Genomic DNA, 56598 nt, shown 5'->3' on the forward strand with positions numbered 1-56598 from the left:
GCGACCACCAGCGCCCGGGACGAGCCGCGTACGACGGCCGCCGTCAGGGGCAGGAGGTCGTCGACCGTGACGGGCAGCGTGGAGTCGTACCCGTAGACGACCATGGCCGCAGAGTCGCCCACCAGCAGGACGGGGATGCCCGCGCCGTCGAAGACCCTGGCCGTCATCGCGTCGTAGGCGGTGACCATGGGCCACCGCTCTCCGCGCTCCTTGGCGGCGGTGAGGTCGCGAACGGTGACCCGGCGGCCGGAAACGCCCCCGTACAGCGTGGTTGAAGAGGACATGTGTGAACCCTCCAGAAACGTCTCGAGGCGCCCCAGTGGCGTCCCCGGACTCCCTCCGATGATGGCACGCGCTGTCACGTGCCGAAAAACCTGTGGCGAAACTGTCGGTGCCTCTTGCCAGAATCAGCGCGGAGGTTGAAACGACATGGCTCTCGCCCCTTACCGACGACTGCTGAAGATCCCTGGTGTTCCCGCGTTGCTGCTGATGGGGCTGCTGGCGCGGGTTCCGTCCACGGCCATGGGCATGACGCTCACCCTGCACGTCGCCGTGGCGCTCGATCTGGGATACGGCAAGGCGGGGCTGGTCACCATGGCCAACACCATCGGCATGGCGATCGGCTCGCCGTTGTCGGGGAGGTTCGTCGACAGGCACGGCTTACGTCCGGTGGTCATCGTCACGACCGTGGCGCAGGCGGTGTTCTGGGCGTGCGCGTGGGCGCTGCCGTTCCCGGCGCTGATCGGCACGGCGGCGGTGGCGGGGCTGCTGGCGTTGCCGGTGTTCAGCGTGACCAGGCAGTGCCTGGCCGCCATGGTGCCGGTCTCCCAGCGGCGCAGCGCGTTCGCGCTCGACTCGATGCTGGTCGAGCTGGCGTACATGGCCGGTCCCGCTCTCGCGGTGGCCGGGCTGACGATGCTGGGCAGTGAGGTGACGATGACGGTCATCGGCGTCGCCACGGCTGCGGCGGGCCTGGGCATGATCGTGCTCAACCCGCCCACCCGATCGCCCGACGAGCTCGAGGAGCAATCGATCAAGGTGCCCAGGCGGCAGTGGCTGACGCCCGGGTTCGCGGCGCTGCTCGGGACGACGGCGGCGGCCACGTTCGTGCTCGCGGCCACGGAGCTGTCCCTGATCGCGACCATGAACAACGCCGGCCAGACCCAGTGGGTCGGCCTCGCCGTCGCCGTCTGGTGCGTCTACTCCCTGATCGGCGGCTTCGTGTACGGCGGGCTGTCGCGTGGCTTCTCGCCCTTGGTGCTCATCGCTCTCATGGGCCTGCTCACGATCCCGGTCAGCCTGGTGAGCAGCTGGCAATGGCTGGTCGTGATGCTCCTCCCGGCAGGCATCCTCTGCGCGCCGGCGCTGTCGTCCACGGTCGACGTGCTCTCCCGGTGGGTGCCCTCGGCGGCGCGGGGCGAGGCGATGGGCTTCCACGGCACGGCCCTGCTGATCGGCGGCGCCAGCTCGGCCCCCATCGCGGGAGCCGTGATCGACGCCAGTGGGCCGACGTGGGCGTTCGTGCTCGCGGGCCTGGTGGGAGTGGCCATGGTGCTCGCCGCCGCCCCCTTCTGGCCCCGCCGCCCCGCCGAGCCCCTCCCAACCTCTCCCCAGACCCCGTCGGCCTCGACGACCCCTTCGCCACCCGCCGAGCCCGCTCCAACCCCGGCCGAGGCCCCATGAACCGGTGACCAGCAGGCCCGCCTCCCCTCGTTGATCGGCGGCCTCTCAAGCCGACGACCGGTGCTCCAAGGCCGGTGGACCTCAGAGCGGTGCTCGCGGGGTGTGTGGCGGTGCGGCGGGCGGCTGATCGTCGGCGGCTCGCGTGGCGCCCTGGGCGAACGACGGTCAGTTGCTCACGCGCCTGGCCCTGACGGTGAGAGGGCGCTGCCGTCTCGGCGGGAAGCGGGCACCTTCGGGCGAGATGGCTGGCTGTCGCGCACGAGTGGGGTGCCAGCGCAGGGGATGCGCTTCGGCGCCGCCCAGGCCACGGACTGGCTCAGCACCAGCGGGCTCGCCCTGGACGACGGGCTGGGGTGCGACTCCCGCCGCCGCGCCGCGGAGGGGGTACGCCTGGGCTTGGAGACCGATGGCTCGGGCGGCGTGCTGCTTGGGCGGGAGCGTCGTCTGGGGTGGTGGGCGAGGTCACGCGGCCGTTGTGATCCTGCGGGCACGTGGCAGGGGCGTCGCAGGGGTGGTGGGTGAGTTGCGCGGCCGTCTGGTTCTGCGGGGCGCTTGGGTGGAGGCGTCGCCTGGGGTTGTGGGTGAGGTCGCGTTGCCATCGTGATCTCTCGGGCGCTTGGCCGGGCGGTCGATGTCTCGGGGGCCCCTCCCAGCGGCGGGAAGTAAGGGGGGCGGAGGTGGCTGGGTGAAGGGCGTTCGGGGAGAGTTAACCCAGGGTTTACGAAACGGGACCGTTGCGTATCGGAATAACTTGCGATACGGTGACGTTGCGAAACTCGCACGTATCGAAATTGGGGGCTCTTCGTGAAAGACGTAGTAGTGGACCCGAACGCGGGCCATCCACGCCGATGGGGGATCCTCGGCGTTCTGGTGTTCAGCCTGCTGGCCGTCGTGCTGGACAACACCATCCTCAACGTGGCGATGAAGACCATCGCCGACAAGACGGTCGGTTTGGGGGCGACGCAGAGCGAGCTGGAGTGGGCGATCAACTCCTACACGCTGGTGTTCGCCGGATTGCTGTTCACGTTCGGGGTGATCGGGGACCGAACAGGGCGCAAGCGGATGTTGTTCATCGGCATGGCGCTGTTCGGACTGGCCTCGCTCGCCAGCGCATACTCCCAGGATCCGATGCAGTTGATCCTGGCGAGGGCGGCGATGGGCATCGGCGGGGCGGCGATCATGCCGGCGACGCTGGCGATCATCTCCAACGTTTTCCCGCCCGGTGAGCGGGGCAAGGCGATCGGCGTGTGGGCCGGCGGCGTGGGGCTCGCGGTGGCGATCGGGCCGATCACGGGTGGCCTGCTGATCCAGCACTTCTGGTGGGGCTCGGTCTTCCTGATCAACGTGCCGATCGTGATCATCGCCATGATCCTCATCGCGAACCTCGTACCGGAGTCGCGTGACCCGAAGCCGTCCAAGCTGGATCCGGTGGGTGTGCTGCTGTCGATCATCGGGTTGGTGGCCGTGGTGTACGGCATCATCCGCGGCGGCGGCCTCGGCACGGTCCTCAGCGCGGAGGTTCTGGTGCCGACGCTGTTCGGGGTAGTGGTGCTGGCCGCGTTCGTGTGGTGGGAGCGGCGCATCGACCACCCCATCTTCGATGTCCGCAACTTCGGCAACGTCCGCTTCAGCTCGGCCATCGGCATGATGGGCATCGTCTTCTTCGCGATGATGGGCGGGATGTTCTTCCTGACCTTCTACCTGCAGACCGTGCTGGCCTTCTCGCCGGTGCAGGCGGGGGCGCTGATGATCCCGTTCGCCGCCGCGCAGCTCATCTTCGCGCCGCTCAGCCAGCGGGTGAACGAGCGGTTCGGCGCCAAGCTGTCGGCCACCGTGAGCATGATCGTGGTGACGGCTGCCCTGGCCAGCTACGCGCTCATGGACCAGGACACGCCGATCGTGCTGATCGAGATCATCTTCTTCGTCCAGGGCGCCGCGATGGCGAACATCATGCCGCCCGCGACCACCGCCATCATGGAGTCGCTGCCCAGGGAGAAGGCCGGCGTCGGCTCGGCCATGAGCAACACCGTCCGCCAGGTCGCCGGCGCGCTCGGCGTGGCCGTGCTCGGCTCGGTGCTGTCGTCCAACTACCGCAGCGAGATCACGCCCTCGCTGGCCGGACTGCCCGCCGACGTCCAGCACACCGCGGGCGAGTCGATCGTACAGACGATGGGCGTCGCCCAGGCGCTCGGCGAGCGGGGCCAGGCGCTGATCAAGCCCGCGTTCGCCGCGTTCGTCGACGGCATGCACGTCACGGCGCTGGTGTCGGCGGTGATCGCGCTGGTCGGCGTCGCGGTGGTGGCAAAGTGGATGCCGGGCAAGGCGCGCCCGGTCACGCAGGCGGAACAGAAGGCACCGGCTGTAGTGTGAGGCAGCGATGACGATCCAGGAATCAGGGACTGCCCGTCCGGCGGGGCGTCCGCGTAGCGAGAAGGCCGAGAAGGCGATCATCGAGGCCACCCTCGATCTGATCGGCGAGGGCATGGGCGTCTCCGATCTGTCCATCGAGGCCATCGCGTCGAGGGCGGGCGTCGGCAAGACGACGATCTATCGGCGCTGGTCCAACAAGGAGGACCTGGTCGTCGACGCCCTCGCCACGCTCAAGGCCCCGGTGCCGTCGCTCTCCGGCACATCGGTGCGCGACGACCTGATCTCCCTGCTCGAGGCGATGCGCAGCGAGTCGGGCGTGGCCCGCAACCGCTGCGTGATGAAGATCGCGATGAGCGAGGCCGATCGGTATCCGCAGTTGATGGACCGGTTCGTCAAGCGGGCCATCGAGCCTCGCAGGCAGGCGATGCGCGCGGTGATCGAGCGCGGCATCGCCAACGGCGAGCTCCGCCCAGACCTGGACGTCTCCATGGGCATGGCCGTCCTCACCGGCACCATGCTCTGGTACACCAAGTGGGGTCCGGCCGGTGACCTGGCCCCGGATCTCGCCGAGCGCGTCGTTGATGCGGCTTTGGCGGGAATGGCCCCCTGACGGCCACTTGCGCGCTCTTGCGCACTGTGTTGTCCATTGTCCGCTGAGGCTGGTGTCCTGGGCTTGCGCTGTGTCGTTCGAGCGACGGTGTGAGCGGGCGGCGCTGCTGCTTTCCGGGGTACGGGGCCTCGGAAGTGATGACTCCCGGCGGGGGCGTGTTAGCGCCGCCCTCGCCGGGGCTTGCCTCAGGCGGGGTTCGTGACGACGGGGTCCGTGATCGTTTTGGCCTAGGCAGAACGTGAGCATTGTTCTAATCTCGCGGCCATGCCCCCCATGCGAAAAATCGCGACAATCGTCGTGCTCACGTCAGGTCTGCTGTTATCCGGCGGCACCGCTTTCGCCCATGAGGAGCGTCCGGTGACGCTTCCTGACGGTACGGGGACGGTGCCGGTGCTGCGGTCCGGGGAGCCGGATCTGCTGGTGTGCAAGACGGATAAAGCCGACTTTGAGCGTCGAATCGCGAAATTTCCGGGGGAGCTCAAAGCCCGCAACCTCGACCTTTTCACGAAATGTCAGCAAAAAGGGGTTAGGCACCTCCAAGAAGCCGTCGACCAGGTCGACCGCCCCGGAATGACGATCGCCATTCTCCCCGGACTCTACCGCGAGGAACCCAGCCGGCCCGCCCCCACCGGCGCCTGCGCCCAGCTCCCCGCCCGCTGGTCCACGTGGGGCTACCAGATCCTCTCCTTCGAACAGCAACAGCAGTGCCCCCACAACCAGAACCTCGTCGCCATCCTCGGCAAGAAGGACCTGCAGATCGAGGGCACCGGCACCGACCCGCTCGACGTCGTGATCGACGCGGAGTACCGCAAGCTCAACGCCGTCCGCGCCGACCGTACCGACGGCATCTACTTCCGGAACTTCACCGCCCAGCGCACCACGTTCAACTCCCTGTACGTGCTCGAAACCGACGGTTTCGTCATCGACCGCGTCCTCACCCGCTGGAACGACGAGTACGGCTTCCTCACCTTCGCCAGTGACCACGGCCTCTACACCGACTGCGAGGCGTACGGGAACGGCGACGGCGGCCTCTACCCGGGCAGCGCCTCCAACCTCAACGACGGCCGCGGCCACGACGTCCCCCGGTACGCCATCGAGATCCGCCGCTGCAAGAGCCACGACAACGCGCTCGGCTACTCGGGCACCGCGGGCGACTCGATGTGGGTGCACGACAACGAGTTCTACGACAACATGGTCGGCGCCACGATGGACAGCCTCTGGCCCTCACACCCCGGACTGCCGCAGAACCACGCCAAGTTCGAGAACAACAAGATCTACGACAACAACCGCGACTACTACCGCTACACCCGCGACGGCACCTGCGCCAAACCCCCGGCCGAGCGCGGCTACGAGCGGGGCGTGGTGTGCTCGCAGGTGGGCGTGCCCCCGGGGACGGGCATCCTGGTCGCGGGTGGCAACTACAACATCTTCAGGAACAACCTCATGTGGGGCCATCGGCGGGCGGCCTTCCACCTGTTCGGGGTGCCCGCGTTCATCAGGGGCGAGAACGACCTGGCCAAGCAGGCCGACACCTCCGACTACAACCGCTACGAGGGCAACGTGTTCGGCGTGAGCCCGGCGGGTGAGCGGCGGCCGAACGGGATCGACGTGTGGTGGGACGGGCAGGGCACCGGCAACTGCTGGCAGGCTGACACGGGTGCGTCGTCGCCCGCCGTCCTGCCGGTCTGCGCCGCCACGGCGCCCGCGCTGTCGGGCGGCGCGAACCGTCTGCTGGCCGAGCCCGTGAAGCTGATCAAGCTGTATCTGTGCGCGGACTTCAGCGCCTCGCAGGCCCGCCTGCCGGCCGGGTGCGACTGGTTCGGCGCCTCGGGGCTCGGCAAGGTGGAGGCGCAGCTCGCCCTCGGCGGCTCGGCGGTGCTCGGGCTGCTGCTGGGGCTGTTCTGGTGGCGTTCGCGGCGGGGCGCGCGCCGCCACGACGGCGGCGACGGCCCGTCGGGGAACGGCGTGGCGCCCGTGGTGACGGCGATCGTCCTGCGCCGGCACCGGCTGATCGTGGCGGGCAGCATCGCGGGGGCCGCCGGGCTCGTGCTGGACGTGGTGGCGGCGGCCGTGGACAGCACGTCGCAGGCCGGGGTCGCGCTGCTGCTCATGGGGGCGTGGTGGCTCTGCCTGGGTGCGGCGTCGCGGGGCAGGCGGCCGGCGTTCGGCCTGTTCACGATCGTGGTGGGGCTGCTGGCCTGCGCCGACGCCTTCGACCGGCTGGTGTACCTGATCCCCGCCGTCCCGCTGGGGCCGGGGTGGATCCGGGGGCTGCTGACCGGGCTCTGGGTGCTCTGCGCGGTCGTGGTGCTGGCGCCGCGGCGCAGGGGCACCGCGCGGAAGACGCCCGCCGAGGCCGAGGTGGGTGCGTGAGCAGGTCCGTCCGGGTGGCCGGGGGCGTGCTGGCGTGCTGGCTCGTCACGGCGTGCGGGCCGCTGTCGCAGACCCACCACAATCCGGGCAACAGCCACGAGGTGGCCACGGCAGCGCCGAGCGGGCAGGCGGACGCCGTGATCACCATCGCCCGCGGCCAGGTGAGCCCGCCGCCGGGCTGGCTGGAGGTGGCCAAGGGGCGGCAGGTCAGCATCACGGTGACCAGCGACGTGGCCGACGAGCTGCACGTGCACGGCTACGACATCGAGGCCGAGCTGCGGCCGGGGGTGCCCGCGACCGTGCGCTTCACGGCCGGCCTGACCGGGGTGTTCGAGGTGGAGACCCACAGGAGCAAGCTGGTCCTCACGCAACTGGCGGTCCGGTGACGGCGGGGGTCCTCGCCCACGGGATCGGTACGCGCGGCGACCTGCCGATCCCGCTCTTCTACGCCTACGCGGGCGCTGTCGCGGCGCTCGTCGTCTCGTTCCTGGCGCTCGGGCTGCTGTGGGCCGACTCCCGCTTCCGCGGCGACCGGGCGGGCCTGGTGATCCCATTGCGCCTGCCCGGCCGCCCGGCGCGCGTGCTGACCCTCGTCCTCGCCGTCTACACGATCGGCTGGCTCGCGGCCGGTCCCGTGGACGGGAACGCGGGGCCGTACCTGGTGTATGTGCTCTTCTGGGTGGGTCTGGTCCCGGCGTCGCTGCTGTTCGGGCCGGTGTGGCGGGCGCTGAGCCCGTTCCGGCTGCTGCCCGACCGGCCCCGGCGGCCGCTCCCGCGCGGGCTCGGCCACTGGCCCGCCGCCGCGGGCCTGCTCGCGTTCACCTGGACGGAGCTGGTCGCCCCCGAGCCCGCGGCCCCGCTCACCCTGCTGACCTTCTGCGCCCTGTACGCGGCCACCCAGCTCGCGGGCACCCTCGTGTACGGCCACGCCTGGCTGGAACGCGGCGACCCGTTCGAGGTGTACTCGACCCTGATCGGCCACCTGTCACCCCTAGGCAGAAGGGCGAACGGCGACCGCGTCCTGCGCAGCCCCTTCGACGGCCTCGATGCCATCCAGCCCGCCCCCGGCCTGGTCGCCACCGTCTGCGTCCTGCTCGGCGGCACCGCGTACGACGGCTTCTCCGGCACCCCCGCCTGGGTGAACGCCCTCCAGTCAGCCCCGCTCGGCCGCACCGGGCTGGGCACGCTCGGCCTGCTGACGGCCGTCGCCGGAGTGGCCCTCCTGTACGCCGCCTGCCTCGGCGCGGCCGGGCTGATCGGCGGCACCAGTGGGCTGACCGCCCGCTTCGCCCACTCGCTGGTGCCGATCGCCACCGGCTATCTCATCGCCCACTACTTCTCCCTGCTGGTCATCGAGGGCCGGCACGGCCTTCTCCTGGCGCTTGGCGTGGCCGCCCGGCCCGACCCGAACGCCGTCGAACCCGCCACGATCGCCACCGTCCAGGTGCTGGCCATCGTGATCGGCCACGTGGTGGGGGTGGTGGCCGCCCACGACCGCTCGGTCCGCCTCCTGCCGCCCGGCCGCGCGGTCGCGGGCCAGATCCCGCTGTTCGTCCTCATGGTCTGCTACACGCTCGGCGGCCTGACGCTCCTGCTGTGAGCGGAACGGGCTCGACTTCCGGCGGAGATCCGGGGCGGCGAGGTTCAGCCTCTGGTCGGTCGTCCGCCGAAGGGCCCTCTTCTAGCGTCGAAGGCATGATCGAGGTACGGGAGCTCACCAAGCGGTACGGCGGCGTCACCGCCGTACGCGATCTGTCCTTCACGGTACGGCCCGGCCAGGTGACCGGGTTCCTCGGCCCCAACGGCGCGGGCAAGTCCACCACCATGCGCGTCATCCTGGGGCTGCACCGGCCCAGCGCCGGGGCCGCGACCGTCAACGGCCGGCCCTACGCCGCACACCCCGACCCGCTCCGGCAGGTCGGGGCGCTGATGGAGGTCACGCCGGCGCACGGGGGCCGCACGGCGTACCAGCACCTGCTGGCGCTGGCCCGCACGCACGGGATCCCGCCCGCCCGGGTGGTCGAGGTGCTGGAGCAGGCGGGGCTGTCCTCGGCGGCGGGGCGGCGGGTGGGCGGGTTCTCGCTGGGCATGCGGCGGCGGCTCGGGGTCGCGGCGGCGCTGCTCGGCGACCCGTCGGTGGTGATCATGGACGAGCCGGTCAACGGGCTCGACCCCGACGGCGTGCTGTGGGTGCGCACACTGCTGCGGTCGCTGGCCGACGAGGGGCGCACCGTGCTCGTGTCCAGCCACCTGATGAGCGAGATGGCGCTGACGGCGCGGCAGCTCGTGATCATCGGCCGGGGGCGGCTGCTGGCGGAGGCCTCGGTGGCCGAGCTGATCGCGCGGGCCGGGACGGACGCGGTGCTGGTCCGCTGCCCGCGCGCCGCGCAGCTGCGGGATCTGCTGGTACGGCACGGAGCCTCGGTGACCAGCGCCGAGACGGGCGTGCTCGAGGTGGGCGGGCTGGCCGGGGAGGCGATCAGCGCGCTGGCCGCCCGCGAAGGGCTGGCGCTGCACGAGCTGACGCCCCGGCAGGTGTCGCTGGAGGAGGCGTACATGGAGCTCACGCGGAGCGAGAGGGGGATCCGATGAGCGGGTTGACGTTCGGGAGGGTCGTGCGCGCGGAGTGGACCAAGCTGTTCGCGCTGCGCTCCACATGGGTGGTGGTCGGGGTCGTGCCGCAGGTGCTGGTCGGGGTGGCGGCGCTGATCGGCTGGAACGCCTCGGGGGCCGCCGAGGCTGCGGGCGGGGTGACGGAGGCGGTCGGGGGCGGGTTCCTGGTGTTCGCGGTCGTGTTCGGCGTGTTCGGGGCGCTGGTCATGACGGGTGAGTACGGGTCCGGGCTGATCGGGGCCACGCTGGCGGCCGTGCCGCGGCGGCTGCCGGTGCTGTGGGCCAAGGCCGTGGTCCTGGTCGTGACGACCGGGCCGCTCATGGTCGTGACCTACCTGCTGGCGTTCCTGGCCAACCAGGCGTTCGCCGCCCATCCGATCACGCTGGGGGATCCCGGGGTCGTGCGGGCGATCCTGGGGGTGTCCGCCGCGACGGTAGCGGTGGCGCTGCTGGGCCTCGGGATCGGCACGATGTTGCGGCACACCGCGGCCGCGCTGCCCGTGTACATCGGGGTGCTGGTGCTGCTGCCGCCGGTGCTCCTCGGGGCGCTGCCCGAGGCGGTGCGGGAGACCGTGCTGCCGTACCTGCCGACGCTGGCGCTGCAGGCCATGTACCACGTGGGGGACGACGGCACGCCCGTGCTCGGTCCGGCGGCCGGGGCGGCGGTGTCGCTGGCCTGGGTCTTGGTGGCCCTGGCGGGTGCGGCCGTGCTGCTGCGCCGTCGCGATGCCTGAGGCGGGGGCGGGTCGTTGGGCGATGCATGGCGCGCCCGGCGGCCCTAGCCTGGGGGACGTGCGCCGACTCCGCGCCCTCGCTCAGCGCTACCCGCGGGTGGCGGACGGCTGCCTGGCCGGGCTCGTCGCGGCGGTGAGCGTGCCGGTGACGATGGGTGGCGGCGGCGCCCCCGGCGTGCTGGAGCCGGGCACCGGCGTCACGGGTGCCGGTTGGGTGTGGTTCGCCGCCGTGCACGTGCCGCTGGTGTGGCGGCGCAGGGCCCCCGTCGTGGTGTTCTGGGCGGTCATGGCGCTCGTGGCGGGCTGCGCGCTGGTCGGCCGCTTCACCGGCGTCTTCCTGGTCTTCGTGCCGCTCGCCGCGGTGTACGCGGTGGCCCGGCACCGCCCGGCCCGCCACCTGTGGCCCGCGGTCGGGGCGGTTGTGCTGGCCATGGGGCTCGGCCGGCTGCGTGACGATCCGGGCTGGCCGGTCATGATCGGGATGGCCGCGCTCACGGTGGCCACGGCGCTGGCCGGGGTCGTCCTGCGGATGCGGCGGGCGTACGTGGCGGATCGGGCCCGGCACCTGGAGCGGGAGCGTGACCAGCAGGCCCGGCTGGCGGTGGCCGCCGAGCGGGCCAGGATCGCCCGCGAGGTGCACGACATCGTGGCCCACAACCTGGCCGTCATGGTCGCGCTGGCCGACGGCGCCGCGTACGCGGGTCCCGAACGCGCCGCGGACGCGATGGGAAAGGTCGCCGCGACGGGACGGGAGGCGCTGTCGGAGATGCGGCGGCTGGTCGGGCTGCTGCGCGAGGAGCGGGCGCCGCAGCCGGGCTTCGACGACCTCGACCGCCTGCTGGAACAGGTGCGCGCGGCCGGCCTGCGGCTGGCGGTCACCCACGAGGGCGTGCCCGGCGCGTGGGGCCCGGGGGCGGGCCTGGCCGTCTACCGGATCGTCCAGGAGGCCCTGACCAACACGCTCAAGCACGCGGGCCCGGGCGCCCGCGTACGGGTCCGGCTCTCCTACACCCCGGAGGCCGCCGACCTGGAGATCGTCGACGACGGCGCGGGCCGCGCCGTCGTCCCCTACGACCGGACGGAAGCGGAAATGGCATCCCACGGGGGACACGGGCTGACGGGGATGGCCGAACGCGCCGCCCCGTACGGCGGGCAGGTGGAGGCCGGGCCGGTGCCCGGCGCGGGATGGCGGGTGCGCGCCCGGCTCCGCTTCGACGACGGGGCGGTGGTGTCGTGACGGCGGGTGTCCTGCTGGTGGACGACCAGCCGCTGCAGCGCCTCGGCTACCGCATGGTGATCGACGCCCAGCCCGACCTGGAGGTGGTGGGGGAGGCGGGCGACGGCGCGCAGGCGGTCTCGATGACGCGGGCGCTGGGGCCGGACGTGGTGCTGATGGACGTGCGCATGCCGGTGCTCGACGGCATCGAGGCGACCAAGCGCATCGTCGGCTCGGGGTCCGCGTCGCGGGTGCTGGTCCTGACCACGTTCGACCTCGACGAGTACGTCTACGCCGCCCTGCGCGCGGGGGCCAGCGGCTTCCTCCTCAAGGACGTGCCCCCGGCGGACCTGCTCACGGGCGTGCGCGCGGTCGCCGCCGGGGACGCCATGGTGTCGCCCGCCGTCACCCGCCGCCTCATCGACGCCTTCGCCGCCCACCTGCCGGACCCGGGCACCGGCCGCACGGCGGCCGCCGAGCTGCTGCACCGGCTCACCGAGCGCGAGCGGGACGTGCTGATGGAGGTGGCTCGGGGCCGCTCCAACGTGGAGATCGCCCAGGCTTTGACGGTCTCGGAGGCGACGGTCAAGAGCCATGTCGGGCGCATTCTCGCGAAACTCAACCTGCGAGATCGCGTGCAGATCGTGGTGCTGGCGTATGAGACGGGAATCGTCCGGCGGGGCGACGGCGGATTCGCCTGATCTACGCGGCGCTGATCCGCGACCGCAGGAGGACCGCGGTGATGTTGTCGTGCCCTCCCGCGTCCAACGCGTGCCCGATCAGCGCCCGCGCGTCCGCCAGCAGATCGCCCCGAGGACGCAGGGAGTCCAGGCCGGGCAGGTGCCGCCACAGGCCGTCGGTGCACAGCAGCAGCGGCCCGGCACCCGGGGGCGGTAGCTGCGGATGCGCGTCGTTCCTGGAGGCCGAGTTCGCCGGTTTCGGCCTTCCCGAGGAAGTGCGATGAGTTCCGGGATCCGCCCGGGTTGTACGTCCGGAACGAAGGCATCGACCCGGAAGGAACCCACCCATGTCCACGAACGAAGACCAGATCCGCGACCTCGTCCTGCGCTGGGCCGAGGCGGTGCACCGCGGCGACCTGGAGACGGTCCTCGCGGACCACGCGGCGGACATCGTGATGTTCGACGTGCCGGAGGACGTTCGCGGCATCGAGGCGTACGAGAAGGCCTGGCCGCCGTTCTTCGAGTGGCAGGCGCAGGGGGCGGCGTTCGAGATCGAGTCGCTGGACGTCGTCGCCGGTGACGGCGTCGCCTTCGCGTACGCGCTGCTGCGGTGCGGCATGCCCGCCGACGACCGGCGGCTGCGGCTGACGCTCGGCCTGCGCGAGGAGGGCGGCCGGTGGGTCGTCGCGCACGAGCACCACTCGTTCCCGATCGCCGACGACGGGGCGGCCGTGCGGGAGGTGCGCGGGGTGCACGAGCAGTGGTTCGCGGGCACCGCGGCCAAGGACCTGGACGGCATGATGGCCGCCATCGCCGACGACGTCGTGTCGTACGAGCACGACGCGCCGCTCGAGTACGTGGCGTCGAGGCGGTGCGGGAGGTCTGCGCGCGCGGGCTCGACGAGGGGCCCGACGTCCGCTTCGACATGCCGGATCTGAAGGTCATGGCCAGGGAGGACCTCGCGGTCGCGTGGGGGCTGAACCGGGTCCGCGTGGGCGGGGACGCCGAGACGTGGTCGCGGGGGACACGGGTGTTCGAGCGGCGGAACGGCTCGTGGGTGATGATCCACCAGCACGTCTCCTACCCGTACGACCCGGCCACGGGCGAGGCGCGGACCGACCTGCGCCCCGGCCCTGCCCGGCGCTAGGCGGGCGGCCGGACGGTGGCGAGCATGGTGTCGAGGGCGCGCTGGGACGTCTGCAGCTGCTCGATCGTCTCCGCGATGCGCTCGCGCTCCCTTCGCAGATTGCTCACCATGCCCGGGCACGCCGACGGCACCATCCGGTCGCCGTCGTCGTGGACGCAGGGCAGCAGGAGGGCGATGACGGTCGTGGGGAGTCCGGCGGCGAGCATCGTACGGATGTGGCGCACCGACGCCACGTCCGGCTCGCCGTACTCGCGGTAGCCGTTGGGCAGCCGCACCGGCCGCAGCAGCCCCTGCTCCTCGTAGTAGCGCAGCAGCCGCCTGCTCACCCCGGTGCGGTGGGCCAGCTCTCCGATCTTCATGGGCTCCCTTGACCTTCACATCGATGTGACGCCTTAGCTTCCGATCACAACAACGGAAAGGAGCCGATGATGCCTGGAGTTGTGATCATCGGAGCGGGGCCGGGGATCGGCCGGTCCGTCGCCCGCCGGTTCGCGCGGGAGGGGCTGCCGGTCGCGCTCGTCTCGCGTACCGGCACGACGCTGGATCTGGACGGGGTGCTCGCGTACAAGGCCGACACCACCGACGAGGACCAGCTCAGGGCGGCCCTCGACGCGGCCGCGGCCGAGCTGGGCACGCCGGACGCCGTGGTCTACAACGCCGCGATCATCCGGCCGGACGCGCCGGGCGAGGCGAGCGTGCGGGCCCAGCTCGACGCCTGGGCCGTGAACGTGGTGGGGGCGCTCATCGCGGCCGCGCACGTGGCGCCCGCGATGGCCCGGCGCGGCAGCGGGTCGTTCCTCATCACCGGGGGGATGCCCGAGCCCAAGGCCCAGTACGTCAGCCTCTCGCTCGGCAAGGCGGGCGTGCGGACGCTGGCGGCGCTGCTCGACCAGGAGTACGGGCCCTCGGGGGTGCACGTGGCCAGCGTCACCGTGGCCGGACCGGTCGCGCCCGGCACGGCCTTCGACCCCGACGACATCGCCGAGCACTACTGGCGCCTGCACACCCAGCCTCGGGAACGGTGGGAACAGGAGGTCCTCCACGACGGCACGGCATCACGTTCGTGAGGCTGTCGAGCCGTCGGGCGTGAGCTTCCAGAGCCAGCCGATCGCGCCGAGCCCGAGCCGCCCGGCCACCCGCTGGGAGGAGAGGTTGTCGGCACCGGTGCTGTAGAACAGGCGGATGCCCGGCAGCAGGCCGGCCCACGCGGCGGTGGTCGCCGCCGCGTACCCGCGGCCGCGGAAGGCGGGCGACGTCCAGGTGCCCGCCTCGGCCCCCTCGGAGGTCAGCCGGGCGCTGTGGCAGATCGCGGCCACCTGGCCGTCCTCGACGATCATCGCCCAGGGCGCGCCCGCGCGGCCGGTGAGGAGCTCGTCCCACTCCCCGGGCTTCCAGCTCGCGGGGCGCAGCGGGCGCAGGCGTGCGGCGTGCGAGGGGTCGTCCGACGTGATGACCTCGGCGGGGGTCCTGAACCGGAGCGGCGGGCGCACCAGATAGCACGGTCCTCCGGACACCGCCCGCCCGCCGCCCAGCAGGGCGTCGCACCGCGCCAGGACGTCAGGCGGGTGGCCTGGGGACGACGGGACGCCTTGGGAGACGAGGTCGAGGAGCCGCGTGGCGACCGGGTCGGGCACGTCGGCGCGGACCGCGGCGGTCATGCCGTCGGCCGCCACGCCGATCACCAGCTCCTCCGGCCCCGGCAGGCGGCCCCGGCCGTCGAGGCGCCAGATGACGCCCAGCTCGACGCGGAGCAGGTCGACGGTCATGACTCCACCAGCGTGGACTCGGCGCTCGCCGGGTCCGCGAGCGGGGATGCGGGGCTGGCGGTGTCCGTGAGCGTGGATGCGGGGTTGGCGGCGTCCGTGAGCGTGGATGCGGCGCTCCCCGCGTCCGCGAGCGGGGATGCGGCGCTCCCCGCGTCCACCAGCGTGAACGCGGCGCTTGCCGCCACCCTGCCGTTGACGATCACGTCGAGCTCCCTGGCGCCCGGCGGCTCGTCGCGGGTGGTGACCGGGCGGAAGGAATGGCTCTTGCGCACGGTGAACGTCGTGCCCGGACCCGCCGCCTCCCGCTGGCCCAGGTGGAACACCCGGCGCGAGCCCGCCCGCCGGATCGCGTACTTGAGCAGCACCGGCCCCGGCGCGCCCGCCGTGACCGTGACGGCGAAGGCCAGCCGCCTGCCGACGGCCACCGTGTCGGACTCGAGGGCCAGCAGATCGACGGCGCCGCTGCCCGGAGTGGCGCCCACCAGCGCCAGCGCCTCGGGGTGGCCGGAGCGCAGCAGCCCGCGCACCGCGTGGCGCAGCACCTTCTCCACATGCGAGCCGCCGTCGGAACGCCATCGGGCCAGCAGCTCCAGCGCCACCTCCGGATGGTCCTTGGCCAGGTCGTTGACGTGGTTGGCGACCGAACGGCGGACGTATTCGCTCGGGTCGTCGCGCAGCCGGTCGAGCAGGGGCAGGGTCGGCCCCGGCGCCATCAGCCAGCGCACCCGGGCGCCCCACGGCAGCCGCGGGCGCGACCCCTCCGAGGCCAGGCGGCGCAGATGCTCGTCGGGGGACTCGGCCCAGCCGTACATGATCTTGAGTGCGTCGTCGCGGTAGCGCTCAAGGTAGGGCCGTACGGCGAACTCGCCCGTCGCGTACGGCGTGAGCACCGCCAGCGTGCCCATCCCCGCCTCCAGGTGGTCGAGCCCCTGGACGGCCGTGTGATCGGTGGCCGGCCAGCCGCTCCACATGTCCAGCCCGACCCGTGAGACGCACTCGCGCACGACCTCGGCGGCCTGCGGGTAGGGCAGCGGCAGCGCGTCGTGCAGGGCCGCGGCGACGTGCCGGACGCGGTCCTTGAGCTCGAGCCCGTCGAGCCCGGCCAGGGCGCGCTCGATGAAGCCGGTCCGCGGGAACGGCGCCCAGGCGGCGGCCAGCCCGTCGGCCAGCACGGAGATGGACGTGGCGTTGATCATGTCCTTGAGCGGTTGAGGCACGCGCCCACTGTGCCAGCCGCCACCGACAATCCCTCAGCCCTGCCACCGACAATCCCTCAGCCCTGCCACCGACGATCCCTCAGCCTTGCCGGTGAGGAGCCCTCAGCCCTGCTGGGGCAGCTCGAGGAAGTACGGCCGCATCGAGGGATAGTAGTCGTCGAAGTCCGGTGTGGGGGAGCCGTCGCGGGCGGCCACGAGCATGTCGAGGTAGTACTCCCAGCCGGGGCCGACCTCGCCGATCGCGTCCTCGGTGTCGAGATGGTGGACGAACCGCAGCTCCGTCGTGCCATCACGCTCCTCCAGCAGCAGTTCGACCCGCCAGGCCCCGAACTCGTCCAGCGCGGACACGGCCAGCCGCCTCGGCGGTTCGCAGGCCTCGATGCGCATCTCGAACCAGGGGGCCTGCTCCTCGTACACCATCCGCACCTTGATCGTCTGCCCGGGCGCGCCATGGCCCTCCCAGGGGCCGAACCAGCGGGCGGTACGGTCGGGTTCGGTGATGCTGGCCCACACGTCCTCGGCGGGCGCGCGGAACGTACGGGACAGAACGAGGTCGCTCCCTTCGCTCGTCCTGAACAACCGGCCGGTGGGGATGCGGTTCATGCTGTCTTTTCCTCTCTGCTGCTGCCGGTCCCGGTGGTCGGGCGGCGCTCGCGGCGGGTCCGGTAGACCTCGGTCTCCAGCGCGTCAAGGCGGTGCTCCCATCCGGAGGGCCGTCCGAACTGGGCGAGCCAGGCGACGAGCTCCTCGAACGGCTCGGGTTCGAGCGCGTAGAAGCGCTGCCTGCCGATCAGCTCCGCGCGAACCAGCCCGCTCTGCCTGAGCACCCGCAGGTGCCGGCTGACGGCGGGCCGGCTGATGGCGAACCGCTCGGCGACCTCCCCGGCGGACAGCCGCCCTTCCCTGAGCATCTCCAGGATCCGCCGCCGCACCGGGTCCGCGATCGCCCCTGCCACCTCGTCCACGGCAAAAGCGTAACCCATTGGTTACGCGTTCGCCAGCCGCGTCTTCCTGGACGCCGCCCGCTCGCGAGCGTGGAACGCGACCCAGCACACCGCCAGCGCCACCCCGAACACCGGCACCCAGCCCAGCCGGGCCAGCACCCACTCGGGTCCGTCGGGCACCGTGTGCAGGCCGGGGAGGGCCTCGCCCGCGAGCAGCCCGATCGCGGTGACCAGGATCATCGCGCTCTGGTGCCACAGGAAGATCGTCATCGCGGACAGGTTCACCAGCGCCACCGCCGCCCACACGGCCGGCCGCCGCAGCGCCCGGCGCAACGGGCCGAGCAGCAGCAGGGCCGCCCCGCACTGGGCCAGCCCGAAGGAGACGGCCGCGAGCGTGGGCGGGTCGAGGTTGGAGACGGCGGCGCCGGGCACCCCGACCATGGCCGCCGGATACCCCGCCCCGAGCACCAGCCCCACCGTCCCCACCGCCCCGCCGACCGACAACCCCCATCCGGCGCCACGATTCCGCAGCGCCCCTCGCGCCCAGGCCGCACCCAGGCAGTACGGCACCAGCCACCCGGCAAGGACGTTTATGGAGCCGAGCCAGGAGAGATCGCTCAGTCCTTGGGACGCCGGCCATCCGGCAAGCCCGTTGACGGAGCCAAGCCACGAGAACCCGCCCACGCCGTACCGGACCAGATCGATCACCGCGACGGTCACCAGCGGCCACATCGGATGCAACCGGGCCACCAGCGGAGTCGCCGCCGTCAACACCGCGAACACCACCAGGAACCACATCGGCGACAGCACCAGCTTGACCAGCCTGGTCACGGTAACGGTGTCGGCTCCGGCGGCCAGCATCCCGACCGCCGTCACACTCCAGACCGCCATCACGACACCGACCGGCCTGAACAGCCGCGCCAGCCGCGCGCCCAGCCACTGCCGGTACGTCCCGGCCGCCGCGCCCCGGCTCTTGGCCGCCGCGTACCCGCCCACGAGGAAGAACACCGCCAGCGTCTGGAACAGCCAGGTGGCGGGGGCCAACTGCGGGAGGTACCGCACGGGGCTGGCCACCCGTATCGCGCCGCTGTCGAGCACCAGCGCCGTCACGAGCCAGTGCCCGAGCACGACCCCGCCGATGGCCAGCGCACGCAGAGCGTCGATGGCACGGTCACGACCGGGCGGAGTGGCACGCTCGACCCGCCGCACGAGGCCACGCAACGGTGCGAGAACGCGGCGTCGCCGGGTCGCGGTGGCGTGGCCGACCCGCCATGCGAGGTTGCGCGCCGGTTCGAGAGCGCGGCGCCGCTCGGGCCGGACGACACCCGCGTCCATGTAAGTGGGCTCACGCATTACGGCCCACTTCGCCGACGGCCTGACCGGCGACGATCCTGGCGATGTTCTCCAACGCCGGCGAACCGGACCTGAGATAGTCGCTGTGCCCACCGCCGCCCGCTGCGAAGACATGGGCGCCGAACTGCAGGGACACCGGGTCGGTGCCGAACCCGGCAGTGAGGAAGGGCAGACGGAGCCGCACGCTCGGGATGCGTGCGACCCAGTCTTTGGCGCCCCGACCGGCCCAGACGGTGGCCCTCGTCCGCAGGGCGGCCACGTTGGGAGCGATCACGCCGGGGCTCCCGTACAGGACGATGTTGCCGACATCCAACCCTGACGCGGCCCGCGCGCACACCACGGAGCCGTACGAGTGGCACAGCAGCGAGATCCCGGCGGCAGGCTTGGCAGCGACGAGCTCCCGTACGAACCCCCGCAGCCCGGAGACGGCCCCATCGGCCCAACCGGCCGACATCGCGGCCAGACTGACAGTGCTCGGAGTCCGGTATCCGAGCCAGGCGATGACGGCGGCCCGATCCCCGAGCGCCTCCCGCAGCCGCATGGAGCCGCCGCGAAGGAGCCCGTACTTGTCGAGATTGGTGTCGGAGCCGGGGACCAGGACGGCGATCGTGTCGGCCGTCGCCAGATCGCCGAACACCTCGACGGCCCGGCCACCGTCACGCCCGTCGAAGGCCAGGAACCGGCGGGAGGCATCCGCCATGTCGCGCAACATCGCAGCCCGCCACAGATGCCCGTACCGGACCGCCATCCGCTCAGCCGCCCGAATGTCCTCCCGACTCGCGGCATACCGCTGCGCAAGGGCATCGGGAGCAGCACTCCGGAGCGGCGCGAGATGATCGGGTACGGGCGCCGGCACAGCCCCAGGCCACGCCGCCCCCGAAACCGGCACGCCCATGGCGACGGCGACAAACGCGCCAACCAGAAAGCGCCAGCGGCTCCGCCTTCGAAGCGCTCCCTCCTCCTTAGCCCGCCACCACCTTCCACACCGTCGCACCAACCGCGGCGCCATGCTTGCCAACCGCGGCGCCATGCTTGCCAACCGCGCCGGCATGCTCGCCAACCACGGCGTCGGTCTCACGCACCTCTGCAGTCGGTTCCCACGCCATCGCCCACGACTCCGGCGTCGCCGTTGACGGCTTCCACTCCCGCGCCGCACTGCTACGCGTCCCGCTCGGGGCACCGATATCGCTTCGCCCACTGATCCCGCTCGGAGCACCGCTCCCGCTGTGGACAGTTGCGCCGCTCCGGGTACTTGCCCTGTCCGGAGGGCCCGCCCTGTCCCGAGGGCCCGCTCTATCCGGAGGGCCCGCTCTATCCGGAGGGCCCGCTCTATCCGGAGGGCCCGCTCTATCCGGAGGGCCCGCTCTATCCCGAGGGCCTGCCCCGTTTGGGAGGCCCGCCCCGTTTGGAGCGCCTGCCCTATCCGGAGGGCCTGCCCTGTTCGGAAGGCCCGCACGATTCGGGGGGTTTGCCTTGCTCGGGTGGCCTGTCTGGCTCGGGTAGCACGCCTTGCTCGGGTCGTCCGGTCGGCTAGTGCCGCCATCCCGCTACGTGGGACTTCTGCATGGACTTCGATCACCCAGGCGACGCTGCCGCACCCGACATGCCCACCACATCGAACCCACGACCGCATTCCAGCGACCCAGGGTGGACCCAGGATGTACGACCGTGGTCCGATGCCCCGCCCAACATCACGCAGCTACCATCGGCCCATGCAGGTCACCCCACCCCTCCCACTGCTGAGGCGGGTGCCGTCCGGCGTCTGGACGGCGCTGGCCTGGTGCGCGGGCCTGGCGCTCACGTTCCTGATGCGCGTCAGGCTGCCAGGTGAGGCGGAGCCCGCCTACAGCCCCGGCGCGTTGCTATACCACTGGGACGGCCTGTCGTTCCTGATGGTGGCCACCGCGCTGGTCGTGGCAGGCAGCATCCTGCTGGACCGCCGCCCACTCCGGGGTCTGACCCTGCTGCTGGCAGCCTCCGCCGTGGCATGCATGCCGCTGGGCGTAGGAGAGATCCCTTCGGCCCAGTTCCTGGCGGTCGACGCCGCCCTTTACTTCATCGCGGCCACCGCCCCACGCCGTACGAGCATCGCCGCCATCACCATGTCGCTCATCACGCTGGCGGGCTATCTGGGGACTCGGCTGCTCTTCGGCTGGGTCGTCGGGACCTCGGCGGAGCTCGCCGTGGCCATGACGGCCGTCATCGCCTGGCTGGTCGGCCGCTCGGTGCATCAGGCCCATGAGCACGCCGAGAGCCTCCGCGTCCAGGCCACCGCCCAAGCGATCACCAGCGAACGCCTCCGGATCGCCCGCGAGCTCCACGACATGGTCGCGCACAGCATCGGCATAATCGCCCTGCAGGCCGGTGCCGCCCGGCGCGTGATCGACACTCAGCCCGTACGAGCCCGCGAAGCGCTGGGCGAGATCGAGACGGTCGGCCGCGAGACACTGTCCGGCCTACGCCGCATGTTGGGCGCCCTCCGCCACCCCGAGCCGACCCACCCACGAGAGACGAAACCCACTAATCGCCCGAAACTGGCCCAGCCACCGCATAGCGAGTCGCCCGACCGCTCCACACCGGCCGACCAGAGACCGGGCGTGCTGCCCGGTCAGCCCGCACCGACCGAGCAGCGACCGGACGCGGTGCCCGATCAGCCCGCACGGACCGAGCAGCGACCAGACGCGGTGCCCGATCAGCCCGCACGGACCGAGCAGAGACCGGACGCGTTGTCCAGCCGGTCCATGCCCGTCGAAAAAGGACCCGCCCAGCGCACGCAGGCTGAGCTGGGGTCGCGTGCCCCATTCGGTGGGTCTGCGGTGGTTGAGGAGAGTTTCGGTCAGTGCGCGCCAGCCGAACTGAGGTCGGGTGAGTCCCTCGCTGGCTCCGCCGTGGCTGGGGTGATTGAGGAGGACGCCGGTCGGTGTGCGCCGATTGAATTGGAGTCGGACGGACCGTTCGGCGGGTTCGCGTCGGTCGAGGAGCGCCCGGACGCTGCGGCGCTCAGCCGACCTGCGTCGGTCGAGCAGGGGCAGGATGCATCGGACGAGTTGGGACAGCATGCGTCGCTCAGCCAGTACGCGCCGGTCGAGCCGCCACAGCGGACACGGTCCGATTGCCCAGAATCGGGCCAGACGCCACCGACTGTGCCTCTAGGCCAACCCGAATCTGGCCCCACACCTTCGACCGCGCCGCTCGATCCGGACCTTGCGCCGCTCGACCTTGCCCCGCTCGTTCCGGACCTTGCCCCGCTCGGCCCGACCCTTGCCCCGCTCGTTCCGGGCCTCGCGCCAGCCGGCCTGGCCGAGCTGGAGCGGCTTGCCGCGACGACGACGGCCGCCGGTGTTCAGGTCCAGGTGCGCTGGCGGGGTGTACGACGTCCACTGCCTCCGGAGATCGACATGTCCGCCTACCGCATCGTCCAGGAGGCCGTCACCAACGTCACCCGCCACGCCGAGCATCCCTCATGCCAGGTGACCATCGACTTCGGTGACGACGAATTGGCCATTGAGGTCATTGACCCCGCACCGAGCCCTCACCCCGGACTCTCCCTGGACCCCGGTGCGCGCCTTGCCTCGGGCGGCAGTTCGGGCCTTACCCTGGACCCCGGTTCGCGCCCGGCCTCGGACGGCAGTGTGGGCCTTACTCCGGACCCCGGCTCGCGCCTTGCCTCGGACGGCAGTGTGGGCCTTACTCCGGACCCCGGTCCGCGCTTTCCCTCGGGTCGCAGCCCGGCTCTTTCCTCGGGCCGCAGCCCGGGTCTTTCCTCGGGCAGTGGTTTGGCTCTTTCCTCTGACTCCAGTCCGGGTTCTTTCCCGGACCCCAGCCGGGGCGATACCGCGGCCCCTGCCCTCGATCTCGGCGCCGCCGCGGACTGCAGTTCCCGCTTCGGTCCCCGTCTCGACGTCAGCCTCAGCTCGGGCTCTGGTTCTGGTCTCGGCGCTGTTCCTGCCCACAGCTCCGGCTCTGGTGCTGGGCGTGGTTTTGGGTTCGGTGGTGGCCGGGGGCGCGGTCGGGGGCGTAAGGCGGGGGGTGGATATGGTCTGGTCGGGATGCGTGAACGAGTGGCTCTGTTGCATGGTGTCTTCTCTGCTGGGCCACGTCAGGAAGGCGGTTTTCGGGTGGTGGCGCGCCTGCCCGTACCGGCGCGGGTGCGATGAACGTCCGTGTTCTGCTGGCCGATGACCAGCCGCTGATTCGGACCGCTCTGCAGATGGTCATCACCGACGCGTCGGATCTCGAGCTCGTCGGCGAGGCGGGAACGGGTACGGAGGCGGTTCGCCTGACCGGGGAACTGCGGCCCGATGTCGTGGTGATGGACATCCGCATGCCTGGCATGGACGGCATCCAGGCCACCCGCTTGATCACGGCCGGCCCCACCGATGCCCGCGTCATCGTCCTGACGACGTTCGATGAGGACGATTACGTGTATGGGGCCTTGCGGTCCGGGGCGTCCGGGTTTCTCGTCAAGGACATGGCGCTTGATGACATACTTGCGGCGATTCGCGTGGTCGCCGCTGGAGATGCCCTGATCGCGCCTAGCGTCACCCGTCGGCTGATCGAGGAGTTCGCTGCTCGCCCTCAGCCCGCCCCGCGCCATCGGCCCCTCGACGGCATCACCGATCGCGAACGTGAGGTGCTGACCCTCATCGCTCGTGGGCTGTCCAACACGGAGATCGCCACTGGCCTGGTTCTGAGCGTTGCCACGATCAAGGCGTACATGACGAGGCTGTTGACCAAGCTGCACGCCCGTGACCGCGTTCAGCTCGTCATCATCGCCTATGAAGCGGGCCTGGTGTCAGCGTCCCGCGACGGGTAGGCGCCTTTTGCAATGAGTGGCTCCTCGCCCGTTGACGCTACGGGGTGCGGGGTCGGGGGTTCGGAGCTGTTCGTGTTTGAGCTTTCGTGAGGGTGCATGGCATGGCTCTGGTCACGTCATCGCCGAAGTGCGTAGTGCCCGGTCCGTCCCGTGTCGCCGTCCGGGACCGGTTCAAGCACCTCCCCCCGCAGACGAGCAGGTGTTGCGGCTGGTCGGTGCGCATCTGGGCGTGCTTGCCTCGGCCGATCCAAGACCTGGACTTCGCCGTGGAGAAGACCCGGGAGAAGCACGGCCGCCGCGAACGCTTCCGCCGGCTCCTCTCCGGCATGCCCACGAGCAGGCTGCGGGCCCGGCCGACGTCGAGGATCCTTGTGGTTCGAGGATCTGGGAGTGAGGGATCTCGCCACCGGATCCTCGGAACACGGACGCGATCTGTGCCGCCCGACGCGGCGCGTACGCGGGTGACCAGAATGCTCGACACCGTTCGGAGCGTTCGCGCTGAGCACGTGCAACTCATGCTCAGTCCTTAGGAGACGGTAGGCCTAGTGCGCCTTCCAGCTGGGCGTTGCGGAAGGTTGTGCCGGTGAGTTGGGCGCCGGTGAAGTCGGCCTCGCGGAGGTCGGCGCCGGTGAAGTCCGCTGTGCGGAGGTCTGCGTTGGTGAAGTGGGCTTGCGACAGGGCGGCGTTCTTGAAGTCGGCCGTGCGGAGGTTCGCGTTGGTGAAGTGGGCCTGGGGCAGGGTGGCGTCCGTGAAGTTGATGCCGCGCAGGTCCATGCCGGACAGGTCGGTGGAGCGGAGGGCGACGCCGTCGGCGGCCACGGGGCCGGTGGAGAGGGGGCCGCGGTCGGACTTGCGGTCGCGGCGGCCGAGCACGGTCAGGGCGGCCTCGACGGTCAGGTGGGGGCGGGGGGTCGCCTGACCGCGGGCCCGGTCCTGCAGGTACGCGGCGATGCTCACGGTCACCTTCCAGGCGAAGGACGACGGGGCGTCGTGGGCGACGTCCTCCAGCTCGTACAGGCCCTGGACGCGGGCGCTGGAGTCGCTGGACCTGAGGTCCTTCAGCGCCTGGTCGTAGCGGGCCTGAAGCTGCTTCTCGGTCTCGAGCGAGACGGTCTGGGAGCTGAAGTAGAACGTGCCGATCAGGCCGGCCAGGGAGAGCGGGGCGGCGACGAGCGAGCCGACCTGCATGAGCATCGTCCGGGTGGCGTTCACCGCCTCGGCCCGCTGGTCCGGCGGGAGCGCTTTGACATCCGAGGTCATGTGGCGGGTGACGGGGCCGAGCAGCGCCCCGATGGCCACGACAGAGCCCGCGACCACTACCCCCAGCACGATCATCAGAAATGTCATGTTGCGCCTCTTCCGCTAATATGGCCCGGCGTCCAAAGGATTGGCCGGGCCATATTAGCGGCGAGGTAATGACTATTTCGTTGGTTGATCGTCGTGTTGGGATATGACCGTTTAGTCGGTGGTTTCGCGCCACCTGTTGGTGATGGGGAGGCGGCGGTCGCGGCCGAAGTTCTTCGGGGTGATCTTGGGGCCGGGCGGATACTGGCGGCGCTTGTACTCGGCCAGGTCGACCAGCCTGATGATCCTCGTGACCAGCTCCGGATCGTGGCCGGCCGCGATGAGCTCCTTCGAGCCCATGTCCTTCTCCACGTAATCGTCCAGCAGGCGGTCGAGGATTTCGTACGGCGGAAGGGAATCCGTGTCGCGCTGGTCGGGGCGGAGTTCGGCGCTGGGTTCCTTGCTGATGGAATTTTCCGGAATGGGAGTTTTCGCGTCGAGCAGGAATTGCGGCAGCGAATTGGCGTTGCGCCACCTCGACAGTTCCCACACCATCGTCTTCGGGACGTCCTTGATGGGGGCGAAGCCGCCGGCCGAGTCGCCGTAAAGGGTCGAGTAGCCCGTCGCCAGCTCGCTCTTGTTGCCGGTCGTCAGGACCAGGTGGCCGTGCTGGTTGGACAGGCCCATGAGGATCATGCCGCGCACCCTCGCCTGGAGGTTCTCGGCCGCCAGGCCCGAGAGCTCGATCTCCTTCTCGAAGGAGTTGACGATGTCGGCGATCGGGGCGATCCGGGAGTTGATGCCCTGCCTGCGGACCAGCTCCTCGGCGTCGGCCAGGGAGTGGTCCGACGAGTAGCGCGAGGGCATGAGCACCACGTTGACGCGCGACGGGCCGATGGCGTCGGAGGCGATGGTGGCGGTCAGGGCCGAGTCGATGCCGCCGGACAGGCCCAGGATGACCGACTGGAAGCCGTTCTTGGCCACGTAGTCCCGCACCGCCAGGACCAGGGCCGCGTACACCTCCCCGTGCAGGTCCAGGTGCTCCGCGAGCGTCGCGGGCGCCGGTTCGTACGGCTCCACGGGGTCCGAGGAGAGCACCATGCGCTCGACGGTGATGGTGGAGCCGTCGCCCGCGTCGTACGGGAAGAAGCCCGGCTCGGCGTCCGAGACCGGCAGCTCCAGGTCGACGGTCAGCAGCTCCTCCCGGAACTGGGCCGCCCGCGCCACCAGCTCACCCGAGGCGTCCACCACGATCGAGTCGCCGTCGAAGACCAGCTCGTCCTGGCCGCCGACCTGGTTGACGTAGACGAGGGCGCAGCCCGCCTCGCGTGCCCGGCGCGCGCACAGCTCGAGGCGTACGTCGTCCTTCTCCTTCTCGTACGGCGAGGCGTTCGGCGAGATCAGCAGCCCGGCGCCCGCCTGGCCCACGACGGCCACGGGGCCGCCCTCCTGCCAGAGGTCCTCGCACACCGCGATCGCCACGTCCACGCCGTGCAGCCGGAAGATCGGCAGCCGGTCGCCACGCACGAAGTAGCGGTATTCGTCGAACACCCCGTAATTGGGCAGGTGGTGCTTGGCCGTACGGGTCACCACCTCGCCCTTGTGGAGCAGCGCGGCCGCGTCCAGCGGGGCACCCTTCGGCTGGCCGACCCGGGGCGCCAGTCCGGCGCGGTCGACGTAGCCGACCACCACCGGCAGGTCGCCCAGGCCTTCCCGCTCCAGCCTGCGCGCCACCTCCTCCAGGGTCCGGATGCTGGCGTCCACGAAGGACGTACGCAGCACCAGGTCCTCCACGGGATAGCCGGTGAGGGACATCTCGGTGAAGACGACGAGATGGGCTCCACGGTCGGCGGCGTCGCGGGTCCACGCGATCAGCCGCTCGGCGTTGCCGTCAAGGTCGCCGACGGTCGGGTTCGTCTGGGCCAGGGCGATACGCAGTTGTGCCACGTCGCCAAGCCTAGTACGGCGTGATTTTTATCGTCAAAGCGACGAAAAGGATGTCTTTTCTCCGGGTGTAACAAAACCTGACTCATACGCGGCCATAACCAGCTGTGCGCGGTCGAACAGCCCGAGATGCTCCAAGAGTGACTTGACCATGATGCCCACCTCCTCCTCGGGCAACGAGAGCGTCTGGCCGATCTGGCGGTTCGTCAGGCCGCGGGCGACGAGTTTCAGCACGTCGAGCTGGGAGTCGGCGAGCCCGGCCAGTGCCGGGGGAGAGTCGGGGTCGACGCGTCCCGCGAACCCCGCGATCAGCCGGGTGGTGATCGTCGGGTCGATGAGCGCGTCCCCGGCGGAGGCGGCCCTGATCGCGGCCAGGAACTGCTCGGGAGCCGACGTTTTCAGGATGAATCCGCTCACTCCCGCCCGCAACGCCGCATAAAGGTTCTCGTCGCTGCCGAACGTGGTCATCATGATCACCTTCGGCGGCCGGTTTTCGGACAGGATCCGGCGGGCGGCGGCCAGGCCGTCCAGATGGGGCATCTGGATGTCGAGCAGCACCACGTCGGGGCCGGTCTCGGCCACGAGCGCGATCGCCTCCTCGCCGTTGGTCGCCTCGCCGACCATCGTCACCCCGGGCTCGGCGTCCAGCATCGCCCGTACACCCGCCCGTACGAGCGCCTGGTCGTCGGCCACCACCACCCGCAACGGCGCGGTGTCGGACACCTCCGCCGGAACCTGCAGAACCTCCTCGGCGGCCGGGGACTCCAGGCGCTGGGCCAGCATGTCGGCCTCCAGACGCTGCAGCCCCGCCGACAGGTCGAGGCCCAGCTCGTCCCGCCACACCGAGCGTGCCCTGCGCAGCGCCGCCAGCGCGTCGCCCTGGCGGCCGAGCCCGTAGAGGGCCGTGGCGAGCAGCCGCCACGCCTCCTCCCGCAGCGGGTACGCCGACGCGTGCGCCTCCAGGTCGGCCACCAGCGACGTCGCCCGGCCCAGCGCGAGACCGGCCCCGGCCCGGCGCTCGACGGCGATCAGGCGCAGCTCCTCCAGCCTGCCCGCCTCCGTGGCGGCCCAGCTCAGCTCGCCGAACTCGGCCAGCGCGGGCCCCCGCCACAGCCCCAGCGCCGTGTCCATGGCCGCCCACACCCGGCCCGGGTCGCCTTCCGACTTCACCAGGGCCTCGAACCGCCACGCGTCCACCTGCTCGGTCCCGGCCCGCAGGGCGTATCCGGGCGGAGCGGAGACCAGCACCCGGGCCTCCTCGCGGGGGGCGCGATCGGGTTCGAGGGCGCGGCGCAGGCGGGAGACGTACCCCTGGATGGTGGACAGGGCCTGCGCGGGCGGCGCGCCCGGCCAGAGCTCGTCGATGAGGGTGTTCACGGGCACGGCGCGGCCGCCGGCGACGAGCAGGCGCGCGAGCACCGCCCGCTGCCGCTGGCCGCCGAGATCGAGAGGGACGCCGTCGGCCCAAGCCTGGAACGGTCCCAGCGCGGTGAATGTCAGCATGTCAGGCGTAACTGTAGAGGGAGACGGTTCTTGGGTATATGGCGAATTCTCCCAAGGTACGTGTCTCCCGCCACGCGAGACGCCACCCGCGACGCCCGGGCGACGCCGTCAGCGGCGTCTGATCGCGGGTCCGAGCAGCAGCATGCCCGCCGCCGACAGCACCCCAACCCCGCCGATCGTGAACCACAGGGCCTGCGAGCCGATCTCCAGCAGCGACCCGCCGATCAGCGGCGCCAGCACCGCCGCCAGCGACCACGAGAACCCGAACAGCCCCGAATACCGCCCCCGCAGCTCGGCCGGCGCCAGCGTGGCCACGACCGCGCCCGGGATGCCCGCCGTGATGACCTCGCCCGCCGTCCACACCACGATCGTCACCACCAGCCCCAAGGTGGTCTCGACGAACGCCGTCATCGCGAACCCGAGCGCCATCACCGACAGTCCAAGGGCGAACATTCGGGCGGGGTCCCGTCGTCCCAGCCACCCCGACACCAGGGGCTGCACGATGACGATCAGGATCCCGTTCAGGGCCATGGCCACCCCGAACTCCCCGGCCGACAGCCCCACGACCTTCGTCATCGCCACCGGCAGCATGGTGAACGTCTGCGAGTAGACCAGCGCGTTCCCCAGCGCCACCAGCGTGAACCCGAGCATCACCCGGTCCCGCAGCACCACGCCGAACCCGCCCGCGGACTCCCGGGCCGCCGGCCTGGTCTCGGGGACGGCCCGCCACACCAGCACGGCGAAGACCACGCTGGACAGCGCGTCGATCCAGAACAACCAGAGGAACCCGAGGCTCGCCAGCCAGCCCCCGGCCGTCACGCCGACCGCGTACCCGAGGTTGATCCCCCAGAACAGCAGCCCGTAGGCCCGGGGCCGCTCCTCGGGCGAGACCAGGTCCGCGACGAGGGCGGCCGAGGCGGGCCGGTAGACGTCCATCACCAGGCCGAGCACGAGCATCGAGGCCACGATCGCCGGCAGCGAGGAGCTGTAGCCGAGCGCCAGCATGGTCGCGGCCGTGGCCAGCATCCCGCCCGACAGCGTGGCCCGGCGCCCGATCCGGTCGGTGAGCACCCCCGCGACCAGCTGCGACAGCAGCGAGCCCACCCCGAACACGCCCATCAACAGGCCCGCCGCCGCCACCGACAGGCCGCGGCTCTGCGTCAGGTAGACGCCGGTGAAGGGTATGACCATGGTGCCCAGGCGGTTCACCACCGTGCCGCCCCAAAGGGCCCAGAACGGGCGGGGCAGCCCGCCGATCTGGGACCGGAAAAACGACCTTCGCTCAAGAGTTGTGCTCGACACGCGACAAAGCCTGATATGCCGGGTTTGTAGGGGCCAACGATTTAGTGCAGGCTAAAAGCATGCCTATCGACTGGATGCTGAAGCCGGAGGACGTCGCCCGGATCCGGTTCGCGTTCTCGCCGATGTGGGAGCTGGTCGCCAGCCTGCGCACCCTTCAGGGGCCGTCCAGGCAGTCGATCCACCTGCCCTGGCTCAAGGCCGTGCGCCCCCGCCTGGCGCGGCTCGACCTGGCCGAGCTGTTCGCGCTCGTGCCCCCGACCGGCTACATGGCCGACTTCATCACGCCGCCGCCCGACACGCCGATGCCGGAGTTCGCCGCCGAGTTGGAGCGGGTCAGGAGCGCGGATCCCGGGCAGGCCCGCGCGGAGGCGGCGAAGATCGTGGGGACCGACCGGGCCGTGCTGGAGCGGTTCATGGCCGACCCCGAGGCGGGCGTGGCCAGGGTCGCCGCCACGCTGGAGGTGTACTGGGAGGCGTGCTTCGCGGAGTTCTGGCCCCGCGTGTACGGGCTGCTGGAACGCGACGTGCTGCGCCGGTCACGGCAGCTCGCCCAGGGCGGGGCGCGCGAGCTGTTCGCCGCGCTCGATCCGGCCGTGGTGTGGACGGGGGAGCGGCTGCTCATCGACCGGCCGTGGTGCGAGGCGGGCGGCCTGCACGGCGACGGGCTGGTGCTGGTGCCCAGCGCGTTCTGGGGGCCGGCGGCCGTGGCGGTGATGACGGCGCCGTACCAGTCGATGCTGGTCTACCCCGTGCTCGGCGTCGGCACGCTGTGGGAGCAGGGCCCGCCGCCCGCGCCCGGCGCGCTCGCCGCGCTCATCGGCAGGAGCCGGGCGCAGATCCTGCTCGCCCTCGCCGAGCCCGCCACGACCTCGGCGCTGGCCACGCGCATGGCGCTCACGCCCGGCGCGGTCAGCCAGCACCTCGGGGTGCTCAGCGGCGGCGGGCTCACGGTGGGGATGCGGGTCGGCAAGCAGGTCGTCTACCGCCGCACCCCCACGGGCGACACGCTGGCGGGTCACGCGTAGCGCTTGGACTCCAGCAGCCAGTCGAGGTGGGCGCGCGGCGCCGCCAGGTACGCGCAGGCGACCTTGCTGACGTCCCTCGCCTCCTTCGGCTCCAGATCCTCCAGCGGTAGCCGCCTGGCGGCCTTGTGCATGTCCTGGCAGCGCGCGGCGATCCGGTCGAGCACCCAGGCCGTCGCCTCGCGCTCGCCCAGCCCCAGCTGGCGCATCGCGAGCACCACGAAGTTGTGCACGTCGCCGCGCTCCTTCGGCCGGGAGGCCACGTCGTTGCACCACGCCGTGACGTCGCTGCACGCGCTCACCAGCTGCTGCCACGGCTCGCACTCGTGCACCCACACGGGCACCTCGACCCGCAGGCACGGCTCGACCAGGTCATAGAGGTACGGCCCCACGGTGCCCCTGCGCAGCGCCGGGTATTCCTCCAGCGTCGGCATCCGGCCCGCCGCCCGGTTGTCGGCCTCGGTACGGCACGCGTCGTGCTGGCGCCGCAACCCGACCGCGAACCTGGCCCGCCACCGGTCGCTCATCCGCGCGCTCGTCACCCGCCACAGGTCCGCGAACGCCGCCTCCAGCGGATGCCGGGCCGCGCCCCTCAGCATGCCCTCGAAGATGTCCAGCGGGCACGAGCCCTCGTCGAGCTCGTCGTCCAGGTGGAACAGCCACGTCAGCCACTGCGCGAACAGCGCCGCCGCGGCCGCGTCGAACTCGGCGAACGCCCGGCCCGCCATCCGGTGGTAGCCCACGCCCGGGGCGGCCCGCAGGCCGGTCCTCCTGGCCCAGTCGATGACCGCGGCCTCGATCGCGTACACGGCCGGGTGCATCCGGCACGGGGCCGCCATCGCGGGCACCCGCTCGGTGAGCGGCAGCAGCGCCATCGCCGCCGAGCCGCCCCTGCGCGGCAGCGGCAGCACCGAGGTCAGGGCCGAACGCAGCGCGGTACGCACCGTCGCGAACACGGTGGTGCTCCCGGTGGCGTTCACGGTGTTCTTCTCAGTGCTCTTGGCAGCGGTCTTCACGCCGGTCCTCACGCCGACCTTCACAGCGGGCCGAAGAGCCAGTTGCCCGCGGCGTTGGGGTCGGTGCCGCGGTAGTAGTCGGAGGCGGCCAGGACCAGCTCGTCCACGGTGAGCACGCCCCTGCCCGAGCGGTCGAGGCGGTCGAAGGCCGCGTCGACGTCGTCGTACGCCACCCCGAACGCGCTCAGCATCGTGCGGAACTCGCCCGGGCCGATCTCGCCGTCTCCGTCGCCGTCGCACAGTTCGGCGACCGCCACGGTCGCCGGCCTGAACACCGTGTCGTACTGGTCGCCCGTGACGAACGCCGCCACCATCCCGGCGCGGAAGTCCGGGCGCGCGATCCTGAAGTCGATGTCGCGCTCGAGCGCCTTCGACAGGGCCGACCAGATCTCGTCGAAGCCGTCGACGAGGCTGGCCCCGGTGACCGAGGTGGGGGACTCCCCGAAGCCCACCAGGATGCGGGCGCCCAGACCCAGCAGGTCCTCCCGCTCGACGACGCCGTTGCCGCCCGCGTCGATGTGGTCGAATGCCCGATCTAGCTTGTGATTGAGCAGGTCGATAGCCACCAATGCCTCCCCCGAGACTGACTGCGTGATCACAGTAAGCTCGGGGCGGGGCCTTTGTCAGCGAGGCTCGCACCGGCACCCCCCGTAACGTGTGCGAAACACGGGCGCGGCATGCTGGTAGCTGGACCTGTACTGACAGATAGAGGGGACGCCGTGGACCGCCAGCAGGAGTTCGTGCTCCGCACGCTCGAGGAACGCGACATCCGGTTCATCCGGCTGTGGTTCACTGACGTGCTCGGTTTCCTCAAGTCAGTGGCCATCGCGCCGGCCGAGCTCGAGGGCGCGTTCGCCGAGGGCATAGGTTTCGACGGCTCGGCCATCGAGGGTTTCGCGCGTGTCTACGAGTCCGACATGCTCGCCAAGCCCGACCCGGCCACCTTCCAGATTCTGCCCTGGCGCAGCGAGACGCCGGGCGCGGGCCGCATCTTCTGCGACATCCTGATGCCGGACGGCTCGCCGTCGCACGCCGACCCGCGCTGGGTGCTCAAGCGCACGCTCGCCAAGTGCGCCGACATGGGCTTCACCTTCTACACCCACCCGGAGATCGAGTTCTTCCTGCTGAAGAACCGCCCGGAGGCCGGCGAGCGGCCCGAGCCGATCGACTCCGGCGGCTACTTCGACCACACGCCGCACAGCGCGGGCCACGACTTCAGGCGCCAGGCGGTGCTGATGCTGGAGTCGATGGGCATCTCGGTCGAGTTCAGCCACCACGAGGGCGCCCCCGGCCAGCAGGAGATCGACCTGCGCTACGCCGACGCGCTGACCACGGCCGACAACATCATGACCTTCCGCCTGGTCATGAAGGAGGTCGCCCTGGAGCAGGGCATCTGGGCCTCCTTCATGCCCAAGCCGTTCACCGAGTACCCCGGCTCCGGCATGCACACCCACATGTCGCTGTTCGAGGGCGACAGGAACGCCTTCTACGAGGCCGGGTCCGAATACCGGCTGTCCAAGATCGGCCGTTCGTTCATCGCCGGGCTGCTCAAGCACGCCGCCGAGATCACCGCCATCACCAACCAGTGGGTCAACTCCTACAAGCGGCTCTGGGGCGGCGCCGAGGCCATCGCGGGGCAGGGCGGCGAGGCGCCCTCCTACGTGTGCTGGGGCCACAACAACCGCTCCGCCCTGGTCCGGGTGCCGATGTACAAGCCGCACAAGGGCGGCTCGACGCGGATCGAGTTCAGGTCGCTCGACTCGGCGTGCAACCCGTACCTCGCCTTCGCGCTGATCCTGGCCGCGGGCCTGAAGGGCATCGAGGAGAGCTACGAGCTGCCCGCCGCCGCCGAGGACAACGTGTGGACGCTGACCAGCGCCGAGCGGCGGGCCCTCGGCATCCAGCCGCTGCCCGGCTCCCTCAACGACGCGATCGCCGTGATGGAGCAGAGCGAGCTGGTGGCCGAGACGCTCGGGGAGCACGTCTTCGACTTCTTCCTGCGCAACAAGCGCGCGGAGTGGCGCGAATACCGGCGGCACGTCACCGAGTTCGAGCTCGGCCGCTACCTGCCGGTGCTCTAGACGCTTCCCTGAAACTCGCGGACCTCGATGGGCAGCAGGGCCACCGCCCCGGCCAGCTTGCGGGCCCATTCCAGGGCCGCGTCCAGGTCGGGCGCCTTGATGATCGTGAAACCGCCGACGTGCTCCTTGCCCTCCACGTAGGGGCCGTCGGTGGTGAGCGGTTCGCCGTCGCGCATCCGCACCACGCGGGCGTGGTCGGGTGACTGGAGCGCGCCCGAGAAGACCCAGGCGCCCGCGTCCCGCATCTCCTGTTCGACGGCGCCGATGTCGCGCATGATCGGGTCCAGGATCTCGGGCGGGGGCGGGGGGCCGTCGGGCTGCTGCATGCTGAGCACGTACTGCTTCATGTGACTTTCCTTTCTGTCACCTCTCACACGAACGCGGCGCGGCCATATCGACACCCGGCGCGCGGAATTTTCATCGTGTGGGCGTCGGCGTCCGGTCGAACACGATCTCCTGGAGCAGCCCGGCCTCGGCCCGGTCGACGATGAACGCGCCCGCGGCGGGCGCGGGATCGCCGGACCTCACCCTGGCCGACAGGCTCTCCCACCTGCGCTGATGGCGCGCGAACGTCCTGGGCGCGACCACCCGGCCCCTGGCCACCTGCCCCGCCAGCGCCTCCTCCGGCGGCGCGTCGAGCAGGAGCAGGTGGAAGCTCGCCCGGTGGCTGCGGGCCAGCCAGGCGAAACCCCGCAGCACGTACGGCGCACAGCCCCGGTTGTGCGCGACGACCGAGTGGCCCAGGGCCAGGGCGCGGCGGACGCGGCTCAGGTGGGTGACGAAGACCACGGCGCGGCGTAGCGGACCGGGGGCCCATCCGAGCCGCTCGTGCCAGTGCCGCTTGGACTGGTAGGAGTCGATCACCACGACCGTGCCGACGGTGACGGGCAGGCTCTCCGCGCCGTCCAGGCCGTACAGGCGCCGCAGCAGCGTGGTCTTCCCCGCGCCCGGCAGCCCCGTCAAGATGACCAGCGACCCCGGCGGAAACCGCAACCTCGCCTGCTGCACAGACCCACCCCCGCTTCTCTCGTGTTGCTTACAGCTTCTCCGAGGTTGGCCCCGGGCGCGCGCTCCGGATCGGCGGTTTGGTCACGGGGCAAGGGAAACCCGGGATAAGGTAAAGGGAACGCCTTGATCGGCCTCACTTCAGGGGAAGCCCGGAGTGGGGCCGATTTTCGTTGCTTCTGACCTCCGAGTCACGTGCCGGCGATGTGCCGCGCATAGCCTCTCGGCGGGCGGGAAGTTTCGGGCCCCTTCGAGGCGTTATGTGATGGTGCCGATCAGCCTCAGGACCCCCGAGATCTGGCGAAACCGGGCGTCCAGTAAAATCGGCCTGCTTCTATTGACATTTCTGGACTTGTCGCCGTATGTGGCGATATTGGAGGGTGTGGCATGACGACGTCTGCCCTGCAGGCAGTGCTGACGGTTCCCGAGCGCTTCCGGGGCCCGGCGGGGGTCGCCAACGGCGGCTGGATCGCGGGCACCATGGCGGAGGCGCTGAACGGGGGTCGATCAGCGGTCGAGGTCACGTTGCATGCGCCGACCCCCTTGCGAACCGAGTTGCGCCTGGAGCACGTCGCCAACTCCGTTTCCCTCTATGACGGCGACAAGCTGCTGGTCGAGGCCATCCCCGTGGCCGAGGACCTGGAGGGCCCGGGGTTCGTGCCGTTCAACGACGCCGCCCGCGCCGAGGCGGGGTTCGTGGGCCTGAAGGCGCACCCGTTCGCCGAGTGCTTCGCCTGCGGGCTGCGCGAGCCCGGTGACGGCCTGCGCATCTTCCCCGGCCCGGTGGAGGGCACGGACCTGGTGGCCGCCGGCTGGCGGGTGCCGTTCACGGTGACGGGCGAGGACGGCGTGCCCGCCTCGATCGTGGGCGCCGTGCTCGACTGCATCACCGGCTGGGCCCACTTCGGCCCGGGCGAGAGCGCGCTGCTCGGCCGCCTGGCCGTGCAGATCCACCGCCCGGTCCACCCCGGCGGCCGCTACTCCGTCGTGGCCCGCCCGACCGGCCGCGACGGCCGCAAGATGTTCGGCCAGAGCGCCATCTACGAGGCGGACGGCACCCTGGTCGCCGCCGCTCGCGCCACCTGGATCGCTCCACGCTGACCAGCGGTCCCGGCGATCTCGGAGAACGGCCCCTGAGCACGGCTCGGGGGCCGTTCCGCGTCCACGGCCGACGCCTTGTCAGGACGGGGTGGTGAGGTGGGCGACGACGGACGAGACGCAAGGGTCGTCGAACAGGATCGTGTAGTGGTTGCAGTCCGGGATCACCTCGTCCCGCAGCCCCGGGAGGCGGGCGGCCCAGGGGAGGGCCAGGTCGTCGGGCAGCATGCCGACGTCCTGGTTGAGCAGGCCGCGTGGCGCCCTGAGGAGGGAGAGCGGGGACGTGATGGCGGTCAGGGCGGCGGCGATGGCGTCCGACTCCAGGCGCAGCCAGCGCCCGTCCTGCAGCACCGCCTCCGGCGCCACACGCGACCTGAGCGCTCCGTCCGGCCCCGTCAGGTCATAGCGGACATACGCCTCGACATCGGCGTTCCAGTGGCCGACGAAGGCCGGATGCGCCTTGAAGAATTCGACGTAGGCGTCCGCGGTGGGGAACGTCTGGCGCAGCCGGGCGAGCGCCGGTCCGAGCGTGGCCTCCATCGCCTCGTCGGCGTCCACCCCCTCGGGCAGCGGGGGAAAGGGCAGGCCGCCGTCCACCAGCACGACCCGCGCGAAGTCCCGCTCCGCGGCGGCCAGGGCGGCCACGTACGCGCCCATCGAGTGTCCCGTCAGCACCGCGTCAGGGCCCGCTCCCACGTGGTCGGCGACGCGCAGCACGTCCTCGGCGTGCCTCGGCAGCCCGTACGGCCCGGGCAGCGAGGCGCTGTGCCCCCGGCCGCGCAGGTCCATGGCGACCATCGACCACTCCTCGGGCAGCCGCCGCGCCACCGCGCCCCAGGCCATCAGGGAGGCCGTGATCCCATGGACCGCGATGATCGTGCGCGGTCCCGTGCCGAACCTGGCGATCCGCAGACCGCCGACATCGTCCAACTCGAAGCTCATGGTCGGAGCTTAGGCATCCGGGCGATCCGCGCGCAGGGGGGCGGTGTGGGTGATTGTTGTGATATTCCGGATAATCCCCTGATATGCGTATCACCGTTGTTCAGCACGAGGACGAGGCAGGGCTCGGATACCTCGGTGACTGGCTGGGGCTCCCCTGTGACGTCGTCCGGCCGTACCTCGGCGAGGAGATCCCCGCGCGCCCGGCGGACGGGCTGATCGTGCTCGGCGGTGCGGCGGCCGCCTGGGAGGACGAGCGGAGCCCCTGGCAGCCCGCCACCCGCGACCTGCTGCGCCGGGCCGTGGAGGAGGGCACGCCCACGCTGGCCATCTGCCTGGGGGCGCAGCTGCTGACCATGGCCTGCGGCGGCACCGTGGAGCGGGGGACGAACGGGCTCGAAGTGGGCGCCTGTGAGGTCGTCGCGCTGCCCGCGGCCGCCGATGACCGGCTGCTGGCGGGGGTCGGGACGGCCGTGGCCGTCCAGTACCACCAGGACGCGATAACGCGGCTGCCCGACGGCGCGGTGCCGCTGATGACCGGGGCGCAGTATCCGAACCAGGCCTACCGGCTCGGCGAGGTCGCGTGGGCGATCCAGTTCCACCCCGAGGCCACGCCGGAGATCTTCACGTCCTGGACCGACGGGTCGGGGCTGGAGGCGGCCGAGGAGCTCAACGCCGGGATCAAGACCGCCGAGAGCGCGCTCGTGGCCACCTGGCGGCCGGTGGCGGAGGCGTTCACGGAGGTGGTCAGGACCGGAGGCCGCGCCTGATCCTCTGGAACGCCGCGGTGACGCGGGGCCGGGTCAGGGCATGGGCCGCGGCGTGGACGCCGGCCAGCACGACCGGGAGCGCGGCCAGGCCCGCCCAGCCCGACGCCCCCGCCCGTACCGGCACCCCTTCGGCCCGCAGCCGCCGCCAGGCCCACACCGAGAACGGGATGACCACCACAGGGGCGGTCACCGCCCCGGGCGTGTACCCCCGCGTCACCGCCGCCTGGGCCAGGTGCATCACCCCGTGCGCCCCGAACCCCAGCAGCGCCGCTTGGAACACCGGGCTCCGCCCGCCCGTACGCGCCCCCAGCGCCGAAGCCCCCGCCATCACCCCGCCCATGAGCCCGATGGCCACGTTCACGTGCCGCTGGGAGACCTCGAGCCGCTCCCACGGCACCCACGGCAGCCGCTCCTCCAGCCGGGGCCGGGCCGAACGCGCCCAGCCCGCCATGGTCGCCAGCTCCTCCACGTCGTGCACCGCCCATGCGGCCAGCAGGCCCCACGTGACGGTAGAGGGAACCATCGCCGATCGCCTCCCAAGAATGCAACGCAACGTTGCGTTTCTATGCTGCCGCGAAAGTCCTGTCAAGATGGAGGGGTGCCCAGGATCGAATCCACCGCCGCGCGGCTCGCCAAGCTCGGCTTCGCCGACGGCGCCAGGGCCGCCCAGCTCGTCCGGCAGGCCGGAGCCGAAGTGGACGAGCTCCTGGAGTTCCTGGTGGACGTGGCCGACCCCGACCAGGCGCTGGTCTCGCTGACCCGCCTGGCCGAGCGCGAGCCCGCCGTGCTCGACGTCCTGCGCCGCGACGAGGGGCTGCGCACGAGGCTCCTGGCCGTCCTGGGCGTCAGCGCCGCACTCGGCGACCACCTGGTGCGCCACCCCGGCCAGGTCGCGCTCCTGGCCGCGCCGCTGCCGGGCGACGCGCGGGCCGAGCTGCTGAAGGCGGTCGGCGCGCAGCCGGGGGAGGCCGCCACCGCGGAGCGCCCGCTGGAGGCGCTGCGCGTGGCCTACCGGGGCCGGCTGCTGCACCTGGCCGCCCGCGACCTCACGGGAGAGGCCACGCTGGCCGAGGTCATGGCGGAGCTGTCCGACCTCGCGGGCGCCGCGCTGGAGGCCGGGCTGGCCATCGCCCGGGCCGAGGTCGACGACGGAGAGGTACGCCTGGCGGTCATCGGCATGGGCAAATGCGGCGCCAGGGAGCTCAACTACATCAGCGACGTCGACGTGATCTTCGTGGCCGAGCCGCGCGAGGGCGCCGACGAGACCAAGGCGCTGCGCACCGCGACCCGGCTGGCCCAGGCCATGATGCGGGCCTGCTCCGTCACCACGTCCGAGGGCTCGCTGTGGGAGGTGGACGCGGGCCTGCGGCCGGAGGGCAGATCGGGCCCGCTGGTGCGCACGCTCGGCAGCCACCTGGCCTACTACCGGCGCTGGGCCAAGACGTGGGAGTTCCAGGCACTGCTCAAGGCCCGGCCGGTCGCGGGCGACATGGAGCTCGGCTCGGCCTACGTCGAGGCGGTCAACGATCTCGTGTGGGCGGCGGCCACGCGTGAGCGCTTCGTCGAGGACGTGCAGGCCATGCGCCGCCGGGTCGAGGCGCACGTGCGCGCCGAGGGGGACCGCCAGCTCAAGCTGGGGCCGGGCGGGCTGCGCGACATCGAGTTCGCGGTGCAGCTGCTCCAGCTCGTCCACGGCAGGCTCGACCCGCTGCTGCGCCGCAGGGCCACGCTGCCCGCGCTGGCGGCGCTGTCCCGGGGCGGCTACGTCGGCCGCGACGACTCGCGCGGGCTGGCGGAGGCGTACTCGTTCCTGCGCCAGATCGAGCACCTCCTGCAGCTCCACCGGCTGCGGCGCACCCACATCGTGCCCTCGGACGAGTCCGACCTGCGCAGGCTGGGCCGCGCGCTCGGCATGCAGCCCGACCCGGTGAAGGAGTTCACGGCGCGGTGGCGCCGGCACGCCATGGAGGCGCGGCGGCTGCACGAGAAGCTGTTCTACCGGCCGCTGCTCCAGGCCGTGTCGCGGCTGCAGGAGTCGGAGGCGCGGCTGTCGACCGCGGCGGCCAAGGCCAGGCTCGAGGCGCTCGGCTACGTCGATCCCACCGGCGCTCTGCACCACATCGCCGCCCTCACCGCGGGCGTGTCCAGGCGGGCGTCCATCCAGCGCACGCTGCTGCCCGTCATGCTGGGGTGGTTCGCCGACACGCCCGACCCGGACGCGGCGCTGCTCGGGTTCCGGCAGGTCAGCGACAAGCTGGGCAGCACACCCTGGTACCTGCGGCTGCTGCGCGACGAGACCGCGGTGGCCTCCAGGATGTCGCGCGTGCTCGGCACCAGCCGCTACGCGACCGGCCTGATCATGAACGCGCCCGAGGCGGTCGCGATGCTGGGCTCGGACGACGAGCTCGCCGTGCGCTCCCGGGAGTCGCTGGCCAACGAGGCCTCGGCGGCGGTCTCCAGGCACCAGGGCACCCCCGAGCCGGCCGTCGCGGCCGTGCGGGCGCTGCGGAGAAAAGAGCTGTTCCGGACGGCCGTGGCCGACATCTTCGGGCTCATCGACATCGAGACGGTCGGCAGCGCCCTGTCCTCCTTGACCGACGTGACCCTCCAGGCCACCCTCGACGTCGCCCTCGCCAAGGTCCCCCGCGTCACGAGGTTCGCCGTCATCGCCATGGGCCGGCTCGGCGGCATGGAGAGCTCCTACGCCAGCGACGCCGACGTCATGTTCGTGCACTCGCCGCTGCCGGGCGTGGCGGAGCGCGAGGCCACCGACGCCGCCTTCGCCGTGGCCAACGAGGTGCGCAGACTGCTCTCGCTGCCCGCCCCCGACCCGCCCCTGATCATCGACCCCGACCTGCGTCCCGAGGGGCGGCAGGGCCCGCTGGTGCGGACGATGGCCTCCTACCGCGCCTATTACGCGCGCTGGTCGTCGCCGTGGGAGTCGCAGGCGCTGCTGCGGGCCAGGTTCTCGGCGGGCGACGCGGAGCTGGGGCAGGAGTTCACCTCGATGGTCGACGAGCTGCGCTACCCGAAGGGCGGCCTGCACGACGACGCGGTCAGGGAGATCAGGCGGCTCAAGGCCCGCATGGAGGCCGAGCGCCTGCCGCGCGGCGCCGACCCCGGCCTGCACACCAAGCTGGGCCCCGGCGGGCTGTCCGACGTGGAGTGGGTGGCCCAGCTCCTGCAGCTGCGGTACGCGGGCACGCTCGGATCCCTGCGCACCCCCCGCACGCTCGAAGCCCTGCGCGCGGCCGTGGCAGAGGGCCTGCTCGCCCCGGCCGACGAGGCCGTGCTGGTCGAGGCGTGGCGCTTCGCCTCCCGCATCCGCGACGCGATCATGCTGGTCAAGGGCCGCCCGGGCGACAGCGTCCCGCGCGACTCGGGCGAGCGGAAGCTGATCGCCCAGACGCTCGGCTACCCGCCGGACGGCTCGGAGGACTTCCTCGACGACTACCGCCGCGTGACGCGCCGCGCACGACAAGTGATGGACCGAGTTTTCTACGGGGCTTGATCAGCGGCGCGTAGGGGTGTATCAAGGCCCGCGTGTTATCCGTTTATGTGGATTTGGCCCTGGGCCTGGTGGTGTCGTTCCTGCTGCTGTCGCTGCTGGTGAGCGGGCTCAACGAGGCGTTCGTGCGGATGCTCGCCATTCGCAGCAAGTTCCTGTGGGCCTACCTCAGGGACACGATGGACGGTTCCGACGCGCAGGGCAGGTCGTGGCTGCCCGCCAAGGTGCGTGACGTCTTCGCGGCGCTGCCCTTCATGCGCGATCCCCGGCCCAAGCACAGCGACCAGCCCTCGCCCCCCGAGCCGGGGGCGCTGCCCGCGCAGGAGAACAAGGCCGAGGACGCCATGGTCAACCTGCTCTACCAGCGGGTCCAGGAGATCGACCACCCGAAGAAAGGCCGCACCAGCATCGCGAACATCCCTCCCGCGCGCTTCGCGGTGGCCCTGATGGAGCTGGCCGCGGGGGAGCCGGACGGCGTCGAGGGCTTCCTGGAGAAGCTCAAGGCCATGCGCAGCCCGCTCTACGGCCACCTCAACGGCGTGTGGGAGACCGCGCAGCGCGACCTCGACCGGTTCAGGCAGGGGGTGGAGAGCTGGTTCGACGGGGAGATGCAGCGGCTGTCCATGCTCTACAAGCGCTACGTCAAGTGGGTCGTGGCCGTGCTCGGCGTGGTCGTGACGCTGGTGTTCACGATGGACGGGCTGGAGTACGCCAAGACGCTGCTGCGCGACAACGCCTTCCGCGCCTCGGTGACGGCGGTGGCGGGGGCGGGGCCGGACGCGTACAGCGAGCTCAAGGCACGCTGTACGGGCGGCGACCCGGTGCCGTGCGTCACCGAGACGCTCAGCCAGCCCGCGCTGGTCAAGATGCTCGACCATGCGCTGGTCAGCGTGTCGATCCCGGCGGAGGGCGACCCGTCCGTGCACTGGAACGGCGGCCTGTGGTGGCAGCGGATCACCACGCCCAGCCACTGGCCCGGCTTCCTGCTGACGTACGTGGCGCTGCTGTTCGGGGCGTCGTTCTGGTGGGACGTGCTGCGCCGCCTCACCGGGATCAAGAGCCGGCGCTGAGCCCGCCCCCGGCCGCCAGGGTGATCACGTCGGCCAGGGCCGCAGCAGCGGGTGGCGATCGCCAGGGCGCTGGCGATGCGGCCCAAGCTGATGGACGGAGGGGACGTCGGCGGGATGGCCGCGCACGGCCCTTCCCTCCGCCTCCCCTTCGGAGGGAAGGAACGTCGGTGGGAGGGTGGCGTACAGCCCCTCCCTTCCCCTAGGGACGCAGGGGACGCCGGCGGGGTGGTCGTGTACGGCCGCCTTCCCCTCCCCGAAGGACGGATGAGACGTCGGTGGGAGAGGCGCGGGCGGGCCTATCGTGGGTGGGATGGAGACCCAGCGTTTGATCATGCGCAGATGGCGCGACGAAGACCGGGAACCATTCGCCGCCATGAACGCCGACCCTCAGGTGATGGAGCACTTCCCCGCCCCGCTCACCCGCCCGGAGAGCGACCACTTCGTCAACAGGATCGAGGAGGAGTTCGACAAGCACGGCCACGGGCTGTGGGCGCTGGAGGTACGCGAGAGCGGCGAGTTCATCGGCTTCGCCGGCCTGATCTGGCAGACGTTCGACGCGCCGTTCCTGCCCGCGTGGGAGATCGGGTGGCGGCTGGCACGCCCCGCCTGGGGCCACGGGTACGCCACCGAGGCGGCCAGGCAGGCCCTCAGGTACGCGTTCGAGGAGGCCGGACTAGAGGAGATCATCTCCATGACGGCCAAGAGCAACACCCGCTCCCGGGCCGTGATGAAACGCCTGGGGATGTCCCACATGACCGACTTCGGCCACGCGCGGCTGGCGCCGGACCACCCCCTGTTCCCTCACGTGGCCTACCACATCAAGCGTCCGTAGGGGCGCTCATGGCGTAGAGGACGTCGCGCAGAGCGGGCTCGCGCCCCCGCAGCCAGACCAGCCGCAGCGCCAGCGCGGGCGCCTCGAGGCCGAGCCGCACCAGCGCGCCCGAGGCCAGGTCCGGCTCCAATGCGAAGTCCGGCAGCAGCGCGCTGCCGAGCCCCTGCCTGGCCCACTCGCGGGCGGTGGCGATGCTGGTCAGCTCCCTGCGCGGCACCTCCGCGCCGAACGCCCGGTCGGCGGCCAGCCGGATCGAGCAGCCCGGCGGGCTGACCAGCAGCGGCTCCCGGTCTCCGCCCGGCGCCGCGACCAGCGCCAGCCCGACCTCGCCCACGTCCAGGAAGTCGAGGTCGGGTGTCGCCGGCCCGGAGTCCGGGTCGTGCGGCACGGCGAACCCGAGCCCGCCGATCCGCAGGCCCGTGTCCAGCAGGAGCACCGCGTCCAGCTCGCCGCCCGCCACCCCGGCCAGCAGCGACTGCCTGGTGTGCGAGCGTACGTCCACGTCCAGGTCGGGACGGCGTTCCGACAGACGGCGGATCACGGCGGGCATCCTGGCCGCGGCGAGCATCTCCAGCGCGCCGATCCGCACCCTGCGCCGCTGCCCGGTGACGGCGCGGCGCACCTCGTCGGCGTGGTCGAGCAGCCCCTGCGCCCGCGCCAGCAGCGTGGCGCCCTGCTCGGTCAGCCGCATACCCTGGGGCGTGCGCTCGAAGAGCGCGACCCCGAGGCTCTGCTCCAGCCGGCGCACCTGCTCCGACACCGACGCGGGGGCGAGGCCGAGGCTGTTCGCCGCCCCGGTGACGGTGCCCGTCCCCGCCACCGCGACGAACCCCCGCAGCTGCCGCAAATCCATAGCCGCCAGCATACGGTTTTCCCGAACGCCCTCTGAGGCCGCGCCTGTTGAGGAGGGATGTGGCGTTTCAGCAGGGTGAGGCGCATGATGTTCGGATTCTCCCTCGCCTACTTTCTCGTGATCCTCGACACGACCGTGCTGACGATCGCGCTGCCCGATCTGCGGACCTCGCTCGGCGGTTCGCTGGCCGGGCAGCAGTGGGCGGTGAACGCGTACACGGTCGCCTTCGCCGCCTCGCTGCTCGTCGGGGGAGCGGTGGCCGACCGCTACGGCGCGGCCCGGATCTTCAAGGCCGGCGTGGTGGCGTTCGGCGCGATCTCGCTGCTGAGCGCCGCGGCGCCGCACCTGGGCGTGCTGGTCGGGCTGCGGGCCCTGCTGGGCTTGGCGGGCGCGCTCTGCACGGGCGGCTCGCTCGGCCTGCTCCCGCAGCTCTTCCCCGACCTGGCCGCCCGCGCCCGTGCCACCGGCCTGTGGGCGGCCATAACCGGCACCGCGCTCGCCGCCGGCCCGCTGCTCGGCGGGCTCCTGGTAGATCTGTACGGCTGGCGCGCCGTCTTCCTGCTCAACCCGCCCCTCGCCCTGATCAGCCTGCTGGTCATGCGCCGGGTCAGCTCGCCGCGCGGCCACCGCGAGATCGACTGGCGGGTCCAGGCGCTGGCCTGCGCGTTCCTGGGCCTGGTGGCGCAGGCCCTGATCGGCCCCTCGGTCCTGGCGGGCGTCGCGGCCATGGCCGTACTGGTCGCGCTGGTGCCGGTGGAGCGCCGCAGCCACGCCCCCGCGCTGCCCGGCGGCCTGCTCGCCGCCACCTGGCCCGAACTGCTCGCGGGCACGGTCGCCAACTTCGCCTTCTCCGGCGCCCTGTTCGTCCTCACCCTGCTGCTGCAGGACATCCGCCACCTGACTCCACTGGCCGCCGGGCTGGCCTTCCTGCCGCTCACCCTCCCCATGACCGTGAACCCGCTGCTCACCGGCCGCCTGGTGGCCCGCTACGGCCCGCGCCCGCCGATCCTGTGCGGTCTCGCCCTGCTCACGACCGGCCTGGCCGGCGTCGCCCTCACGGACACGATGGCGTTGTGGCTGGTGGTGATGGGGTTCGGGCTGTCGTTCGTGCTGCCCGCGCTGATGGCGGGCATGCTCAACAGCGCTCCGTCGGGGACGGCGGGCACGGCGGGCGGCGTCCTGAACGCGTTCCGCCAGGCCGGCGCGACCCTCGGCGTGGCGGTCATGGGCGTCATCGGCCGGCCCCTGCTGGCGGCGGCCGTCCTGACGGCCCTGACCTGCCTCTGCTACGCGGCCGGCGCCTGGCGCGCCCGCACGGCCGCCCTGACGTGACGATGCGAGTATCGTGATCGGCGCAGGGCCGGGGCTTTACATCGGGGATGGCGAGGTGGACCGTGCGTTTCCAGCATTCGAGTGACATCTGGCGGGACTTCCCGGAGCTCGTCCCCGGCGTGCTCGTCGCGACGGGCGTCTCGGCGGACGTCTCCGTCGACGACCAGGTCGCCCGGTTCGGCGAGCTGGCCGCGAAGCGGCTCGCGACCTCCTCGGAGGGCGAGCTGCCGGAGATCCAGGCGTGGCGGCGGGCGTTCTCGAAGATGGGCCTCAAGCCGACCCAGTACCGCTGCGCCTCGGAGTCCCTGCTGCGCCGCTTCCGCAAGGAAGGCGCGCTGCCGCGCCTGCACCCGCTGATCGACCTCTGCAACGCGGTCTCCATCGCGTACGCGATCCCGGTGGCGGTGTTCGACGTCTCCAAGATCACGCAGTACGTGGAGGTCAGGTACGCGGCCGGCGACGAGACGTACCTGACCTTCTCCGGCGAGACCGAGCACCCGCCGCCCGGCGAGGTGATCTTCGCCGACGCGGCGGGCATGGCGCACGCCCGCCGCTGGACCAACCGCCAGAGCGGCCACTCGGCCGTCCGCGACACGACCACCGACGTCCTGATCGTCGCCGAGGCGCTGCACGACACGGCCGGTAAGGACGTCGATTCCCTCATCTCCACGCTCTCGGACGAGCTGTCCGCCGTCTGGCCCGTGACACCGGAATCCGCGATCCTCGCCCCGTCCGAGCCCCGGTTCGAGTTCTCGGCATGACATGAAACGGCCCGGGACCGTGATCGGTCCCGGGCCGTTCGCCGTGTGCGGGCCGGACTACACGTCGTAGTACAGCTCGAACTCGTGCGGGTGCGGGCGCAGGCGGATCGGGTCGACCTCGTTCTCCCGCTTGTAGGAGATCCACGTCTCGATCAGGTCAGGCGTGAAGACGCCGCCCTCGAGCAGGTAGTCGTGGTCCTCCTCCAGCGCGTTGAGCACGTCGGTGAGCGAGCCGGGCACCTGCGGGATGTTGCGGGCCTCCTCCGGCGGCAGCTCGTAGAGGTCCTTGTCGACCGGCTCCGGCGGCTCGATCTTGTTGCGGATGCCGTCGATGCCCGCCATCAGCATCGCCGCGAAGGCGAAGTACGGGTTGCAGGACGGGTCGGGCACGCGGAACTCGATGCGCTTGGCCTTCGGGTTGGAGCCCGTGATCGGGATCCGGACGCAGGCCGAACGGTTGCGCTGGGAGTAGACCAGGTTGACCGGGGCCTCGTAGCCGGGGACCAGTCGGTGGTAGGAGTTGACCGTCGGGTTGGTGAAGGCCAGCAGCGACGGCGCGTGCTTGAGCAGGCCGCCGATGTAGTAGCGGGCCGTGTCGGACAGGCCCGCGTAGCCGACCTCGTCGTAGAAGAGCGGCGAGCCGTCCTTCCACAGCGACTGGTGGCAGTGCATGCCGGAGCCGTTGTCACCGAAGATCGGCTTGGGCATGAACGTGACCGTGTGGCCGTACTCGAGGGCCGTGCTCTTGATGATGTACTTGTACAGCATCAGGTTGTCGGCGGTCTTGAGCAGCGTGCCGAACTTGAAGTCGATCTCCGCCTGGCCCGCCGTGCCGACCTCGTGGTGCTGCATCTCGACGTCGATGCCGCACTCGATGAGGTTGCGGACCATCTCGGAGCGCAGGTCGGTGAAGTGGTCCATCGGCGGCACCGGGAAGTAGCCGCCCTTGTAGCGCGGCTTGTAGCCGAGGTTGCCGCCCTCGGTGGCCTTGCCGGTGTTCCAGGCGCCCTCGATGGAGTCGATGTAGTAGTAGCCGGCGTTCTGCTTCGTCTCGAAACGCACGTCGTCGAAGATGTAGAACTCGGCCTCAGGGCCGAAGTAGACCGTGTCGGCGATGCCCGTGCCCCGAAGGAACTCCTCGGCCTTGCGCGCGACGTTACGCGGGTCGCGGCTGTAGGCCTCGCCGGTCAGCGGGTCGTGCACGAAGAAGTTCAGGTTGAGCGTCTTGTGCTGGCGGAACGGGTCCACCACGGCGCTGGACGGGTCGGGCAGCAGAAGCATGTCGGACTCGTGGATCGCCTGGAAACCGCGGATCGACGAGCCGTCGAACATGAGTCCGTCGGTGAAGACGCTCGCGCTGAAGTTTTCTACCGGGAAGGTGAAGTGGTGAGTCGTCCCCGGCAGGTCGGTGAACCTGACATCGACGAACTGCACCCCTTCGTCACTGATGAACTTCAGGACGTCGTCGGCGGAGTTGAACACTCTCGAACCTCCCTGGGGACTGGCCATCATGCCGACGCTAGGGCGTGGCCGTTTCCGTGTGGTGTCTCGATTGTTTCGCACATGTTACGCAGGTCAGGTGCCCTTCGAAGCCGCGCAACCCTTGTGCCGGTCTCGTTCCAGCTCATACGGATCGATGGGCGGTCCCGTGGGCGCCACGGTACCCCGAGGTGAGTCCTCGAACACCGGATGAATGAAGCCGTCGCGCGTGTCGCAGCTCGCCGGTGCGCTGCTGGCCCCCCAGCTCAGCGGCCACACCACCAGCCGTCCCTCCTCACGGTACAGCCACACGCGTCCGGTGGGATGGGCGACCACCCGGATGGTGGTGTCCGGCCGGCCAGGGCGGTGCACGGCGTAGACGACGATGTGGTTCAGCTTGAGCTCGACGCCGCGGCGGCCGCGGTCCTTGAACGTGCCCAGCTTGACCCGGCCGTGCACCTTGATCACATCAGTGGAGAACTCGGCCGTGCCCTTGGCGAACTGGATGACGAAGGCCGCGGCCTTCTTCTTGTGCTTCTTCGTGTACTCGAAGAACCAGTCACGCTGCTCGGCGTCCAGCAGCTTGGTGAACTCCGATGGCTTGCCCCCCAGGACCGTCTTCCTGTTCAGGAATGCCGCCGTCAGCAGCTCGCGGGTTCGTTTCAGGCCTTTCGCGACGTCCTTCTTCGACAGTCCGGCCAGCGCCTTCGCCTTTGGCATCACGAAGCCGGCGGCCCCCTCGGCGTACGTCTCGGCGGGGGATCCGGCGAACGGGCTCGTCAACCCCTCGCCCGGGCCCTCCGTCGGTTCCTCGTCGGCTCCGTCCGCCGGATCCTCGGCGGGTCCGACGGTCGGCTCCGCGAACGACATCGGCGGTTCGTCCACGACGACGCCCGAGGTGAGCAGGTCGGGGCGGAAGGTCACGATCACGCCCGCGGCCATGATCAGCGAGGTGATCACGGCCATCGCGATCCAGGCCCGTCCGATCCGCCGCCGCGGCCCGGGCTCGTATCCCGCGGACCCTCCCGATAAGTTCGCGCGGCCGGCTAAGCGGTCGGTACGCCGCTGTTCTTTCGCGCCTTTGACGGCCGCGGCGCGCATCCTGCGCTGTTGCTCCTCGTCGATCTGCGCGACCAGCTCGTTGAAGCGCGCGTCAAGGTCATCCCCGTGTGGCATGGCGTACATGATGGCCGTTTTGCGACGCGGTTGGGTCACGATGCCGACCGGCCCACCGGGCGGATACCGTTGAAGGCATGAGCAGCAAGGAGCCTCGGTGGACGCAGACCTGGCTGGGCGGGGTCAGGTCCGCCGGGGTCGATCTCGGATACCCGGGGGAGCGCCTGGGGCTGCCCGAGGAGGGCAGCGGATCGATCGCCGGCTGGGGGCGCAGGATCGCCGCGCTGGTGATCGACTGGATGATCTGCACGTGGGTCGTCGTGCAGCTGCTGCTCAGGATCAACCCGGCCGAGCAGCCGTGGGCGCCCGCGGTCGTCTTCGCCGTCCAGTACCTGATCCTGGTCGGGTTCATGGGGCAGACGTTCGGCCACCGGCTGGCGGGCATCAGGGTGGCCGCGATGGACGGCGGCGACCCGCGCTGGCTGCCCGTGCTGGTGCGCTCGGTGCTCCTGTGCCTGGCCGTGCCCGCACTGATCTGGGACCGCGACCACCGCGGGGTGCACGACCGCGTGTCCAACACGATGGTCGTCCGCATGTAGCCGAATAAAAATCCGTACCGGGTTCAAAAATGTACCCGGTACGGTTTATGCTGCCCTCATGGGGTTGAGGGAGCGGAAGAAGGAGCAGACGCGGCGGCGGATCGCCGAGGTGGCGCTGCGGTTGTTCGACGAGCGCGGCTACGACGCGGTGACCGTCAACGAGATCGCCGAGGCGGCCGGGGTCGCCAAGGTGACGCTGTTCAACTACTTCCCGACCAAGGACTGCCTCGTCACCGAAGGGGTCAAGGAGGACCTGGCGGCGATCGTGGCCGGGCGGGGCGAGGGGCGCTCGCCCCTTCAGGCGCTGCGCGAGCGCTACCGGTCGATGGCCGCCCAGGGCGCGGGAGACGTGGACGTCGAGGCGCTGCTGGCCAGGGTCCGGGTGATCGCGTCGAGCCCGGCCCTGATGGGCGCGCTGCACGCGGTGCACATGAGCGAGCGCTACGAGCTGGCCAAGGCCCTCGGGGAGGCCTGTCCGGCCGACGATCTGACCGCGCGGCTCATGGCCGGGCAGATCACCGCCGCCGTCACCACCATCCAGGAGGCCTTCTTCCAGCGCATCGCCACGGGTGAGCCGCTGGAGGAGGCGGGCCGGCGGCTGGCGGGCGACGTGGAGCTGGCCTTCGACCTCCTGGAGCACGGCCTCACATACGAAAAAGGGGATAAATCGTGAAAAAGGGGATCAACTATGATGTCGGGTTCCTGCCGGGCGACAGCCTGAGCCGCAGGTCGTTCCACATCGAGGACGTCCGGCGCGACATGCGGACGATCGCCGAAGACCTGCACTGCGCGTCGGTACGCATCTCCGGCCGCGACCCCGAGCGCGTCGAGGCGGCCGCCAGGGAGGCCGCGGCGGCAGGGCTGGAGATCTGGTTCACCCCGTTCCCCGCGGACCTCACGCAGGACGCGATGCTGGACGTCTTCGCGGACGCGGCCCGCCGCGCCGAGTCGGTGCGCCGCGACGGGGCCGAGGTCGTGCTGGTCACCGGCTGCGAGATCAGCGCCTTCGGCCAGGGCTTCATCGACGGCGACGGGTACGGCGACCGGCTCGGCGCCATGATGGCCGGCGACATGGAGTGGTGGACGTCCCTCATGGAGGTCATGCCGCGCTTCAACGCCTACCTGGCGAAGGTCGCCGAGACCGTGCGGCCGCTGTTCGGCGGCCGGCTGAGCTACGCCTCCGCGCCGTGGGAGCCGGTCGACTGGGCCCCGTTCGACGTGGCGGGCGTGGACGCCTACCGCGCCGCCTACAACGCCCACGACTTCACGGACGAGCTACGCGCCCAGTTCAAGCACGGCAAACCGGTCGCCGTGACGGAGTTCGGCACCTGCGCGTACCGCGGCGCCGGGGAGCACGGCGGCTCGGCCTGGGTGGTGCCCGAGGGCGCCGTGCGCGACGAGGGCGAGCAGGTGCGTTACTTCACCGAGCTGATGGACGTCTTCGAGCAGGAGGGCGTGGAGACCGCGCTGTGGTTCACGTTCGCCGCCTTCAACCGGCCCGGCGAGGCCGACCTCGGCTCCTACGGCGTGGTCAGGATGCTCGACGAGCGGCGCTGGGAGCCCAAGGAGGTCTTCCACGCCATGGCCGCTAGGTACGCGCGCAGCTGAAAATGGCCGTGCCCGGGATGTGACGGCCGCGCAACGGACTCCAGCCGCCCCACACCCGCTCGTGCCCCTCCGGCCACTCGGGCTCCAGCAGCCCCGTGACCGTCAGCCCGGAGGCGACCAGCAGGTTCAGCCAGTCACCCATGGTGCGGTGGTGCTCGGCGTACGTGACCGTGCCCCGTTCGTCGCGCTCCTCGTAAGGGGAGCGGTCGAAGTAGGACCGGTCGGACGTCAGCCCGCGCGGCCCCGGATCGTCCGGGAACGCCCACCGGATCGGATGGCTCACCGAGAAGACGAACCGGCCGCCCGGCCTGAGCACCCGCCGCACCTCGCGGAAGACGGCGAGCGGGTCGGCCACGAACGGCAGCGCGCCGAACGCCGAGCAGGCCAGGTCGAAGGCGGCCTCGGCGAACGGCAGCGACTCGGCGTCGGCCTGGACCACGGGCACGCTCAGCCCCGTGTCGAGGTCGATGCGCTGGGAGTGGCGCAGCTGCCGGTGGGAGACGTCGAAGGCGGCCACCTGCGCGCCCTGCGCGACCAGCCACCGCGCGCACTGCGCCGCGCCGCAGCCGATCTCCAGCACGCGCCGCCCGCGCACCTCGCCGAGGAGGTGCGCGTCGGCCTCGTCGACGCCCTCGGGGCACCACACGAACCCCGTGTCACGCAGGAACTCGCCGTGTTCGAGCTGGTAGTCGTCGGCGTTGCCGTCCCACCACCGGCGGTTGGCCCGTGAGGAGGAGGACAGCACTAGCGCATCTTGGGGCCGCGCGGCATGCGCGCGCCCTTGGGCATGGGGCCCTTGGGCAGCGGCATGTTCTTCGGCAGCGAGCGCAGCCGGTCCTTGACCTCGTTGACCGCGGGCTTCTTCAGGTTGCGCGGCAGCTTCATCAGGTGGCGCTGCAGCTTGCCGAGCGGCACCTGCCCCTCGCCGTCACCGCACTGGATGTCGTAGATCTCGATGCCCAGGACCACCCGCGCGACCCGCTTCTTCTCGGCCGCCAGCATCTTCGCCACCCGGTTGCCCGGCCCCTCGGACACCAGCACGACGCCCGGATAGCCGACCACGAGATGGATGAGGTCCTGGTCACGGTTGACCGCGATGGCAGGGGTGACCTGCCAGTTGCCGCGCATGCCCTGCAGCACCGCGGCCGCGGCGCCCGTCTGGCCGTGCAGGATCGAATATTGGGCCTTCTGGGCGAGCTGCCCGAAGACCACCAACCCGACCGTGAGCGCGGCCAGCACACCGATGAACACCGAATACCACAAGTAGTCCGTGACCAGGCCGATCACGACGACCACAGCCAGCGTGCCCACCGCCGAAAGGAAGACGATGGGCAACCCCTTGGGGTTGGCCTGCTTGATGATCTGCGCGATCATGCGGAGCTGCTTGATGCGCCCCGGCTTCTCTGGATCCTCGGACTTTGCCATGCTCTGAAGGATACAAACCAACAGGTGCGGTATGGAAAATGTGACCCGGCCATTTCGCGCCCGGCTAGATCTTCACGGTCGCCGAAAGGCGTGGATCGGCCGCGTGGCGGCCCGCCTCGACCGTGTGAACGCCCTCTACGGTCCGCCAGCCGCCGTCCTGCCAGACCTGGAAAGCCCGCTCGGGCAGGAACACCGTCGTGAGCACCGTCTCCCCGGGCGCCGCCTCGACCACGTCGAACCCGGCCAGCGCCCTGTCGACGTACACCTGCACGACCTCGCGCCCCGGGCGGTCGCCGGTGTTGGTGACCGCCACCGTCACGCTCGTGCCCTCGGCCGCGATCGAGTCGTACGACCACGTGGTGTAGCCCAGGCCGTGCCCGAACCAGAACGCCGGCGCGCGGCCCGAGCGCTCCCACGCCCGGTAGCCGATCGACGTCCCCTCCTCATAGGCCACCACACCGTTCACGGGCGTCACGTCGACCACGGGAGCGTCCTGCAGCCGCCGCGGCCACGTCGTGGGCAGCCGCCCCCCGGGCTCGGCGTCCCCGAACAGCACGTCCGCCAGCGCCGCCCCCGCCTCCTGCCCGGGGAACCAGGTGAGCAGCACCGCCGCCACCTCCTCCGCCCACGGCAGCTCGATCGGCGAACCCGCGTTGACCACCACGACGGTGCGCGGGTTGGCCGCCGTCACCGCGCGGATCAGCTCGTCCTGCCGCCCCGGCAGCCTGAGGTCCGCGCGGTCGAAACCCTCGCTCTCCACCTCGGGCGTGGTCGCGGCCACGACCACCGCCACGTCGCACTCCGCCGCCACCCGCACGGCCTCGGCCATGAGCTCGTCCTCGCCGGGGCCGGGGTCCGCGTGACCGACCGTGAAGGACACGAACGCCATCCCGCCGAACACCCCGGCCGGGTGCGTCACGACCACCTCGTACGCCTGCCCGGCCGCCATCGCCAGGTTGATTCGCCGCTCGGGCGGCGACAGGAACGCCATGGCGGGGTCGTCGCCGTCCAGGCCGATGCTCTCGTCGAAGACGGTCGCGCCGTCCACGGTGACGGCGAAGGCGCCCACGCCCGCCACCGACAGCTGGTGCTCGCCCGAAACTTCCGGTGTGTACGTGGTACGCAGCCGGACCGCCGCCAGCCGGTCGCCGTCCACGCCCGGCGGCAACCGGCCGATCCACCGCGCCTCGGCCGTGGCCAGCGGCTGCTCCGACAGCACCGTGCCACCGGCGTCCAGGCAGGCGGCCGTGGCCGGGCCGGGGAGCGGGGACAGGCGGATCCGGGGGTCGGTGCCGAGCGCGTACCGGATCTCGGCCCGCTCGCCGATCCCTCGCAGCGGCGAGACGATCCGGCCGGGGAAGACCTGCGCGCTCCAGCCGCCCATGACGCGGGCCTCCGCGGCGGCCGCCCCGATCAGGGCGATGGTCCTGACCTGCCGGAGCGGCAGGATGCCGTCGTTGGTGAGCAGCGTGCAGCCGCGCGTGGCCACCTCACGGGCCAGCGCCACGCCGTCGACGGCGGTCCGTTCCTCGGCGGGCGGCGGCGGGTCCGCGCCGTGCAGGGCTCCGACGCGGTGGGCCAGGCGCAGGACGCGCCGCACCCGGTCGTCCACGACCGACTCGGGCACCCGCCCCTCCCGCACGGCCGCCTCCAGCTTCTCGCCCCACGGCCCGTGCGGGCCCGGCATCGCCACGTCGGTGCCGCCCAGCGCGGCGGCCTCGGTCGTGCGCACCGCCGTCCAGTCCGACACCACGAACCCGTCGAATCCCCACTCGCCCTTCAGCACCCCGTTCACCAGCTCGGCGTGCTCGGTCATGGTCGTGCCGTTCACCGAGTTGCAGGCGGTCATGAGACCCCACGCCCCGGCCCGCACCACCCGCTCGAACGGCCGCAGATAGACCTCGCGCAGCGCCTTCTCGCTCACTCGGACGTCCGCGGTGAAACGGTCGTTGGCTACGAAGTGCTTGGGGGTGGTGGCCACCCCGCCCTCCTGGACGCCCTCGACGTACGCGGCGCCGATCTCGCCCGTCAGGTACGGGTCCTCGGAGAAGCACTCGAAATGCCGGCCGCCGAGCGGCGAGCGGTGCAGGTTGATCGTGGGGGCGAGGAGCACGTGCACGCCCTTGCGCCGGGCCTCCTGGGCCAGCAGCCGGCCCGCCCGGCGGACCAGGTCCACGTCCCAGGTAGCGGCCAGCGCGGTCGGGCTGGGCAGCGCGATCGAGGGATCGACCGCGCTCCACTGCTCGCCGCGCACGCCGATCGGGCCGTCGCTCATGACGAGCCGATCGAGGCCGATCTCGGGCAGCGGCGGGAGCGACCACATGCCGGCCCCGGTGAGCAGGCGGACCTTGGTGCCGAGGTCGAGCCGGGCGACGAGCGCGTCGAAGTCCACGAGCCCAGTCTCCACCAGCTCGGGCGGGGCTCAGGCGGTGGCGAAGAACTCCAGGAGCTCGGGCACCAGCGCCTGCGGGGCCACGTTGTGCGCCTGGCCCTCCAGGACGCGCCGTACCGCGCCCGGCACGGCCGCGGCGACCGCCAGCCCCGCGTTCGACATCCACCGGGGGCTGTCCTCCCCGTTCAGCACCAGCGTCGGCTGCCTGACGGCGGCCAGCCGCCCGGCGGGCAGCGCGTTGCCCGGCCCCAGCACGGCGGCCTCATAGGCGAGGGTGTGAGCCAGCGCCTCGATCTGCGCCCAGGACGGCTGCGCGCGCATCGCGGCCACCGCCTCCGGCGGCGCCTCGGCCGCCTCCACCATGAACCGCTCGACGGCCTCGCCCCGCCTGCCCGCCCTCACCAGCGCGTCCAGCCGGGCGGCGAAGTCGTCCGGCAGCGGGGGCGCGCTGTCGTCCACGTGGTACGGCGGCTCCCACAGGGCCAGCTTCGAGATGGCCGGGTTCCGCGCCGCGGCCTCCAGCGCCAGCGCGGCCCCCGACGAGCCGCCGAACACCATCGCCGACCCGCCCGCCGCCTCGATGACCGCCGCCAGATCCTCGATCTCCCGCTCGACGGCGTACGGCCGGGTGTCCCCGCTGTCGCCACGCCCCCGGCGGTCGTAGTCGTACACCGTGAACCACGGCGCCAGGGCGGCCGCCACGCCGGCCAGCGTGACGTGCCCCCGCACCCCGAACGCGCCGTGGACCAGGACGACCGCGGGCCCCTCGCCGTAGCTGTCGAAGGCGATGACGGTCCCGTCCGCCGAGGTCGTCCTGCCGCTCAGCCGGCCGGCTGCACCAGGCACAGCGCCTCCCAGTGGTGGCCGTCGAGGTCGGCGAAGCCGCGCTGGTAGCGGATGCCGTCCTCCTGCTTGACGCCCGCCGGGATGGCGCCGAGCGCCAGTGCCTTGTCGACCAGCTCGTCCACCTGGGCCGGGTTCTCCATGCCCAGCACCAGGATCGCCTCCGTGGCCTTGTCGGCGCCGGCGATCTCCTTCGTGATGTACGAGGCGAACGTCGGCTCGGTCAGCAGCATGACCTGGGTCTGCTCGCTGATGACCACCGACGCCATTCCCTCGGCCATGCCGAACAGGTTGAAGCCGAGTTCGGCGAAGAACTTCTTCGACCGCTCGAGATCCTTGACCGGCAGATTGACGAACAGCTGCATTTTCCTCGTCCCTTCCTTCGATGCGCCCTCAGTCTGCCGATCGAAGGGGGGCCGGGTCTTGGATCTGGGTGCCAGGCGAATTGACGTTCAGCGCACCGCGTTCAGGCGCCGGTACTCGGCGGGTGGCATGCCGTACGCGCTCTTGAAGAGCCTGCTGAAGTGGGCCGCGTCCGGCAGCCCCCACCGGGCCCCGATCTCGCTCACGGACCGGGTGCCGCCCGCGGCCAGCTCCGCGCGGCACCGCTCCAGCCGCCGCTGCCGGATCCAGGCGGCCACCGTGGTGTGCTCCGCCTCGAACAGCCGGTGCAGGTAGCGCACGGAGACGTGATGCGCGGCGGCGACGGTGGCCGGGTCGAGGCCGAGGTCGCCCAGCCGCTGCTCGATGAAGGCGTGGATCTTCATCAGCAGCACGCGCTGCCGGGAGTCCTCCGGTAACGCCCGCGTCAGCTCGACGCGTTCGGCGACGGCGGTGCTGACCAGGTCCGTCACGATTCCCGACAGCCGGGCGGCGCTGCCCGGCCGGTACGTCTCGAGGTCCTCGGCCACCCGGCGCAGCAGCGGCACGGCCAGCGCGGAGGCTCCGGTCTCGGCGGTGATGGGGACGGCGGCGAGCGCGTCCACGGCGCCGGACGGCAGCGCGAGCAGCTCGCGCGGGAAGCTGAACAGCGCGAGCCGCACCGCCGAGTCGTAGGCCAGCTCGTAGGGCCTGGTGAAGTCGTAGATCGCGAACTCGCCCCTGCCGAGCTGCGCGTCCCGCCCGTCCTGGGAGAGCCGCGGGCTGCCCTCCAGGGCCAGCACGACGCGGTACATCTCGGGGCTGCCGCTGTCGATCATGCCCGGGGTGCGGTGCACGCTGTGGGGCGTGGACGTACGGATCCGGCCGACGGTGACCGAGCCCAGCCCGCCGGTCACGATCTCGCCCCGCAGCG

Annotated in this window: 54 protein-coding genes (2 of these 54 only partly in view); 27 read left to right on the forward strand and 27 right to left on the reverse strand. The window is 71.6% G+C overall.

The annotated features are described in order from the left end of the window. A protein-coding gene (gene panB, locus ACIBI9_RS01435) for a 3-methyl-2-oxobutanoate hydroxymethyltransferase (protein WP_397219943.1) crosses the window boundary here: on the reverse strand, positions 1 to 284 show its 5' end (the start). 547 nt of this gene lie to the left of the window's left edge; 284 of the gene's 831 nt are visible here — the first part of the coding sequence; the start codon lies at positions 282 to 284; its stop codon lies off the left edge, out of view. A gap of 145 nt (positions 285 to 429) precedes the next feature. Between panB and ACIBI9_RS01440 the strand changes: the two genes are divergently transcribed. The 12 genes from ACIBI9_RS01440 to ACIBI9_RS01495 all read left to right on the forward strand — a co-directional run bounded on the left by ACIBI9_RS01440 (position 430) and on the right by ACIBI9_RS01495 (position 13426). After that, positions 430 to 1683, forward strand: coding sequence for an MFS transporter (locus tag ACIBI9_RS01440; protein WP_397219944.1), 1254 nt, complete (start codon positions 430 to 432; stop codon positions 1681 to 1683). 804 nt (positions 1684 to 2487) lie between these two features. Then, on the forward strand, positions 2488 to 4053 hold the full coding sequence (locus tag ACIBI9_RS01445) for an MFS transporter (protein ID WP_397219945.1): 1566 nt from the start codon (positions 2488 to 2490) through the stop codon (positions 4051 to 4053). A gap of 7 nt (positions 4054 to 4060) precedes the next feature. After that, positions 4061 to 4663: a TetR/AcrR family transcriptional regulator gene (locus ACIBI9_RS01450; RefSeq protein ID WP_397219946.1), complete on the forward strand. Its 603-nt coding sequence runs from the start codon at positions 4061 to 4063 to the stop codon at positions 4661 to 4663. 570 nt (positions 4664 to 5233) lie between these two features. Next, the gene (locus tag ACIBI9_RS01455) at positions 5234 to 7036 is read left to right on the forward strand and encodes a hypothetical protein (protein WP_397219947.1); all 1803 of its coding nucleotides are present in this window, start codon (positions 5234 to 5236) and stop codon (positions 7034 to 7036) included. Then, positions 7033 to 7422: a hypothetical protein gene (locus ACIBI9_RS01460; RefSeq protein WP_397219949.1), complete on the forward strand. Its 390-nt coding sequence runs from the start codon at positions 7033 to 7035 to the stop codon at positions 7420 to 7422. The genes ACIBI9_RS01455 and ACIBI9_RS01460 overlap by 4 nt, the downstream gene beginning before the upstream one ends. Continuing rightward, the gene (locus ACIBI9_RS01465) at positions 7419 to 8636 is read left to right on the forward strand and encodes a hypothetical protein (protein ID WP_397219950.1); all 1218 of its coding nucleotides are present in this window, start codon (positions 7419 to 7421) and stop codon (positions 8634 to 8636) included. Before ACIBI9_RS01460 ends, ACIBI9_RS01465 begins: the two co-directional genes overlap by 4 nt. A gap of 95 nt (positions 8637 to 8731) precedes the next feature. Continuing rightward, complete coding sequence (locus ACIBI9_RS01470; protein WP_397219951.1) at positions 8732 to 9628, forward strand: ABC transporter ATP-binding protein; 897 nt, start codon at positions 8732 to 8734, stop codon at positions 9626 to 9628. Next, the gene (locus tag ACIBI9_RS01475) at positions 9625 to 10383 is read left to right on the forward strand and encodes an ABC transporter permease subunit (RefSeq protein ID WP_397219952.1); all 759 of its coding nucleotides are present in this window, start codon (positions 9625 to 9627) and stop codon (positions 10381 to 10383) included. Before ACIBI9_RS01470 ends, ACIBI9_RS01475 begins: the two co-directional genes overlap by 4 nt. Positions 10384 to 10441: 58 nt before the next feature. Then, positions 10442 to 11620, forward strand: coding sequence for a sensor histidine kinase (locus ACIBI9_RS01480; RefSeq protein ID WP_397219953.1), 1179 nt, complete (start codon positions 10442 to 10444; stop codon positions 11618 to 11620). Continuing rightward, a complete protein-coding gene (locus ACIBI9_RS01485) occupies positions 11617 to 12300 on the forward strand; it encodes a response regulator (protein ID WP_397219954.1) in 684 nt (227 codons plus the stop codon). The genes ACIBI9_RS01480 and ACIBI9_RS01485 overlap by 4 nt, the downstream gene beginning before the upstream one ends. A gap of 326 nt (positions 12301 to 12626) precedes the next feature. Next, positions 12627 to 13217: a YybH family protein gene (locus ACIBI9_RS01490; RefSeq protein ID WP_397219955.1), complete on the forward strand. Its 591-nt coding sequence runs from the start codon at positions 12627 to 12629 to the stop codon at positions 13215 to 13217. After that, positions 13151 to 13426, forward strand: coding sequence for a YybH family protein (locus tag ACIBI9_RS01495; RefSeq protein ID WP_397219956.1), 276 nt, complete (start codon positions 13151 to 13153; stop codon positions 13424 to 13426). Before ACIBI9_RS01490 ends, ACIBI9_RS01495 begins: the two co-directional genes overlap by 67 nt. Here ACIBI9_RS01495 and ACIBI9_RS01500 read toward each other — a convergent pair. Continuing rightward, entirely contained in the window at positions 13423 to 13785 is a 363-nt protein-coding gene (locus tag ACIBI9_RS01500) for a MerR family transcriptional regulator (RefSeq protein ID WP_397219957.1), read from the reverse strand. The genes ACIBI9_RS01495 and ACIBI9_RS01500 overlap by 4 nt on opposite strands. 66 nt (positions 13786 to 13851) lie before the next feature. Between ACIBI9_RS01500 and ACIBI9_RS01505 the strand changes: the two genes are divergently transcribed. Beyond that, a complete protein-coding gene (locus ACIBI9_RS01505) occupies positions 13852 to 14493 on the forward strand; it encodes an SDR family NAD(P)-dependent oxidoreductase (protein WP_397219958.1) in 642 nt (213 codons plus the stop codon). Here ACIBI9_RS01505 and ACIBI9_RS01510 read toward each other — a convergent pair. The 6 genes from ACIBI9_RS01510 to ACIBI9_RS01535 all read right to left on the reverse strand — a co-directional run bounded on the left by ACIBI9_RS01510 (position 14482) and on the right by ACIBI9_RS01535 (position 19406). Then, the gene (locus tag ACIBI9_RS01510) at positions 14482 to 15192 is read right to left on the reverse strand and encodes a GNAT family N-acetyltransferase (protein ID WP_397219959.1); all 711 of its coding nucleotides are present in this window, start codon (positions 15190 to 15192) and stop codon (positions 14482 to 14484) included. The genes ACIBI9_RS01505 and ACIBI9_RS01510 overlap by 12 nt on opposite strands. Beyond that, positions 15189 to 16409: a DNA alkylation repair protein gene (locus ACIBI9_RS01515; protein WP_397219960.1), complete on the reverse strand. Its 1221-nt coding sequence runs from the start codon at positions 16407 to 16409 to the stop codon at positions 15189 to 15191. Before ACIBI9_RS01515 ends, ACIBI9_RS01510 begins: the two co-directional genes overlap by 4 nt. Before the next feature lie 102 nt (positions 16410 to 16511). Continuing rightward, positions 16512 to 17012, reverse strand: coding sequence for an SRPBCC family protein (locus ACIBI9_RS01520; protein WP_397219961.1), 501 nt, complete (start codon positions 17010 to 17012; stop codon positions 16512 to 16514). Further along, entirely contained in the window at positions 17009 to 17374 is a 366-nt protein-coding gene (locus tag ACIBI9_RS01525; RefSeq protein WP_397219962.1) for a metalloregulator ArsR/SmtB family transcription factor, read from the reverse strand. Before ACIBI9_RS01525 ends, ACIBI9_RS01520 begins: the two co-directional genes overlap by 4 nt. A gap of 21 nt (positions 17375 to 17395) precedes the next feature. Further along, positions 17396 to 18706: an acyltransferase gene (locus ACIBI9_RS01530; RefSeq protein WP_397219963.1), complete on the reverse strand. Its 1311-nt coding sequence runs from the start codon at positions 18704 to 18706 to the stop codon at positions 17396 to 17398. Next, positions 18699 to 19406 carry an alpha/beta hydrolase gene (locus ACIBI9_RS01535; protein WP_397219964.1) on the reverse strand — a complete coding sequence of 236 codons (708 nt, stop codon included), beginning with the start codon at positions 19404 to 19406 and terminating at the stop codon, positions 18699 to 18701. Before ACIBI9_RS01535 ends, ACIBI9_RS01530 begins: the two co-directional genes overlap by 8 nt. Positions 19407 to 20418: 1012 nt before the next feature. Here ACIBI9_RS01535 and ACIBI9_RS01540 point away from each other — a divergent pair. Continuing rightward, complete coding sequence (locus ACIBI9_RS01540) at positions 20419 to 22863, forward strand: histidine kinase (RefSeq protein ID WP_397219965.1); 2445 nt, start codon at positions 20419 to 20421, stop codon at positions 22861 to 22863. After that, entirely contained in the window at positions 22860 to 23522 is a 663-nt protein-coding gene (locus ACIBI9_RS01545; protein WP_397219966.1) for a response regulator, read from the forward strand. The genes ACIBI9_RS01540 and ACIBI9_RS01545 overlap by 4 nt, the downstream gene beginning before the upstream one ends. 519 nt (positions 23523 to 24041) lie before the next feature. Here ACIBI9_RS01545 and ACIBI9_RS01550 read toward each other — a convergent pair. From ACIBI9_RS01550 to ACIBI9_RS01565, 4 genes are all read right to left on the reverse strand, one after another. Further along, positions 24042 to 24869: a pentapeptide repeat-containing protein gene (locus ACIBI9_RS01550; protein ID WP_397219967.1), complete on the reverse strand. Its 828-nt coding sequence runs from the start codon at positions 24867 to 24869 to the stop codon at positions 24042 to 24044. Positions 24870 to 24980: 111 nt separating this feature from the next. Further along, a complete protein-coding gene (locus ACIBI9_RS01555) occupies positions 24981 to 26753 on the reverse strand; it encodes an NAD+ synthase (protein WP_397219968.1) in 1773 nt (590 codons plus the stop codon). A 33-nt stretch (positions 26754 to 26786) separates the two neighbouring features. Next, a complete protein-coding gene (locus tag ACIBI9_RS01560) occupies positions 26787 to 28253 on the reverse strand; it encodes a BTAD domain-containing putative transcriptional regulator (RefSeq protein WP_397219969.1) in 1467 nt (488 codons plus the stop codon). A 108-nt stretch (positions 28254 to 28361) separates the two neighbouring features. Next, positions 28362 to 29555, reverse strand: a complete 1194-nt coding sequence (locus tag ACIBI9_RS01565) for an MDR family MFS transporter (protein WP_397219970.1) — start codon at positions 29553 to 29555, stop codon at positions 28362 to 28364. Between the two features lie 59 nt (positions 29556 to 29614). On the opposite strand from ACIBI9_RS01565, the gene ACIBI9_RS01570 reads away from it, so the two are divergent. Continuing rightward, positions 29615 to 30580 carry a DUF5937 family protein gene (locus ACIBI9_RS01570; protein WP_397219971.1) on the forward strand — a complete coding sequence of 322 codons (966 nt, stop codon included), beginning with the start codon at positions 29615 to 29617 and terminating at the stop codon, positions 30578 to 30580. Here the strand turns inward: ACIBI9_RS01570 and ACIBI9_RS01575 are convergent. Then, a complete protein-coding gene (locus ACIBI9_RS01575) occupies positions 30571 to 31605 on the reverse strand; it encodes a terpene synthase family protein (RefSeq protein ID WP_397219972.1) in 1035 nt (344 codons plus the stop codon). The two genes, ACIBI9_RS01570 and ACIBI9_RS01575, sit on opposite strands and share 10 nt — an antisense overlap. An 8-nt stretch (positions 31606 to 31613) precedes the next feature. Then, positions 31614 to 32159, reverse strand: a complete 546-nt coding sequence (locus ACIBI9_RS01580; RefSeq protein ID WP_397219973.1) for an EF-hand domain-containing protein — start codon at positions 32157 to 32159, stop codon at positions 31614 to 31616. Positions 32160 to 32312: 153 nt separating this feature from the next. Here ACIBI9_RS01580 and glnA (ACIBI9_RS01585) point away from each other — a divergent pair, with 153 nt between their 5' ends. Then, entirely contained in the window at positions 32313 to 33674 is a 1362-nt protein-coding gene (gene glnA, locus ACIBI9_RS01585; RefSeq protein WP_397219974.1) for a type I glutamate--ammonia ligase, read from the forward strand. Here the strand turns inward: glnA (ACIBI9_RS01585) and ACIBI9_RS01590 are convergent. Together ACIBI9_RS01590 and ACIBI9_RS01595 are read right to left on the reverse strand one after the other, a co-directional pair. Continuing rightward, positions 33671 to 34021, reverse strand: coding sequence for a YciI family protein (locus tag ACIBI9_RS01590; RefSeq protein ID WP_397219975.1), 351 nt, complete (start codon positions 34019 to 34021; stop codon positions 33671 to 33673). The two genes, glnA (ACIBI9_RS01585) and ACIBI9_RS01590, sit on opposite strands and share 4 nt — an antisense overlap. A gap of 70 nt (positions 34022 to 34091) precedes the next feature. After that, complete coding sequence (locus ACIBI9_RS01595) at positions 34092 to 34667, reverse strand: AAA family ATPase (protein ID WP_397219976.1); 576 nt, start codon at positions 34665 to 34667, stop codon at positions 34092 to 34094. 399 nt (positions 34668 to 35066) lie between these two features. Here ACIBI9_RS01595 and ACIBI9_RS01600 point away from each other — a divergent pair, with 399 nt between their 5' ends. Next, positions 35067 to 35780, forward strand: a complete 714-nt coding sequence (locus ACIBI9_RS01600) for a PaaI family thioesterase (RefSeq protein ID WP_397219977.1) — start codon at positions 35067 to 35069, stop codon at positions 35778 to 35780. A 78-nt stretch (positions 35781 to 35858) separates the two neighbouring features. Here ACIBI9_RS01600 and ACIBI9_RS01605 read toward each other — a convergent pair whose 3' ends face one another. Next, the gene (locus tag ACIBI9_RS01605) at positions 35859 to 36719 is read right to left on the reverse strand and encodes an alpha/beta hydrolase (protein WP_397219978.1); all 861 of its coding nucleotides are present in this window, start codon (positions 36717 to 36719) and stop codon (positions 35859 to 35861) included. 83 nt (positions 36720 to 36802) lie between these two features. On the opposite strand from ACIBI9_RS01605, the gene ACIBI9_RS01610 reads away from it, so the two are divergent. Continuing rightward, positions 36803 to 37486: a type 1 glutamine amidotransferase gene (locus tag ACIBI9_RS01610; RefSeq protein ID WP_397219979.1), complete on the forward strand. Its 684-nt coding sequence runs from the start codon at positions 36803 to 36805 to the stop codon at positions 37484 to 37486. On the opposite strand, the gene ACIBI9_RS01615 is transcribed toward ACIBI9_RS01610, so the two are convergent. Next, positions 37464 to 38009 carry an HXXEE domain-containing protein gene (locus ACIBI9_RS01615; protein ID WP_397219980.1) on the reverse strand — a complete coding sequence of 182 codons (546 nt, stop codon included), beginning with the start codon at positions 38007 to 38009 and terminating at the stop codon, positions 37464 to 37466. The two genes, ACIBI9_RS01610 and ACIBI9_RS01615, sit on opposite strands and share 23 nt — an antisense overlap. A 75-nt stretch (positions 38010 to 38084) precedes the next feature. Here ACIBI9_RS01615 and ACIBI9_RS01620 point away from each other — a divergent pair, with 75 nt between their 5' ends. From ACIBI9_RS01620 to ACIBI9_RS01630, 3 genes are all read left to right on the forward strand, one after another. Continuing rightward, complete coding sequence (locus ACIBI9_RS01620; protein WP_397219981.1) at positions 38085 to 40997, forward strand: bifunctional [glutamine synthetase] adenylyltransferase/[glutamine synthetase]-adenylyl-L-tyrosine phosphorylase; 2913 nt, start codon at positions 38085 to 38087, stop codon at positions 40995 to 40997. Between the two features lie 32 nt (positions 40998 to 41029). Beyond that, positions 41030 to 42064, forward strand: coding sequence for a hypothetical protein (locus ACIBI9_RS01625; protein ID WP_397219982.1), 1035 nt, complete (start codon positions 41030 to 41032; stop codon positions 42062 to 42064). Between the two features lie 310 nt (positions 42065 to 42374). Further along, on the forward strand, positions 42375 to 42896 hold the full coding sequence (locus tag ACIBI9_RS01630; protein ID WP_397219983.1) for a GNAT family N-acetyltransferase: 522 nt from the start codon (positions 42375 to 42377) through the stop codon (positions 42894 to 42896). Here the strand turns inward: ACIBI9_RS01630 and ACIBI9_RS01635 are convergent. After that, entirely contained in the window at positions 42883 to 43749 is an 867-nt protein-coding gene (locus ACIBI9_RS01635) for a LysR family transcriptional regulator (RefSeq protein ID WP_397219984.1), read from the reverse strand. The two genes, ACIBI9_RS01630 and ACIBI9_RS01635, sit on opposite strands and share 14 nt — an antisense overlap. Before the next feature lie 84 nt (positions 43750 to 43833). On the opposite strand from ACIBI9_RS01635, the gene ACIBI9_RS01640 reads away from it, so the two are divergent. Both ACIBI9_RS01640 and ACIBI9_RS01645 read left to right on the forward strand, forming a co-directional pair. Continuing rightward, on the forward strand, positions 43834 to 45081 hold the full coding sequence (locus ACIBI9_RS01640) for an MFS transporter (protein WP_397219985.1): 1248 nt from the start codon (positions 43834 to 43836) through the stop codon (positions 45079 to 45081). 62 nt (positions 45082 to 45143) lie between these two features. After that, complete coding sequence (locus tag ACIBI9_RS01645) at positions 45144 to 45842, forward strand: B3/4 domain-containing protein (protein WP_397219986.1); 699 nt, start codon at positions 45144 to 45146, stop codon at positions 45840 to 45842. Positions 45843 to 45899: 57 nt separating this feature from the next. On the opposite strand, the gene glnA (ACIBI9_RS01650) is transcribed toward ACIBI9_RS01645, so the two are convergent. Then, a complete protein-coding gene (gene glnA, locus ACIBI9_RS01650) occupies positions 45900 to 47324 on the reverse strand; it encodes a type I glutamate--ammonia ligase (protein ID WP_185072808.1) in 1425 nt (474 codons plus the stop codon). Between the two features lie 93 nt (positions 47325 to 47417). Further along, positions 47418 to 48497 (reverse strand): hypothetical protein, encoded by a 1080-nt coding sequence (locus tag ACIBI9_RS01655; RefSeq protein WP_397219987.1) that lies wholly within the window; start codon positions 48495 to 48497, stop codon positions 47418 to 47420. 77 nt (positions 48498 to 48574) lie between these two features. Between ACIBI9_RS01655 and ACIBI9_RS01660 the strand changes: the two genes are divergently transcribed. From ACIBI9_RS01660 to ACIBI9_RS01670, 3 genes are read left to right on the forward strand one after another with little or no spacing between them, the layout of a single operon-like run. Next, positions 48575 to 49036, forward strand: coding sequence for an RDD family protein (locus tag ACIBI9_RS01660; protein ID WP_397219988.1), 462 nt, complete (start codon positions 48575 to 48577; stop codon positions 49034 to 49036). A 58-nt stretch (positions 49037 to 49094) separates the two neighbouring features. Beyond that, positions 49095 to 49709 (forward strand): TetR/AcrR family transcriptional regulator, encoded by a 615-nt coding sequence (locus tag ACIBI9_RS01665; protein ID WP_397219989.1) that lies wholly within the window; start codon positions 49095 to 49097, stop codon positions 49707 to 49709. After that, positions 49706 to 50644 (forward strand): hypothetical protein, encoded by a 939-nt coding sequence (locus tag ACIBI9_RS01670; RefSeq protein ID WP_397219990.1) that lies wholly within the window; start codon positions 49706 to 49708, stop codon positions 50642 to 50644. Before ACIBI9_RS01665 ends, ACIBI9_RS01670 begins: the two co-directional genes overlap by 4 nt. Here ACIBI9_RS01670 and ACIBI9_RS01675 read toward each other — a convergent pair. The 6 genes from ACIBI9_RS01675 to ACIBI9_RS01700 all read right to left on the reverse strand — a co-directional run. Then, positions 50625 to 51389, reverse strand: a complete 765-nt coding sequence (locus ACIBI9_RS01675) for a class I SAM-dependent methyltransferase (RefSeq protein ID WP_397219991.1) — start codon at positions 51387 to 51389, stop codon at positions 50625 to 50627. The genes ACIBI9_RS01670 and ACIBI9_RS01675 overlap by 20 nt on opposite strands. Then, a complete protein-coding gene (locus ACIBI9_RS01680; protein WP_350728818.1) occupies positions 51389 to 52069 on the reverse strand; it encodes a DUF4191 domain-containing protein in 681 nt (226 codons plus the stop codon). The genes ACIBI9_RS01675 and ACIBI9_RS01680 overlap by 1 nt, the downstream gene beginning before the upstream one ends. A 64-nt stretch (positions 52070 to 52133) precedes the next feature. After that, positions 52134 to 54461: a glycoside hydrolase family 3 protein gene (locus tag ACIBI9_RS01685; RefSeq protein WP_397219992.1), complete on the reverse strand. Its 2328-nt coding sequence runs from the start codon at positions 54459 to 54461 to the stop codon at positions 52134 to 52136. Positions 54462 to 54491: 30 nt separating this feature from the next. Beyond that, positions 54492 to 55307 carry an alpha/beta fold hydrolase gene (locus ACIBI9_RS01690; RefSeq protein WP_397219993.1) on the reverse strand — a complete coding sequence of 272 codons (816 nt, stop codon included), beginning with the start codon at positions 55305 to 55307 and terminating at the stop codon, positions 54492 to 54494. Continuing rightward, positions 55283 to 55669, reverse strand: coding sequence for a VOC family protein (locus tag ACIBI9_RS01695; protein WP_397219994.1), 387 nt, complete (start codon positions 55667 to 55669; stop codon positions 55283 to 55285). Before ACIBI9_RS01695 ends, ACIBI9_RS01690 begins: the two co-directional genes overlap by 25 nt. Before the next feature lie 87 nt (positions 55670 to 55756). Then, on the reverse strand, positions 55757 to 56598 hold the 3' portion of the coding sequence (locus tag ACIBI9_RS01700) for a helix-turn-helix domain-containing protein (protein WP_397219995.1). It continues 115 nt past the right edge of the window; 842 of the gene's 957 nt are visible here — the last part of the coding sequence; the start codon falls outside the window, past its right edge; the stop codon is at positions 55757 to 55759.

The sequence above is a fragment of the Nonomuraea sp. NPDC050451 genome (genome assembly GCF_044458585.1).

Coding starts and splice junctions, on each gene's coding strand:
- ACIBI9_RS01440 (WP_397219944.1), top strand. CDS start 430: ATGGCTCTCGCCCCTTACCGACGACTGCTGAAGATCCCTGGTGTTCCC.
- ACIBI9_RS01450 (WP_397219946.1), top strand. CDS start 4,061: ATGACGATCCAGGAATCAGGGACTGCCCGTCCGGCGGGGCGTCCGCGT.
- ACIBI9_RS01455 (WP_397219947.1), top strand. CDS start 5,234: ATGACGATCGCCATTCTCCCCGGACTCTACCGCGAGGAACCCAGCCGG.
- ACIBI9_RS01470 (WP_397219951.1), top strand. CDS start 8,732: ATGATCGAGGTACGGGAGCTCACCAAGCGGTACGGCGGCGTCACCGCC.
- ACIBI9_RS01475 (WP_397219952.1), top strand. CDS start 9,625: ATGAGCGGGTTGACGTTCGGGAGGGTCGTGCGCGCGGAGTGGACCAAG.
- ACIBI9_RS01490 (WP_397219955.1), top strand. CDS start 12,627: ATGTCCACGAACGAAGACCAGATCCGCGACCTCGTCCTGCGCTGGGCC.
- ACIBI9_RS01500 (WP_397219957.1), bottom strand. CDS start 13,785: ATGAAGATCGGAGAGCTGGCCCACCGCACCGGGGTGAGCAGGCGGCTG.
- ACIBI9_RS01505 (WP_397219958.1), top strand. CDS start 13,852: ATGATGCCTGGAGTTGTGATCATCGGAGCGGGGCCGGGGATCGGCCGG.
- ACIBI9_RS01510 (WP_397219959.1), bottom strand. CDS start 15,192: ATGACCGTCGACCTGCTCCGCGTCGAGCTGGGCGTCATCTGGCGCCTC.
- ACIBI9_RS01520 (WP_397219961.1), bottom strand. CDS start 17,012: ATGAACCGCATCCCCACCGGCCGGTTGTTCAGGACGAGCGAAGGGAGC.
- ACIBI9_RS01530 (WP_397219963.1), bottom strand. CDS start 18,706: ATGCGTGAGCCCACTTACATGGACGCGGGTGTCGTCCGGCCCGAGCGG.
- ACIBI9_RS01535 (WP_397219964.1), bottom strand. CDS start 19,406: ATGGCGGATGCCTCCCGCCGGTTCCTGGCCTTCGACGGGCGTGACGGT.
- ACIBI9_RS01540 (WP_397219965.1), top strand. CDS start 20,419: ATGCAGGTCACCCCACCCCTCCCACTGCTGAGGCGGGTGCCGTCCGGC.
- ACIBI9_RS01545 (WP_397219966.1), top strand. CDS start 22,860: ATGAACGTCCGTGTTCTGCTGGCCGATGACCAGCCGCTGATTCGGACC.
- ACIBI9_RS01550 (WP_397219967.1), bottom strand. CDS start 24,869: ATGACATTTCTGATGATCGTGCTGGGGGTAGTGGTCGCGGGCTCTGTC.
- ACIBI9_RS01560 (WP_397219969.1), bottom strand. CDS start 28,253: ATGCTGACATTCACCGCGCTGGGACCGTTCCAGGCTTGGGCCGACGGC.
- ACIBI9_RS01570 (WP_397219971.1), top strand. CDS start 29,615: ATGCCTATCGACTGGATGCTGAAGCCGGAGGACGTCGCCCGGATCCGG.
- ACIBI9_RS01590 (WP_397219975.1), bottom strand. CDS start 34,021: ATGAAGCAGTACGTGCTCAGCATGCAGCAGCCCGACGGCCCCCCGCCC.
- ACIBI9_RS01600 (WP_397219977.1), top strand. CDS start 35,067: ATGACGACGTCTGCCCTGCAGGCAGTGCTGACGGTTCCCGAGCGCTTC.
- ACIBI9_RS01605 (WP_397219978.1), bottom strand. CDS start 36,719: ATGAGCTTCGAGTTGGACGATGTCGGCGGTCTGCGGATCGCCAGGTTC.
- ACIBI9_RS01610 (WP_397219979.1), top strand. CDS start 36,803: ATGCGTATCACCGTTGTTCAGCACGAGGACGAGGCAGGGCTCGGATAC.
- ACIBI9_RS01615 (WP_397219980.1), bottom strand. CDS start 38,009: ATGGTTCCCTCTACCGTCACGTGGGGCCTGCTGGCCGCATGGGCGGTG.
- ACIBI9_RS01630 (WP_397219983.1), top strand. CDS start 42,375: ATGGAGACCCAGCGTTTGATCATGCGCAGATGGCGCGACGAAGACCGG.
- ACIBI9_RS01635 (WP_397219984.1), bottom strand. CDS start 43,749: ATGGATTTGCGGCAGCTGCGGGGGTTCGTCGCGGTGGCGGGGACGGGC.
- ACIBI9_RS01640 (WP_397219985.1), top strand. CDS start 43,834: ATGATGTTCGGATTCTCCCTCGCCTACTTTCTCGTGATCCTCGACACG.
- ACIBI9_RS01655 (WP_397219987.1), bottom strand. CDS start 48,497: ATGCCACACGGGGATGACCTTGACGCGCGCTTCAACGAGCTGGTCGCG.
- ACIBI9_RS01660 (WP_397219988.1), top strand. CDS start 48,575: ATGAGCAGCAAGGAGCCTCGGTGGACGCAGACCTGGCTGGGCGGGGTC.
- ACIBI9_RS01665 (WP_397219989.1), top strand. CDS start 49,095: ATGGGGTTGAGGGAGCGGAAGAAGGAGCAGACGCGGCGGCGGATCGCC.
- ACIBI9_RS01680 (WP_350728818.1), bottom strand. CDS start 52,069: ATGGCAAAGTCCGAGGATCCAGAGAAGCCGGGGCGCATCAAGCAGCTC.
- ACIBI9_RS01695 (WP_397219994.1), bottom strand. CDS start 55,669: ATGCAGCTGTTCGTCAATCTGCCGGTCAAGGATCTCGAGCGGTCGAAG.